Annotated in this window: 52 protein-coding genes, 1 pseudogene and 1 riboswitch; of the genes and pseudogenes, 10 read left to right on the top strand and 43 right to left on the bottom strand. The window is 54.5% G+C overall.

Going from position 1 to position 57,671, the window contains the following annotated elements; genetic code table 11:
- Positions 1-35 precede the first annotated feature (35 nt).
- From LQV63_RS05290 to LQV63_RS05275, 3 genes are read right to left on the bottom strand one after another with little or no spacing between them, the layout of a single operon-like run.
- Positions 36-1,088: a Gfo/Idh/MocA family protein gene (locus tag LQV63_RS05290; RefSeq protein ID WP_233695904.1), complete on the bottom strand. Its 1,053-nt coding sequence runs from the start codon at positions 1,086-1,088 to the stop codon at positions 36-38.
- A complete protein-coding gene (locus LQV63_RS31715; RefSeq protein WP_325175852.1) occupies positions 1,085-2,791 on the bottom strand; it encodes a TIM barrel protein in 1,707 nt (568 codons plus the stop codon). Before LQV63_RS31715 ends, LQV63_RS05290 begins: the two co-directional genes overlap by 4 nt.
- A gap of 6 nt (positions 2,792-2,797) precedes the next feature.
- Entirely contained in the window at positions 2,798-4,033 is a 1,236-nt protein-coding gene (locus tag LQV63_RS05275; protein ID WP_233695903.1) for an N-acetylglucosamine-6-phosphate deacetylase, read from the bottom strand.
- Between the two features lie 202 nt (positions 4,034-4,235).
- On the opposite strand from LQV63_RS05275, the gene LQV63_RS05270 reads away from it, so the two are divergent.
- Both LQV63_RS05270 and LQV63_RS05265 read left to right on the top strand, forming a co-directional pair.
- Positions 4,236-5,246 carry a Gfo/Idh/MocA family protein gene (locus LQV63_RS05270; protein WP_233695902.1) on the top strand — a complete coding sequence of 337 codons (1,011 nt, stop codon included), beginning with the start codon at positions 4,236-4,238 and terminating at the stop codon, positions 5,244-5,246.
- An 80-nt stretch (positions 5,247-5,326) separates the two neighbouring features.
- Positions 5,327-6,166, top strand: a complete 840-nt coding sequence (locus LQV63_RS05265) for an AraC family transcriptional regulator (protein WP_233695901.1) — start codon at positions 5,327-5,329, stop codon at positions 6,164-6,166.
- 209 nt (positions 6,167-6,375) lie between these two features.
- On the opposite strand, the gene LQV63_RS05260 is transcribed toward LQV63_RS05265, so the two are convergent.
- The gene (locus LQV63_RS05260) at positions 6,376-7,074 is read right to left on the bottom strand and encodes an ArsR/SmtB family transcription factor (protein ID WP_233695900.1); all 699 of its coding nucleotides are present in this window, start codon (positions 7,072-7,074) and stop codon (positions 6,376-6,378) included.
- 112 nt (positions 7,075-7,186) lie between these two features.
- On the opposite strand from LQV63_RS05260, the gene LQV63_RS05255 reads away from it, so the two are divergent.
- The gene (locus LQV63_RS05255; protein ID WP_019421041.1) at positions 7,187-7,819 is read left to right on the top strand and encodes a flavin reductase family protein; all 633 of its coding nucleotides are present in this window, start codon (positions 7,187-7,189) and stop codon (positions 7,817-7,819) included.
- Between the two features lie 233 nt (positions 7,820-8,052).
- Here the strand turns inward: LQV63_RS05255 and thiC are convergent, their stop codons facing one another.
- The 29 genes from thiC to LQV63_RS05110 form a co-directional block, all read right to left on the bottom strand.
- Entirely contained in the window at positions 8,053-9,852 is a 1,800-nt protein-coding gene (gene thiC / locus LQV63_RS05250; protein WP_325175847.1) for a phosphomethylpyrimidine synthase ThiC, read from the bottom strand.
- Positions 9,853-10,233: 381 nt separating this feature from the next.
- Positions 10,234-10,347: riboswitch (TPP riboswitch) on the bottom strand.
- Between the two features lie 287 nt (positions 10,348-10,634).
- Complete coding sequence (gene paaX / locus LQV63_RS05245; protein WP_019421038.1) at positions 10,635-11,471, bottom strand: phenylacetic acid degradation operon negative regulatory protein PaaX; 837 nt, start codon at positions 11,469-11,471, stop codon at positions 10,635-10,637.
- Positions 11,472-11,630: 159 nt separating this feature from the next.
- Positions 11,631-12,062: a thioesterase family protein gene (locus LQV63_RS05240; protein ID WP_233695899.1), complete on the bottom strand. Its 432-nt coding sequence runs from the start codon at positions 12,060-12,062 to the stop codon at positions 11,631-11,633.
- Positions 12,063-12,128: 66 nt separating this feature from the next.
- Complete coding sequence (locus LQV63_RS05235; RefSeq protein ID WP_233695898.1) at positions 12,129-13,328, bottom strand: thiolase family protein; 1,200 nt, start codon at positions 13,326-13,328, stop codon at positions 12,129-12,131.
- A complete protein-coding gene (locus LQV63_RS05230; RefSeq protein ID WP_019421035.1) occupies positions 13,306-14,076 on the bottom strand; it encodes a 3-hydroxyacyl-CoA dehydrogenase family protein in 771 nt (256 codons plus the stop codon). Before LQV63_RS05230 ends, LQV63_RS05235 begins: the two co-directional genes overlap by 23 nt.
- A complete protein-coding gene (locus LQV63_RS05225; RefSeq protein WP_019421034.1) occupies positions 14,066-14,926 on the bottom strand; it encodes a 3-hydroxyacyl-CoA dehydrogenase NAD-binding domain-containing protein in 861 nt (286 codons plus the stop codon). Before LQV63_RS05225 ends, LQV63_RS05230 begins: the two co-directional genes overlap by 11 nt.
- A gap of 3 nt (positions 14,927-14,929) precedes the next feature.
- Entirely contained in the window at positions 14,930-15,721 is a 792-nt protein-coding gene (locus tag LQV63_RS05220) for an enoyl-CoA hydratase-related protein (protein ID WP_233695897.1), read from the bottom strand.
- A gap of 12 nt (positions 15,722-15,733) precedes the next feature.
- Positions 15,734-16,507 (bottom strand): enoyl-CoA hydratase-related protein, encoded by a 774-nt coding sequence (locus LQV63_RS05215; RefSeq protein ID WP_233695896.1) that lies wholly within the window; start codon positions 16,505-16,507, stop codon positions 15,734-15,736.
- Complete coding sequence (locus tag LQV63_RS05210) at positions 16,504-17,859, bottom strand: phenylacetate--CoA ligase family protein (RefSeq protein WP_019421031.1); 1,356 nt, start codon at positions 17,857-17,859, stop codon at positions 16,504-16,506. The genes LQV63_RS05215 and LQV63_RS05210 overlap by 4 nt, the downstream gene beginning before the upstream one ends.
- Before the next feature lie 12 nt (positions 17,860-17,871).
- Positions 17,872-18,657, bottom strand: a complete 786-nt coding sequence (locus LQV63_RS05205; RefSeq protein WP_233695925.1) for an enoyl-CoA hydratase-related protein — start codon at positions 18,655-18,657, stop codon at positions 17,872-17,874.
- A gap of 45 nt (positions 18,658-18,702) precedes the next feature.
- Positions 18,703-19,101: a PaaI family thioesterase gene (locus LQV63_RS05200; RefSeq protein ID WP_019421029.1), complete on the bottom strand. Its 399-nt coding sequence runs from the start codon at positions 19,099-19,101 to the stop codon at positions 18,703-18,705.
- Positions 19,098-19,400, bottom strand: a complete 303-nt coding sequence (locus LQV63_RS05195; protein ID WP_019421028.1) for an EthD family reductase — start codon at positions 19,398-19,400, stop codon at positions 19,098-19,100. Before LQV63_RS05195 ends, LQV63_RS05200 begins: the two co-directional genes overlap by 4 nt.
- A 31-nt stretch (positions 19,401-19,431) precedes the next feature.
- A complete protein-coding gene (locus LQV63_RS05190) occupies positions 19,432-20,892 on the bottom strand; it encodes an NAD-dependent succinate-semialdehyde dehydrogenase (protein WP_019421027.1) in 1,461 nt (486 codons plus the stop codon).
- Positions 20,893-20,933: 41 nt separating this feature from the next.
- Positions 20,934-21,425, bottom strand: a complete 492-nt coding sequence (gene paaD, locus LQV63_RS05185; RefSeq protein ID WP_233695895.1) for a 1,2-phenylacetyl-CoA epoxidase subunit PaaD — start codon at positions 21,423-21,425, stop codon at positions 20,934-20,936.
- A 15-nt stretch (positions 21,426-21,440) separates the two neighbouring features.
- Positions 21,441-22,274, bottom strand: a complete 834-nt coding sequence (gene paaC, locus LQV63_RS05180) for a 1,2-phenylacetyl-CoA epoxidase subunit PaaC (RefSeq protein WP_233695894.1) — start codon at positions 22,272-22,274, stop codon at positions 21,441-21,443.
- Position 22,275: 1 nt separating this feature from the next.
- Complete coding sequence (paaB, locus tag LQV63_RS05175; RefSeq protein ID WP_019421024.1) at positions 22,276-22,617, bottom strand: 1,2-phenylacetyl-CoA epoxidase subunit PaaB; 342 nt, start codon at positions 22,615-22,617, stop codon at positions 22,276-22,278.
- Complete coding sequence (gene paaA / locus LQV63_RS05170) at positions 22,614-23,600, bottom strand: 1,2-phenylacetyl-CoA epoxidase subunit PaaA (protein ID WP_019421023.1); 987 nt, start codon at positions 23,598-23,600, stop codon at positions 22,614-22,616. The genes paaB and paaA overlap by 4 nt, the downstream gene beginning before the upstream one ends.
- Positions 23,593-25,035, bottom strand: coding sequence for a dihydrolipoyl dehydrogenase (lpdA, locus tag LQV63_RS05165; RefSeq protein ID WP_233695893.1), 1,443 nt, complete (start codon positions 25,033-25,035; stop codon positions 23,593-23,595). The genes paaA and lpdA overlap by 8 nt, the downstream gene beginning before the upstream one ends.
- Positions 25,036-26,367, bottom strand: coding sequence for a dihydrolipoamide acetyltransferase family protein (locus LQV63_RS05160; RefSeq protein ID WP_233695892.1), 1,332 nt, complete (start codon positions 26,365-26,367; stop codon positions 25,036-25,038).
- 25 nt (positions 26,368-26,392) lie between these two features.
- Positions 26,393-27,376 carry an alpha-ketoacid dehydrogenase subunit beta gene (locus LQV63_RS05155; RefSeq protein WP_019421020.1) on the bottom strand — a complete coding sequence of 328 codons (984 nt, stop codon included), beginning with the start codon at positions 27,374-27,376 and terminating at the stop codon, positions 26,393-26,395.
- Positions 27,373-28,476: a pyruvate dehydrogenase (acetyl-transferring) E1 component subunit alpha gene (pdhA, locus tag LQV63_RS05150; protein ID WP_407672892.1), complete on the bottom strand. Its 1,104-nt coding sequence runs from the start codon at positions 28,474-28,476 to the stop codon at positions 27,373-27,375. Before pdhA ends, LQV63_RS05155 begins: the two co-directional genes overlap by 4 nt.
- Positions 28,477-28,551: 75 nt before the next feature.
- Entirely contained in the window at positions 28,552-29,340 is a 789-nt protein-coding gene (locus LQV63_RS05145) for an ABC transporter ATP-binding protein (RefSeq protein WP_026011019.1), read from the bottom strand.
- Positions 29,327-30,274, bottom strand: coding sequence for an ABC transporter permease (locus LQV63_RS05140; RefSeq protein ID WP_233695891.1), 948 nt, complete (start codon positions 30,272-30,274; stop codon positions 29,327-29,329). Before LQV63_RS05140 ends, LQV63_RS05145 begins: the two co-directional genes overlap by 14 nt.
- 41 nt (positions 30,275-30,315) lie before the next feature.
- Entirely contained in the window at positions 30,316-31,329 is a 1,014-nt protein-coding gene (locus LQV63_RS05135) for an ABC transporter substrate-binding protein (RefSeq protein WP_019421016.1), read from the bottom strand.
- A 1,369-nt stretch (positions 31,330-32,698) separates the two neighbouring features.
- Positions 32,699-33,748 (bottom strand): PTS sugar transporter subunit IIC, encoded by a 1,050-nt coding sequence (locus LQV63_RS05130; RefSeq protein ID WP_233695890.1) that lies wholly within the window; start codon positions 33,746-33,748, stop codon positions 32,699-32,701.
- Between the two features lie 213 nt (positions 33,749-33,961).
- Positions 33,962-35,239: a Gfo/Idh/MocA family protein gene (locus LQV63_RS05125; RefSeq protein WP_233695889.1), complete on the bottom strand. Its 1,278-nt coding sequence runs from the start codon at positions 35,237-35,239 to the stop codon at positions 33,962-33,964.
- Between the two features lie 36 nt (positions 35,240-35,275).
- Entirely contained in the window at positions 35,276-36,775 is a 1,500-nt protein-coding gene (locus LQV63_RS05120; RefSeq protein ID WP_233695888.1) for an extracellular solute-binding protein, read from the bottom strand.
- Positions 36,776-36,874: 99 nt separating this feature from the next.
- Positions 36,875-37,756, bottom strand: a complete 882-nt coding sequence (locus LQV63_RS05115; protein ID WP_019421012.1) for a carbohydrate ABC transporter permease — start codon at positions 37,754-37,756, stop codon at positions 36,875-36,877.
- 24 nt (positions 37,757-37,780) lie between these two features.
- The gene (locus LQV63_RS05110) at positions 37,781-38,725 is read right to left on the bottom strand and encodes an ABC transporter permease (RefSeq protein ID WP_233695923.1); all 945 of its coding nucleotides are present in this window, start codon (positions 38,723-38,725) and stop codon (positions 37,781-37,783) included.
- 498 nt (positions 38,726-39,223) lie between these two features.
- Between LQV63_RS05110 and LQV63_RS05105 the strand changes: the two genes are divergently transcribed.
- Positions 39,224-41,569, top strand: a complete 2,346-nt coding sequence (locus LQV63_RS05105) for a helix-turn-helix domain-containing protein (RefSeq protein WP_233695887.1) — start codon at positions 39,224-39,226, stop codon at positions 41,567-41,569.
- Between the two features lie 195 nt (positions 41,570-41,764).
- On the opposite strand, the gene LQV63_RS05100 is transcribed toward LQV63_RS05105, so the two are convergent.
- Positions 41,765-42,514 (bottom strand): IclR family transcriptional regulator, encoded by a 750-nt coding sequence (locus LQV63_RS05100; protein WP_233695886.1) that lies wholly within the window; start codon positions 42,512-42,514, stop codon positions 41,765-41,767.
- A gap of 345 nt (positions 42,515-42,859) precedes the next feature.
- Here LQV63_RS05100 and LQV63_RS05095 point away from each other — a divergent pair, with 345 nt between their 5' ends.
- From LQV63_RS05095 to LQV63_RS05080, 4 genes are all read left to right on the top strand, one after another.
- Complete coding sequence (locus tag LQV63_RS05095; RefSeq protein WP_019421008.1) at positions 42,860-43,882, top strand: alpha/beta hydrolase; 1,023 nt, start codon at positions 42,860-42,862, stop codon at positions 43,880-43,882.
- Positions 43,883-44,137: 255 nt separating this feature from the next.
- Positions 44,138-45,601 (top strand): Fe-Mn family superoxide dismutase, encoded by a 1,464-nt coding sequence (locus LQV63_RS05090; protein ID WP_233695885.1) that lies wholly within the window; start codon positions 44,138-44,140, stop codon positions 45,599-45,601.
- Between the two features lie 186 nt (positions 45,602-45,787).
- Complete coding sequence (locus LQV63_RS05085) at positions 45,788-46,624, top strand: DNA adenine methylase (protein ID WP_233695884.1); 837 nt, start codon at positions 45,788-45,790, stop codon at positions 46,622-46,624.
- A 16-nt stretch (positions 46,625-46,640) separates the two neighbouring features.
- Entirely contained in the window at positions 46,641-47,951 is a 1,311-nt protein-coding gene (locus tag LQV63_RS05080) for a type II restriction enzyme (RefSeq protein ID WP_233695883.1), read from the top strand.
- Here LQV63_RS05080 and LQV63_RS05075 read toward each other — a convergent pair.
- The 8 genes and pseudogenes from LQV63_RS05075 to LQV63_RS05035 all read right to left on the bottom strand — a co-directional run bounded on the left by LQV63_RS05075 (position 47,948) and on the right by LQV63_RS05035 (position 54,182).
- The gene (locus tag LQV63_RS05075; RefSeq protein WP_233695882.1) at positions 47,948-48,772 is read right to left on the bottom strand and encodes a PhzF family phenazine biosynthesis protein; all 825 of its coding nucleotides are present in this window, start codon (positions 48,770-48,772) and stop codon (positions 47,948-47,950) included. The two genes, LQV63_RS05080 and LQV63_RS05075, sit on opposite strands and share 4 nt — an antisense overlap.
- 130 nt (positions 48,773-48,902) lie before the next feature.
- A complete protein-coding gene (locus tag LQV63_RS05070) occupies positions 48,903-49,967 on the bottom strand; it encodes a DUF7309 domain-containing protein (protein ID WP_233695881.1) in 1,065 nt (354 codons plus the stop codon).
- A 93-nt stretch (positions 49,968-50,060) separates the two neighbouring features.
- The gene (gene folE / locus LQV63_RS05065; protein ID WP_019421002.1) at positions 50,061-50,651 is read right to left on the bottom strand and encodes a GTP cyclohydrolase I FolE; all 591 of its coding nucleotides are present in this window, start codon (positions 50,649-50,651) and stop codon (positions 50,061-50,063) included.
- 51 nt (positions 50,652-50,702) lie between these two features.
- Positions 50,703-50,915: a YneF family protein gene (locus tag LQV63_RS05060; RefSeq protein WP_019421001.1), complete on the bottom strand. Its 213-nt coding sequence runs from the start codon at positions 50,913-50,915 to the stop codon at positions 50,703-50,705.
- 151 nt (positions 50,916-51,066) lie between these two features.
- Positions 51,067-52,791: a tRNA epoxyqueuosine(34) reductase QueG gene (gene queG, locus LQV63_RS31315; RefSeq protein ID WP_267933884.1), complete on the bottom strand. Its 1,725-nt coding sequence runs from the start codon at positions 52,789-52,791 to the stop codon at positions 51,067-51,069.
- Between the two features lie 75 nt (positions 52,792-52,866).
- Positions 52,867-52,957 (bottom strand): annotated as a pseudogene (locus LQV63_RS05045) (ribonuclease HI); the annotation flags it as partial.
- Positions 52,958-53,038: 81 nt separating this feature from the next.
- Positions 53,039-53,608, bottom strand: a complete 570-nt coding sequence (locus tag LQV63_RS05040) for a DUF402 domain-containing protein (RefSeq protein ID WP_233695880.1) — start codon at positions 53,606-53,608, stop codon at positions 53,039-53,041.
- A gap of 136 nt (positions 53,609-53,744) precedes the next feature.
- A complete protein-coding gene (locus tag LQV63_RS05035) occupies positions 53,745-54,182 on the bottom strand; it encodes a GNAT family N-acetyltransferase (protein WP_019420998.1) in 438 nt (145 codons plus the stop codon).
- A gap of 444 nt (positions 54,183-54,626) precedes the next feature.
- Here LQV63_RS05035 and LQV63_RS05030 point away from each other — a divergent pair, with 444 nt between their 5' ends.
- Complete coding sequence (locus LQV63_RS05030) at positions 54,627-55,244, top strand: superoxide dismutase (protein WP_233695921.1); 618 nt, start codon at positions 54,627-54,629, stop codon at positions 55,242-55,244.
- Between the two features lie 159 nt (positions 55,245-55,403).
- Here LQV63_RS05030 and LQV63_RS05025 read toward each other — a convergent pair whose 3' ends face one another.
- Entirely contained in the window at positions 55,404-56,036 is a 633-nt protein-coding gene (locus LQV63_RS05025) for a TVP38/TMEM64 family protein (protein ID WP_233695879.1), read from the bottom strand.
- Positions 56,037-56,611: 575 nt separating this feature from the next.
- Between LQV63_RS05025 and LQV63_RS05020 the strand changes: the two genes are divergently transcribed.
- Positions 56,612-57,511: a transposase gene (locus LQV63_RS05020; protein ID WP_233695878.1), complete on the top strand. Its 900-nt coding sequence runs from the start codon at positions 56,612-56,614 to the stop codon at positions 57,509-57,511.
- The last annotated feature ends 160 nt before the right edge of the window (positions 57,512-57,671 follow it).

Raw genomic sequence — 57,671 nt, 5'->3', positions numbered from 1 at the left:
GAATATGCCACGCCAAGCGAGCCCTCAGCAGGAGGTTATCCCAGGCGGACTTCTTTGCCGGTGCGGGCCGATTCGTAAATGGCCAGAATGAGCGCCACCGCCTTGCGTGCCTCTTCGCCCGGCACCGCCGGTTCGCGGTCTTCGCGAATCGACTCGATGAGGTCACGGACAAGCAGCGTATGCCCGTCGGCGGACAGACTGCGCGGGTCGCTTCCCGGCGATTGCTTCGCTTCCGCGCCGAGCTGCGGCATATCCTCCTCGCTGCCCGGATAGGTCCAGGCCGCAATGCCGCCGTCGCCGAACGCGATGGTCCCCAAGTCTCCGTGCAGCTCGAAGCGCGTGTCCTGCGCCGGATTGACGCTCGTCGCCCCTTGGATGATGCCGAAGGCGCCGCTCTTGTATTTAACCGCGACGACCGCTGTGTCCTCCACCGGAATGTCGCGCACGAGCGGAGCGGCGTAGGCGAAGACAGACTCGATGTCGCCCATCATCCATTGGACAAGGTCGATGCCGTGAATGCCCTGATTCATCAGCGCCCCGCCGCCATCGAGCTCCCATGTCGCGCGCCAGCCCGCGCTCTTGTAATACTCGGGGGAGCGGAAATATTTCATATAGGCGTCGCCCAGCACCATCCGCCCAAGCTTGCCTGCGGCAATCGCCTCACGTGCCGCGATGGCGGCCGGCATCATGCGGCGCTGATAAACCGTCCCGAGCTTCACTCCATACTGTCTGCTGGCCGCAATCATGCGGTCGATTTTCTCCAACGTGACATCAATCGGCTTTTCGCAGAGAACATGCTTGCCTGCTTGGGCAGCGGCGATTGCCGCCTCTGCATGCAGGCCGCTCGGCAGACAGATGCTGACGACATCGATATCACCCCGCTTGAGCAGCTCATCCATGTCAGCCGCCGCCAGCGGGATGTCGTATTTCTCAGCCGCGTTCCGAGCTTTGTCGATATCAACGTCACAGACGGCCGCTACCTCGGCCTCATCTCCGTTGTTGCGAATGCCCTCGACATGCGAAGACATAATGACGCCCGCGCCGATAATGCCGAAGCGAAGCTTCCGTTCGTTGGAATAAGTCATCATAACACCTCTTCTTCCATTTGAGTGGTATGGACATTGCCTGCCGAATCTAACTCATCTATAGGGCTGGAGGATGAGAAGGCCTCCGCATCAGCGAACAGGATGCAGCATTCATGCGTGCGCAGCGCCGAGGCTGGGCACGCCGACGCAATCGGGCCGTACAGCGTTTGTTCCAGCGCCGCACGCTTGCGCAGCCCGGGAACGGCCCCGTACATATAGCGCGCTGACAGCAGCGCCGGAATGGTGAGCGTCAGCGCATGCGTCGGCACGTCGGCGAATGTGGCGAAGCAGCCGTCATTCACCTGCTGCCGGCGGCACGCCTCATCGAGCGCGACCGGCTTCACGAGCATCGGATCATGGAAGTCGGCAACCGGCGGATCGTTGAAGGCGAGATGCCCGTTCTCCCCGATGCCGAAGCAGACGATGTCGAGCGGCGCCTCACACAGCAGCTCGGCATAGCGCAGACATTCCGCTTCTATCAATGCGGCGTTCTCTGCTCCGATAAAGTGGACTCGGCCCGGCTGCACAATATCGAACAGCCTGTCACGCAGATATCGGCTGAAGCGCTGCGGCGCATCGGGGGCAAGCCCGATATATTCGTCCATATGGAACGCTGTCACCCGGCTCCAATCGATGCCGTCCGCCTCGGTCAAGGTGTGCAGCAGTTCATTCTGTGACGGGGCCGCTGCGAACACGATCCGCACCTCGCGCTGCTCACTCAAGAGGCGGCGCATCTGGTCTGCGACCATGTCGCCCGCAGCTCTGCCCATCTGCCCCCGCTCTTCGTAGACCTGCACTTGCAGAATATCCTGCCGCTGCGCATCCAACGGTGACTCATGGGTGCGCATGGCAATAGAGATCTGCTCCAGCCCTTGCAGGGACAGCTCCACTCCGTCTGCCGCTGTTCCGCCCTCTGGCACAACGTGCGGCTCCATCGTGAAATCCCCCTCATATCCGTCGCGCCGCAGCGCCTGCAGCTGCTGCACATAGTCGACGTTGCCTTGCCCGATCGGAACGCACACGCCTTGCCCGTTAATATGTACGGCATCCTTCAGATGCACGTGGGCAAGCACGTCCCGCACATGCCCGTATCCGGCAGGGAACGCCTCTCTTCCGCCATAAGCTTCATTGCCCGGGTCCCACAGCACCTTCAGTCCCGCTGAATCGACCGCTCTGGCGTATGCAGCCACCTCGGCGGCGAACCCTCCGTTGCAGGCCGGCTCATTCTCGAGCAGCAGCAGCATTCCTGCCTGTGCGGCACGTTCGGCAGCCCGCTTCAAATGCCGGACGATTTCATCAAAGTAATCTTCTGGATTGTCTTCCCGCCAGAATGAGAAGATGCGAATTCGGTTCGTGCCGAGCACCTTCGCTAGCCGGAACGCCTGATCTAATTTGGAAAAATGCGCTTCCACCCCCTCCTCCGCCTGCCCGAATGTATCACCCGCCGCAACCTGGCGGGATGGGCTCAGGGCACACTTAAATACAGGTGAAGCAAGGCAAGAAACCGTCAGCCCTAAGCGGCTAATCTGCGCCGCAAGCTCCTCCAATTGGTCCAGCGGCACTTCCATCACGTTCTTCCCGTCCACCGTGCGCAGCTCGACGCGGGCAAATCCCTTGCTTGCGATCCAGGCCAGCGCTTCATCCATATGCGTCGACACTTCGTCCGTCAATATTCCGAGCCTTGGACGGAGATCAGCCAATTTCATCAATTCTCACTCCTCCTTCACAAGTCGTCCTGCCTTCCATACCCGATGAATCCGAATCGCTGCATCCTCATTCCAGCTCCATTCCACCGCATCCGCGGGCGCGCCCCGCTCAAGCCCATGCCGATGCGGGAGCCCCATCGCTATGGCAGGGTTCAGGGAGGCGGCTCTCCACGCAGCTGCAGGCGATAATCCGCATGCCCGGATCATATGGGCAATGCCGTGCGGGAGCAGTTGTGCCGACCCCGCCAGCATGCGCGGATCGGCCGCCAGCTGGAGCCGCCCTTCCTGCGTCAGCACGACATCGCCGCCGATGTGCGTCCGGTATGGACCCGGGGCCAAGCCGCACAGATAGACCGCATCGCTGACCAGAACGAACCGCTCTGGCTTCGCGCGCTGGAACACCTTCAGGACGGAAGAGGGCAGATGGAACCCGTCCGCGATGACGCACGTCCATATACGTTCGTCCGCCAGCTGCTCCCATATATAGTTCGGATGGCGCGGCAGCATAAGGTGCGCCCCGTTGCCGAGGTGCGTTGACATGCGGGCACCAGCTTGCGCAGCCTGTCGTATCTGCTCCGGCGATGCCGCCGTATGTCCGATCGACACCGTAACGCCGCTTGCCGCAACAGCCGCGATGAATGCGGGCGCTTCCGCCCACTCCGGCGACAGGGTGACGAGACGGATGCGGCCGCCAGCCGCCTGCTGCCAACGTGCGAACTGCGTCATATCCGGCGGGCAAATATATTTTTTATCATGTGCCCCGCGCGCTCCATCTTCTGGCGATAAATACGGGCCTTCCAAGTGAAGGCCGGCAATACTAAGCGCCGTAAGCTCATCCTCCTCGCACGCTGCCGCAATCGTGGAGATTATCTGCGAGATGCTGTCGTCCGCATTCGTAATGACCGTCGGATAATACGTCGTGACGCCATGCTGCCACAGCTTGCGCGTAGCTTCATGAACCTGCTCGACCGTTAAGGAGGCCTGATTGAAGTCAATGCCGAAGCAGCCGTTGATTTGCAGATCGACGAGCCCCGGAGCAATGAAGCTATGCTGTTGCCGTGATCCAGAACCGCAAGCGCCGTGCCATTCGATCGATGCGTCATCGGCAGTCGGCCCCATCGATTCGGCTGCCGCCGAAGAGGGGGAACGAATCTCTCGGGCCTCTGCAACGCACCCATTATCGCCTGCATCCCAACGTCTGAAGCTGCCGCCAAGCAGACAATATCCTTCGATTACAGTCACACAACCTCCCGCCTCTCTATGCAGATGAAGACTTGCCTCTATTCGAAAATATGCTTTTTCTTCCATGCTTAGTCTGATTATAGAAAGGCTTCCACACTTCTACAACGAATCGAACGCAATACGCCAATATTGTGCGAAAGTGGACCGTACAATGCCAATATGAGGCAAGCAAAGGGGCACTGAACAAGGTAGGATGGTATTGATGATATTTAGATGGATTGCGAGTTGGACGCCAGAAGGAGGAGAGATAAAAGAAATGAAAGATATGCTGAGCATCGGTATGGTCGGACTCGATACGTCACACGCTATCGCTTTTACGGAGCTGCTGAATGATAGCGGCCACCCCTATCACATATTGGGCGGGAAAGTAACAGCCGCTTATCCCGGCGGTTCCCCGAATTTGCCTATAAGCGCTTCCCGGGTAGATGGATATGCCACTCAACTGCAGGAGCGCTTCGAAATTCAGCTTGTGGAATCATTGGAGGAGCTGGCCGGACAATGCGATGCCATGTTGTTGGAATCGGTAGATGGCAGCGTGCATGAGGCGCAGTTCGCCGCCGTTGCTGCCTACGGCAAGCCTGTCTTTATCGACAAGCCGCTGGCGTTCACGACAGAGGAAGCGATCCTAATCGTCAAGCTGGCACAGCAATATAATGTTCCGTTGATGAGCTCCTCTGCCCTTCGATACGCCGAAGCGTTGACAGCTGCGCTGCAAGCGGCAGGCGCCGCGCAGTCGGCTTCCGTGCCGACAGGTCCGGCGCTTGCCGTCGTACAAGGCATCGATGCATACGGGCCGACCCCGCGCGAAGCGGGCTTTCCGGGCTGGTTCTGGTATGGCATACATACGGTGGAGATGGTATACGCCGCCATGGGAGCAGGTTGCGAACAGGTGGAGGCCATGCCTTCAGCAGAAGGAGAGCTGATTATCGGTCGCTGGAAAGATGGCCGGATCGCCACTATTAGGGGCAACCAACATGGCGGTGCATTTGGAGCGGTCCTTCACAGCGCGGCAGGCTCTGTGCATGCAGAAATCGCCTCTCATCCGAAGCCGTTCTATGCCAGCTTGCTAGAACAGATCGTGAATTTTTTCCATACGAAGCAATCACCGCTGCCTATCGCGGAGACGGTGGAGATCATCGCCTTCCTGGAAGCGGTGAATGAAAGCCTGGCAAGCCGCAAGCCCGTTGCCCTGGGACATGCCGGTCTGTCATAACAGCCGCTCTTTCATTTCCTCCGAGCCGTCATTTCGGTTATGATGAAAGTATTAGGATTGCGCCAGAAGGAGGGCTCGCATTGCCGCTTCCCCCTACTCCGATACTTTCGTTGGACTACCGCACGACGAAGCCGATTCATTCGCTATTTCATACGCATTTTGGATATGAAGTATATATGTTTCACAGCGGACACTGCGCTTATTTGTTGGGGCAAGAACAGCTGCAGCTCGTTCCCGGCGATATTATTATTATGAACGGAATGGCCAGACATGGCCCTATACCTGATAAGCGCGAGGCATACGTCCGCACGACGATGCTGTTCGATCCTTGTGAAGCAGAAGCATGGTGCAAGCCGCTGTGCGACTTTGATGTGCTGCAGCCCTTTCGCACTCTGCGGAACAAGCATCTGCGGCTGCAGGATGGGCAACGAGCGGAAGCCGAGGAACTGCTCTTTCGTCTGCACCGCTTCTACGATGAAGAGGGCAGAGTCGCGGAGATTCGGCTCCGTGCTGCATTATTGGATTTATTTTTGTTCCTGTACGAACAGTGCGAGTCCACATTCGGCACCGAGCCGCAGGACTCCTCCAAGCCCATCGTATGGGCCGAGCGGATCGTGGAGTATGTGGAGACCCATCTGCATGCGGACGATCTGTCGCTCGATGACATGGAGTCCCGGCTGCACGCGAGCAAATACCACCTCATTAAGTCATTCAAGCAAGTAACGGGCTTGACCATCTTCGAATACGTGACAAGGCGGCGCATCAGTCAGGCGAAGATGCTCCTGCTGACCTTTCCCGACGAGACCGTGACCCATGTCGGACTTCAAGCCGGATTTAAAGATGCATCCCACTTCTCACGCACATTCAAGTCCCTTGTCGGCATGACTCCGAACGAATATCGCCGCAAGGAGCGAAAATAGAACAAGTACCTCACGTCCGTGTTTCAGCTCATAGCGGAGTGGTGCATCCGCATCCTGAATTTCGAATGCCCGTCACAATGATGTACAGCGGTTTGCGAATCCTTGCTCGTCTTTTCAATCACCTGACGACTATGTTGAATGAGCGTTGCCGCACATTGAAAGAGCTCCGGACGAAAACGAGCATTCGCTACTCAAGGCATACGGCCTGATCAGAGCGGAATATCGAACAGAGCGGATATACGCTCCCTGCCTTCCTCCGTAATCCGCACCGCACGGCTTGACGAATCACGCTCCAGCCAATTCAACTGCATCATACGTTCAGCCAATGCCTGCCCCAGCGCCCCTGCCATATGATGCTTCCGTTCAGTCCAATCCAGGCAACAGCGGCAAAAGGAACGTCTTTTTTTCCTCAATTCGCCCAATTCAAGTCCGAAATCGTTAAAAAATGACTCCCCCGCCTCTGTGACGGCAAACTCCATTCCGTTTTTGTACAGCAGTCCTCTTTCAGTTAGCGAATCCGCAATCGATACCCCTAATTCGCCTGCTACATGATCGTAGCACATGCGCGCATGACGAAGCTTCTCCATTTGCACAGATTGCCTTAGCGATGTAATCTGAACCGGTCCTGACAGGGAGAGCAGCTGTTCAATAATTTCCGCATCCGCAGATTTCTGAATTCGGTAATAGCGGTGGCGCCCGTGCTTCTCGGCGACGACAACGCCAGACTCCATCATCTTGGCAAGATGAAAGCTGGCGGTCTGAGGCGTGATGCCCGCAGCCAGCGCCATCTCTCCTGCAGGATGGAAGCGGCCGTCCAGCAAATGCGTTAGCATGGCGGAACGGGAAGCATCACTGAGCAGCGATGCGATGACAGATACATTAACAGGCACATTGACAGGCACATTCATTCGTCTTACGACCTCCCCCTGAAATGTATTTCATATTTCGATGATAGTTGAAATGTTGGCGGATTACAATGAACTTGAACGAGTGAGTACAACGATGTCGGGAGGATATAACATGAACTACGCAGCACCAGAAAACAACGCGCTTTCCCCATCCATTCAGATTGAGCCGAAGATTTTGTATTTTGGCATGCCTGTCATTTTGGTGACGACACTAAATGAAGATGGGACAACGAATATTAGCCCGCTTTCTTCTTCATGGGCGCTTGGGCACAACCTCGTTCTAGGAATGGGATTCGGAGGAAAATGTATAGAAAATGTGCAGCGCACGCCGCAGCTTGTCATTAATGTGCCCGACGCTTCCTTATGGAGGCAGGTGGAGAAGCTCGCCCCGCTGACAGGCAAACACCCTGTGCCAGATTATAAGGCTCAGTCCGGCTTCCGGTACGAACCGGACAAGTTCGCCGCCGCCGGGTTAACGCCTGTTCCTTCCGCTACTATATCGCCAGCGAGAATCGCAGAGTGCCCTCTCCAAATCGAGTGCGAAGTGCGAAACGTGACGATCCCGGAATATGCTCCATTCTTCGCGATTGTCGAGACGCAGGCGATATCCATACACGCGCACCCCGGCATTATGGCCGGCGGCAACCACGTGGATCCGTCCAAATGGAATCCTCTCATTTACAACTTCCGCCATTACTTCGGGCTAAGCTCTGCACTCGGCCATACGTATCGGGCTGAAGTATAAGGAATAAGACGGCCTCAACAGCCGTCTTTTACTTACCTTTTTTTATTTTATGTCTATCGCCTGTTCAGCATCTCCGTGGCGCACGATAGTCCCGTCCAGCCGCTGGATTGGCTGGGAATGCGCCCATCGCGGCGCTTCGCCGGCTAACTCTAAGCTTCCGCCAACCGAGATCTCCTGCCCAACATTCGATTCGCTAATTCTAGGCTGCTTCCTCAGCGCCCCCTGCTCCTCCGCTAGCTTGGAACTTCTGCCGAACGCGTCCGATACTCTTCCGCTTTTTCCTTCAAGCCCGCTTCAATGGCCGCCTCATTCTCGAGTCCATGCTCGCGCGCATACTCGCGAATATCCTGCGTAATGCGCATGCTGCAAAATTTCGGTCCGCACATGGAGCAAAAATGAGCCGATTTCGCCCCTTCCGCCGGAAGCGTCTCGTCGTGATATTCCATAGCCCGCTCCGGATCGAGCGACAGATTGAACTGGTCGCGCCAGCGGAACTCGAATCTCGCTTTGGACAGTGCATCATCACGCTTCTGCGCGCGCGGATGCCCCTTGGCCAGATCTGCGGCATGCGCCGCTATCTTATATGTGACGACACCTTCGCGCACATCGTTCTTATTCGGCAGCCCAAGGTGCTCCTTCGGCGTGACATAACAGAGCATCGACGTGCCGAACCAACCGATCATGGCCGCGCCGATAGCCGACGTAATATGATCATATCCCGGTGCAATATCCGTCGTTAGCGGTCCAAGCGTATAGAACGGCGCCTCTTTGCAAATTTCCATTTGAATGTCGACGTTCTCCTTAATCTTGTGCATCGGCACGTGGCCTGGCCCTTCAATCATCACCTGCACATCGTGCTTCCAGGCGATATTCGTCAGCTCGCCCAGCGTGCGCAGCTCGGCGAATTGCGCTTCATCGTTCGCATCGTATATACTGCCCGGCCGCAGGCCATCGCCCAAAGAGAACGACACATCGTACGCCTTCATAATTTCGCATATTTCCTCAAAGTGCGTGTACAAGAAATTCTCCTGATGGTGTGCCAAGCACCAGGCCGCCATAATCGAGCCGCCACGGGAAACGATGCCGGTCATACGCTTGGCCGTCAGCGGAATATAACGCAGCAGCACGCCCGCATGAATCGTGAAGTAATCGACGCCCTGCTCTGCCTGCTCAATGAGCGTATCGCGATATATGTCCCATGACAGCTCCTCCGCTTGACCGCCCACCTTCTCCAACGCCTGATAAATCGGCACTGTTCCTACTGGCACCGGACTGTTGCGAATAATCCATTCCCGCGTCGTATGAATGTTTTTGCCGGTAGACAAATCCATTATCGTGTCGGCTCCCCAACGAATGGCCCACGTCATCTTCTCCACTTCCTCGTCAATGGAAGAAGCGACGGCGGAGTTGCCGATATTGGCGTTAATCTTCACGTGGAACTTACTGCCGATGAGCATCGGCTCGCATTCTGGATGATTGATGTTTGCGGGCAAAATCGCCCGCCCGCGCGCAATCTCATCCCGCACAAGTTCCGGCGACACACCTTCGCGGATAGCGGCGAACTCCATCTCAGGGGTGATGATGCCGCGCCTTGCGTAATGCATCTGCGTCACGTTGCCGCCGGAGTGCGCCTGCAGCGGCTGACGTCCTGCCTGCGGAAAGATTTCGGCTCCTGCCACGTGAACCGCTTCAGGTGTCCGAAAGCCGTTATCTTCCGGTTGCACATGACGTCCGCTGTACGCATCGACATCGCCTCGTTCAAGCACCCAGGCATTGCGCAGCGGCGGCAAACCGCGGCGAATGTCTACCGAATACGCGGCGTCCGTGTACGGACCGCTCGTATCGTAGACGCGCAGCGGATCATGATGCTCTATACCGGTCGGCGTTTCTGTCGAAGCCAGCGTAATCTCCCGTTCCGGAACGAGCATATCGGGACGCGATCCTTGTGTGTACACTTTCCGGCTATTCGGAAACGGCGCGCATAACATGCGCGGCTCAGCTTGCGCTGAATGGGGATGTAACGTATGAGACATGACATGATTCCTCCTTGGAATGAACTGCTTACACCGTTCAAGCGCTGCCGGGAGTCCTTGCTAGTCATTTTCCAGCGGGCGTTAGTAGGCTGAGAAGCGGCTGGACAACAGCTTTGTCGTGAAGCCACGTCCCCTTGTCTGCAAATTGCAGCAGAATTGCATCCTGTCAGGTCATAGTCGAAAGCGTAAAAAGGAACCACGCATGAAGAGATTGCTTATGATGAAGGGATCAGCTCCTATACAAAGGGGCAGGTTGTACGTCATTGATAACATGAATTCCGTCATGCAGACGCAAAACAAGCCGGTCCCGAAAGGAACCGGCTTTCCTGTAGAATGAGTGTTGCGCAGGCAAGCTTTATATTAAAGCAAGCCCAAGCATCTCTGCTGTGCCGATTACTTCCCTACGCTGGTATAATCCAGATCAGGTGCAAAGGGTTTAAAGTCTTAATCGCGACCTTGTCTCAGCCCACGCTCAGGGCTCCCCTAGTAACGCTTATGTAAGTCATAATTGGCAATATTTCACTGCCACACCCTTACAATACAGGATTGCGTAAATTTTGGCAACGTATAATTCACTCCCCTGAGTAAAAGGGACTTTCGTAACAGCCTCTAAAACAGGCTTAATCCGATCGCCTGCCTCACAACGCAAGCTCACTTTAAAGCACGGAAGTAAGACGTTACAAAAGCCCACGAAAAAGTGCACAGCACACCGCGCGCTTAAGCTTACTTCGATACCTGTCTCCTGTAACGGGGAGTTCCTCCACCGAAGCCTACTTGCTGGATCAACCTGGCAGCGCATCGGGAGAGCATTCGTACACTTGTTCAAAGAAACGACTAGAACCCGGATGCAGCAAATCGTAGTAGTCCTGGAACAGTTGATCCGCTTCCTTGCCGAGCCAGACATCCGGCAGCAGCTCCTCAGGAAAATCGGGATCGATAAACAGGAACTTCCGGTACCTGTGGACCAGCTTGGTCTTCTCCACGAAGCAATAACCGTCCTGAACATCCTGCCCCTTCTCCGCCATGCTCAGCAATCTTTCATACCCCGGCATGTACTCGTTGATAAACTCCGCATAAGCGGCATTGATATCCTCGATGTTCCAGCATTTCTGCACCAACTGTCTGGGCGTGCTCCACGCGACATGGTCCGCTAGGAAAATTTCCACATGGTCGGTAATGTGGTGCGATTCCGAGATCTCCCTGACTTTGTCGGCAAGGTCGTTCGGGCTAATCCACGTGCTCGTCGTCAACATGCCGAATCCGAGCCACGCCAGCTCTTTACGCAGCTGATCCCGCACGCCCCGCTGCTTTTCGGGAATGTTGTAGCTGGCAATGCACCACTTGCCGTTCCACTTGTCGGTCTCCTGCTTGTAAATGCGCGCAGCAGCCTCGTCCAGACGTCTCTTTCCGCGAGGAGACATCGAGTAATAGCTGCGGTTCCCTACTTTGCGCGATTCCAGCCACCCCTGGCGAAGCATGCGCGAGATGGCAGCCCGAACCGCCTGTTCGGTCAAGCCGAATTCCCCCATTAAACAGGTCAGGCTCCCGACCCAAATTTCACTGCCGTAATGCCGGACGTACTCCCCGTAAATGGTAAACAGCATGGATTGCGGCCTCACGTTCACCCACTCCTAGTTCGATTCATTCTATAATTGGCAAATGTTGCATCTTGTCAAATTGTATCACATAAGCCTGTGGAGTAAAACGCTTTGTGCCAGCGGTTTTGATAACCGAACGCCTCAAGGCCGCACCTCTGTCGACCGTGACGCACTTGCTCACTAGCTGGTTTGATGTTTCCCCTGCTTCTCCTCCACTTTGCCCCGCAATTCCATGAAGCGCCTCGCCATTACCTTTTTATCAAAAATTGCTTGGGTAAACGACCCTTTCCCCACCAGATTGAATTCCGTCTCCGCTGTCACGTCGCAAATAACGCGCTTCGGCGCAACCTCGGTACAGACGGCGCGGAACGTCACGACTTGCCCCACCAAGGCTGGACCGACGTGCTTGATGTCGAGGGCATACCCTGAGCCTTCTTCCCCCTCTTCCAGAAAAGGCACAATCATCTCGCGCCCCGCCTTCTCCATATAGTAGATCATCATGACCGTGGACATCACGTCATGCACTACTTTTCCATCAAAAGCAGGACGCATGTCCGAAGTCACAGTCATGGCAAACGATACGGCGGCACCCGGGTGCAAACCTGGCTTCATGTCGACTCCTCCTTATAGAGGTTGTTAAAAAGGCTCCTTTTTAACATACACTTATAGACGTCCCCGCTATACCCGCTCAATGATCGTGGCGATGCCTTGCCCTACGCCAATGCACATCGCGGCCAGCCCGTAGCGGGCATCTCTGCGTTCCATCTCGTACAGCAGGGTCGTCAGTATCCGGGCACCGCTGCAGCCGAGCGGATGGCCGAGCGCGATCGCCCCTCCGTTAACGTTCACCCGCTCGGGATCGATATTCAATTCGCGGACACTGGCAACGGCCTGTGCGGCAAACGCTTCATTGATTTCGAACAAGTCGATCTCCCCGATCGACAGTCCGGCCATCTTCAGCACCTTGCGTGCAGCCGGAACGGGACCGATTCCCATTACGGCTGGATCAACACCCGCAGCCGCCGAAGCGACCACCCGCGCGCGCGGCCTCAGCCCGAGCAATCGGGCGGCCTCCTGCTCCATAATGAGCAGCGCCGCGGCGCCGTCGTTAAGGCCGGATGAATTACCCGCCGTGACGGTCCCCCCTTGTTTGAAGGCCGGTTTCAGCTTCTGCAGCTGCTCCAGCGACGTCTCTGGGCGCGGGTGCTCATCCTGCTCGAACAACGAGACCTCGCCCTTGCGCCCGACGATTTCCACCGGAACGATTTCATCGGCAAATTTGCCTGCCGCATGGGCTCTGGCGTACTTCCGCTGACTGGCCAGTGCAAATTCGTCCTGCGCCTCCCTGTTGACACCGTACTGCTCCGCGACGTTTTCCGCCGTTTCGCCCAAGCTGATCGGCGGGTAGACGGCTGCCAGCTTGTCGTTGGTCAGCCTCCACCCCAAGGTGGTGTCGTATATATGCTGATTGCCCCGTTGGAAAGCCACTTCTGGCTTCATCATCACCAACGGGGCGCGCGTCATGCTCTCCGTTCCGCCGGCCACATAAGCGTGGCCGGCTCCCGCCATAATCGCATAGGCGCTCTGATTGACCGCCTCCATGCCGGAACCGCAGAGGCGGTTCACCGTTACACCGGGCACCTCCACCGGCAGCCCGGCCAACAGCACCGACATCCGGGCGACGTTGCGGCAATCCTCCCCCGCTTGGTTGGCGCAGCCGAAGATAACGCCGCTAATCTGCTCGGGATCTATCGGATTCCGCTCCATCAATCGGCGAATGACCACGGCGCCCAAGTCGTCGGCACGCACGTCTTTCAGCGCTCCCCCGTACCGGCCGATCGGCGTCCGCACAGCATCAATAATTACGGGCGTTCCCATATCGTTCCCCTCCATTATCGTAAGAATAGAAGCCTTGGCCGCTGCGGCGGCCGACCCGGCCCGCCAGCACCAGCTTGCGGAGCAGCGGAGCAGGCCGATAGCGTTCCTCCCCCAGATCGCGGTGCAGCCCGCGAATTACCGCCAGCACGTCATCCAGTCCGATGCGGTCGGCCCATTCGAGCGGACCATACGGATAGCTGGTTCCCAGCTTCATGGCGGTGTCGATATCCCCAGCGGTCGCAGTCCCTTCCATCAAGGCAAAGGCCGCTTCGTTCACGATTAAGGAGAGGATGCGAGGAAATACCAGCCCCACCTCGTCCTGAACGATTTCGACGTTTTTGCCGAGAGAACGGAACAAGACCTCGCTCTGGCGCAGCACATGATCTGCCGTCTGGAGAGCGGGCGCCACCTCGATGAGGTCCCGTTCGGCCAGCGGAGCAAGCGTGCCGAAGCCGCATACTCGCTCTGGCCGCTGGGTCCATGCGGCAATCTCGGTAGCCGTTATGGCAAGCGAGGTGGCAAAAATCGGAACCTCTGGGGCCAGCAGCCGTTCGAATTGCCGGATGTTGGCTTGTTTCTCCTCCAAATCATAATTGGTCGCTTCCACAGCACACCAAAACTGCTTTGGGGAGCCGCTGTCCTCCGCTTCCGCCAAGGAGACGGCCAAATAGCCGCTTTGCTCCAGCAGCGCGCGCAGTTCCGCGTTCAAGGGGCTCGCGCCAGCCAACAACACCGCTTTAGTTGTCATATGGATAGAATCCCTCCCCTGTCTTTCTGCCCAAGCTCCCCGCCTGGACCATCCGCTGCTGGATGCGGCTCGGCTTGAAGCGGTTTTCGTGGAAAAAATGGGTGTAGACGGATTCCGTCGTGGCATAGTTGATATCGATTCCGATTAGATCCTGCAGTTCGAACGGACCCATCTTAAAGCCGCCAGCCTGCTTCATAATGCGGTCGATTTGCTCCACGTCGGCCGTCCGGTCGCCCAAGATGCGCAACGCCTCGTTATAGTAGGGGCGAGCCACGCGGTTCACGATGAAGCCGGGCGAATCTGCAGCCAGCACGGGCACCTTGCCGAGCTCCTTGGCGAACCGATAAGCGGCCGCCGTTGCCTCTCCCCCCGACCGGTGCCCACGGATCACTTCAACTAGAGGCATGACGGGCGCAGGGTTAAAAAAGTGAAAGCCAATGATGCGCTCGGGATGGGGCAAGCCCCCAGCAATCTCGGTAATCGAGAGGGATGACGTGTTGCTTAGCAGCAGGACGTCGCTTCGGCACAAGTCCGTCAAACGGGCAAAAATCGTCCGCTTTAGCTCCAACTTCTCAGGAACCGCCTCGATGACGATACTGCACGCGCCGAGCATAGTGATATCCTGAACAGGCTCAACGAGTTCGTACGTCTCCTGCTTCTGCTGTTCCGATATGTTCCCCTTCGCAACATCTTTGGTTAGTATGGAAGCGATATACGATTGCGCTTTATCCAGAACATCCTGCTTGATATCGTGCAAATAAACGCGGTGGCCCTGACGCGCACAGACGAGAGCAATGCCCGCTCCCATCGTGCCTGCGCCAACTACGCCAACTGGACAAGTAACAGCCATGGACTATACCCCCTTGAACTCGGGAGGCCGCTTCTCCAAAAAGGCTTGCATTCCTTCCCTGTGATCTTCCGTATTTCCTGCGATTTCCTGAGCGTACGCTTCATGCTCCAATGTCTGCGCCAGATTCATATCCAGCCCTTTGTACATCGTCCGCTTGATGAGCCCGATGGCGCGCGTCGGCAGAGCTGCCAGCTTAACCGCCAACCGCTCGGCTTCATCAGCGAACTGTTCCGCGGCGCATACGCGATTGGCCAGACCGATGCGATACGCTTCTTCCGCTGATACGCGGTCTCCGGTCATGGCCAGCTCCAACGCCTTGCCCAAGCCGACGAGACGAGGCAGAAAATAACAGCCGCCAGAGTCGGGAACGAGTCCGATGTTGACGAACGCATTCACAAAATATGCCTTCTCCGACACGATGCGAAGGTCGCAAGCCAGCGCGACGCTCACTCCCGCGCCTGCTGCCACGCCGTTGACAGCGGCGATAATCGGCTTTTCCGTGTTGCGGAGCTGCATAATCAGCGGATTGTAACGTTCACGCAGCACATCCCCATGGTTCGGCTCTGCGCCTTGCGCATCCGCGCCCTGCACGTCGCCCAAGTCCTGTCCTGCGTTGAACGCCTTGCCGGCCCCCGTAAGGACGATGCAGCGGATCTCCTCATCTTTTCCTGCTTTCTTCAGCGCAGCAGTCATCTCCGCAATCATCTGCCCGGTGAACGCATTGTACTTATCTGGCCGGTTCATCGTCATGCGGGCCACGCCGCCGGATACTTCGTACAGAATCGTCTTGTACATCGTTCTAACCTCCTACTTGCCTCTGAATTGGGGAGTTCGTTTTTCCAGAAAAGCATTCATGCCTTCCTTCTGATCGTCGCTGGCGAACAGCAGATGGAAACAATGGCGCTCATAATCCAGCCCTTCGGCCAGCGGGTGGTCCTGCGCCTTGCGCACCGCCTGCTTAATCAAGCGGACGGAGAGCGGCGGCTGGTCGGCAATGCGCTGAGCCAGCTTCAACGCTTCCCGGAAGTACATTTCGACCGGCGCCACCTTGTTGATCAAGCCGCAGCGAAGCGCTTCTTCCGCTGTCATCGTGTCCCCGGTCAAGAGCAGCTCCATCGCCTTGCGCAAGCCTATCGCCTTGGTCAACCGCTGCGTCCCGCCAGCGCCGGGCATCACGCCCAGCTTAATCTCCGGCTGGCCGATTCGCGCCGTATCCGAAGCGACGACCAGATCGCAGCTCATCATCAGCTCGCAGCCGCCGCCGAGCACGTACCCGCTCACTGCAGCGATGATCGGCTTCGTAATGCCGTCGATGCGATCCCAGACGGCAAATTGCCGCTTCAGCAGCATCGAAATGGCCGACTCGTCGGCCATTTCCTTAATGTCGGCCCCGGCGGCAAAAGCTTGCTCGCTGCCGGTAAGCACAATCGCCTTGATGGCATCGTCTTGCTCCATCCGCTCCAGCTCGGTGACGAGTTCAAGCATGAGCTCACGATTCAACGCATTGAGCACATGCGGACGGTTTAGAGTGAGAATCCCTACCTCACCTTCGGACGACAGATTGATATAACGGCTTGTCATCCCGCTTCCACTCCTTTACCTTCTTGGACGGCCGCCGTCTGGTTGCGATTGTCTACGATACGGACCGCTTTTCCCTCGCTGCGGGCGATAGTGTTCGGCTCGTTCACATGCAGCACGACCGAGACGCCGAGCGAGCATTTAATCGCCTTCCCCATCTCTTTTACCAGTTCGGCCACATCGCTGCTTTCCTGAATTCCGCCGATCCGGTTCTGAAATTCGGGCGTAATTTCACAATGAACTTCAAAGCGGTCAAGGGCATTGTCGCGTTCAATGACCACTTGATAATGGGGAGCAAGCTGATTGAAGGTCAGCAGCACCGCCTCCAGCTCGGTCGGAAAGACGTTGACCCCGCGAATGATCAGCATGTCGTCCACTCTGCCTTTAATTCGCGACATCCGCATTGTCGTGCGGCCGCACTTGCAATTGCCGGGGTTGAGCGACGCAATGTCGCCCGTGCGGTAACGGATGACCGGAAACGCCTCTTTCGTCAGCGAAGTGAACACCAGTTCTCCTTCTTGCCCGAACGGCAGCGCTTCGCCCGTCTCCCGGTCGATGACCTCCGCCAAAAAGTGATCTTCGGCGATATGCAAGCCGTCCTGCGCCTCACAGCATTCGATTGCGACGCCTGGGCCGAGCACTTCGCTCAAGCCATAGATGTCGAGCGCCTTGATGCCGAGCGCTTCCTCTAAATGGCCGCGCATCTCCTCCGACCATGGCTCCGCTCCGAAAATCCCATACTCTACGCTCGTAGCGCGCGTATTGATGCCTTGCTTCTTCATTTCTTCGACGAGGTTCAAGACATAAGACGGCGTGCCCGACAGTCCGCGCGGTTTGAAATCCTGGATGAGCGTAATTTGCCGGGGCGTATTCCCTCCGGACACGGGCACTGCCACCGCGCCCAGATGCTCAATGCCATAGTGCAGGCCAAGTCCCCCCGTAAACAAACCATAGCCATAAGCGTTATGAAAGATGTCCCCGGGTCTGCCGCCCGCGCAGCAAATCGCGCGCGCGACAATTTCGGCCCAGGCTTCAATGTCCCGTTTCGTATAACCCACGACAACCGGCTTGCCTTTCGTACCGGATGATCCGTGTATCCGCACCAAGTCCTTCATCTCTGCCGCGAACAAACCGAACGGATAATGTTCGTGCAGATCGGGCTTCCGCATGAACGGCAGACGCCGGAGGTCCTCCAGAGACTGAATGTCCTCCGGTGCAAGGCCAGCATGATCCAACGCCGCACGATGAAAGGGCACATTGTCATACGCCCGCTTGATTGTACGCCGGAGTCTTTCCAATTGAAGCGCTTGCATCCGCTCACGCGGCATCGTTTCCATTTCGACATTGAATATCAAACGCTTTCCCTCCTACTCCCCACGGAAGACAGGCTTTCGCTTCTCCGCAAAAGCAGACAGGGCCTCCGCCCGATCCTTCGTTGGGATCATCAATTCATATGCCTGTGCCTCAAGCTCCAAGCCGGTATGCAGATCAACGCTGCCACCCCGATCAATCGCATATTTCGCCTGATAGACGGCAAGCGGCGCGTTAGCGATAATTTCGTCCGCCAATGCCAGCGCCATCTTACGCAGCCGTTCCGTATCCTCCGCCACCCCGCCCAGAAGCCCAAGCTGAAGCGCTTCCGGGGCGGTAATTTTGCGGGCGGTCAGAATCAGCTCTTTCGCTCTCGCCGGGCCGATGAGCCGCGGCAGCCGCTGCGTTCCGCCCGCACCGGGAATGATGCCCAGGCTCACCTCGGTGAGGCCCATGCGTGCATCCTGGACGGCATAGCGAAAGTCGCACGCAAGCGCCAGCTCAAAGCCGCCGCCGAAGGCATACCCGTTCACTGCCGCGATCGTCGGCTGGGGAAGCTGCTCCACGGCGGTGAACACGTTGCGGATCGCGCGCACGTTGCGACGCACCTGCTGGTCATTCAGCGTGCGCCGCTCCTTCAGATCGGCCCCCGCGCTGAACGCGCGGCCTGCTCCCGTGACGATGACGGCGCGAATGTGTTGCGGGTTCTGCCGGATTTCCTCAACGACCTCGCTCAGACGTACCAACGCCGCATAATTGAACGCGTTCAGCTCATCAGGCCGGTTCAGCGTAATGATCGCCACCTGGCCGTGCTGTTCCAACTTGATTATTGATTGCTCCATATGCTCCATGCCCAATTGTCCTTCCGCTATCCGTATTGTCGCCGCTTACTCCCGCCCGTTCGGCCGAACGCGCGCATAAGTCCCAGAGGCAAACGCGACGAGCTTGCCGTCACAGGTAATTCGGGCGTCCGTCACAATCAGCTTGCCTCCGCGCTTCAACACCTTGGACTCCGCGACGAGCAGTTCCCCTGTTGCCGGGGACAAATAATTGATTTTGCTTTCCACGGTCACACACTGCTGCACCCCGTCTACCGGGGGTGCAGCAGCATGACCCATGGCGGCGTCAGCCAATGCGTTGGTGACGCCGCCATGAACGACGCCTTCGATACTGTTATGGAACTCGGGCCGAATTTTCAGCTGTAAAATGCAACCATCGTCATGCAGCTGCATGACTACTATCCCGAGTAGATCATTAAATCGGTTGCGATTAGGCGAACGGCTCACTCATGAACCTCCGCCATATGCATCGACACAACCTTGCCGGCAAATCCCATCAGATCCTTCCCCGATGCCCGGCCTTCTGCGGACGACAGCGCCGCCTTCAAGGCTTCCTTCGATTCAAAATACATCTCCGCAACCAGGTGCAGATCGCTTTCGCCTCCGGGCGAACCGTAGATTTTACCCACTTCCATTTTCACCAGGCCGGGCATCTTGGCCGCGAGCGGCGCATGTGTGTTGAAATAATGTTGATCAAAAGCCTCCATATCTTCCGGCTTGCGATAAATAGCTATCAATTTGACCATTGTCATTTCCTCCCTCATAACTCGAAATATTTTAAATGCCGAACGAAACGAACTTCGTCTCCAAGAACGCTTCCAGCCCATGGCGGCCGCCCTCGCGTCCAATTCCGCTTTCTTTCCATCCGCCGAACGGCGCTTGGGTCTGGGTCGGGGAACCATCGTTAATCCCGACGATGCCGTATTCCAGCTCTTCGGCCATCCGGAAGCAGCGGCTGTTATTCTGCGTATACACATATGCTGCCAATCCATATGTCGTATCGTTGGCCATGCCAATGACGGCGGCTTCGTCTGTAAACGGCATGATTGGCACGACCGGACCGAACGTTTCTTCGTTGGCAATATCCATCTCCTTGGTTACATCTGCGATAACGGTCGGTTCGCAGTAGAAGCCTTTGCCGTATTCGCCCTCGGTCAGCCGCTGGCCGCCGAACACGACCCGCCCGCCTTTGTCTTCGGCGTCCCGGATGTGGCGCAGCACCTTATCGAGCGCACGTTGGTTGATAAGCGGCCCGATTTCCGTATCCTTGCTGCGTCCGTCGCCTACCTTCGCCTTTTTCAGCCGCTCGATCAGCTTCCCGCTGAAGGCCTCCGCTACCGACTCGTGCACGTACAGGCGGTTCGTGCAGATGCACATCTGTCCGGAGTTGCGGAATTTGCTCTCGAATAATCCCGCGACAGCCGCGTCCAGATCCGCATCATCGAACACGATGAACGGCGCGTGCCCGCCCAATTCAAGGCTGACCCGTTGGACGTGCTTGGCCGCTCCCTCCATCAACAGCTTGCCGACGCGCGTTGAGCCGGTAAAGGCGATTTTGCGCACTTTGGGGTTGTCGGTCATTTCCTGCCCGACAGACTCCGGATTGCCGATAACCAGATTGGCGACTCCCTTCGGGAAGCCGGCTTGCTCAATCAATTCGAACAGCCGAATCGCGCTGAGCGGCGTGCTTTCCGCAGGCTTCAGGACGACGGTGCAGCCCGCTGCCAACGCTGGCGCAATCTTCCGGGCCACCATGTTGACCGGGAAATTCCACGGGGTGATGGCACCCACGACGCCGACAGGCTGACGGTTGACCATGATACGCTTGTTGGGCACCGATGACGGGATCGTTTCGCCATATACGCGCTTCGCTTCTTCCGCATACCACATGAAGTTGTCGGCTGCCCCAAGCACCTCGCCCTTGGCTTCCCGCAGCGGCTTGCCCATTTCGGCCGAAATGATGCCCGCCAGTTCATCGCGGTGGCTGCGAACCAACTCGTACAGATTGTACAGATATTTCGAGCGCTCGCGTGCGGTCAAGCGCGACCAGTCTTTGAATGCTTGATGCGCCGCTTCAATGGCGTTCTTGGCATCTCTCGCGTCGCCGTAGCTGACGGTCCCTGCTTCCTCGCCCGTTGCCGGGTTGATGACGCGCAGCGTGTCGCCGCCCTCCGCCTGCACCCACTCTCCGTTGACGAACATCGACTTCACTTGCACTGTTTGCATGCTTTTTTCCATGATACCCTTCCCTCCCGATTATCCCTGGCGTACATAGACGCTTAGATTGATTTCAACGCTTCAAACGGATTTTTGCATTGCTTGCAATATAAGATGCTGCGGCAAGCCGCAGGCCCGAATAAATTGTCCAGCCGCGTGTAAGGGGAATCGCAGTAAGGACAGCGCACTTCCCAAGGATCGCCCGGCTGGCATCCGCGCGGCGGCGGAACGATGCCGAATGAACGCAGCTTCTCCCTGCCTTCGTCGCTAATCCGGTCGGATGTCCATGCAGGCTGCAGCACGAAGCTGACCTGCACCTCGCGCACACCCGCGACCGGACGCAGCTTCTCGTTAATGCTGTTCTTCATGATGTCCAAGGCCGGACAGCCGACGAACGTAGGCAGCACTTCGACGGCAACGACGCCGTTCTCGGCGGTCGCCTTGTGGATCATCCCCATCTCGATCATGCTGATGACGGGAATCTCCGGATCTTTGACCTCCTGCAGCAGCTGCCAGATCAGCTCCTCCTGCAGCACCGGCGTATCATGCACCAATGGAACTCCCCCCCTTTACCAGCTGGCAGCCGGGTCCAGCCGGTATACCTCCGACAAGGTGCTGACGGCCTGTGCCAGATCGTCCGTATGCTGCCCTTCGCGCCCCTTCTGCACGGGAACGCCCCAATCCCCCGGCCAATCGATCCCATTCGACGCGAACATGTTCCGCGTCGCATTCATCCACCGCTGTGATATATCGTCCTCGCCCGCGATCAGACCGAAGCCAACGATTGACGCCGACGCTCTGCCGAGCAAGAACAACTCGCCGATGTCGCTCCATACCTGCTCCAATGCCGCATTCAGTCTGGCACGCGCATCGTCCGTGCTGCTCGCCAGCCGCTTGAACCACATGTGCCAATACCGCACATGATAGTGATGCTCGCGCTGCATTTTCCCCGCAGCCTGCGCCAACGGAACATAAGTAGAATACGCCAATGCCTCCAGCCGGATCTGCTTGAAAACACCATACAGACTGTAGCGGGCAATCGCATACGCCCAGTCATAATGCGGCTGGTCCGCATAATCGCCCGTTCCGTTGGGACGCTCGATGATAATCGCGTTGCGGAACGCATCCGGGCTCCTCATGTGCGCCAGATCATCCGCCTTGCCGGCTCCAAGTTCCTCCAGCATCTCGTACAGCATCGCCGCATGCCCCATCATGTCCTGTGACATCGAAGAGAATGCGACATCCTCTTCGATGTGGGGGGCCAGCCCTAACCACTCCGCCCCCCGGTAGGCCAAAATATAATCGTCATCTGCCGCCTGAAACAACAATTCCTGCAAAGCCCGCACATATTCCGGGTTCCGCCTGGCCTCTTCAGCCGTCTCCACATATGAATGTTCGGACATGTCAGCCCCCTTTCTGCGTGAAAGCCGCTTTGCTCTCATACGCTTCTTTGTGGCGGCGCCACTTGGCCTGCACATCGCCGTAGCCCTTGGTCTCGCGATAGCTCTTGTTGTCCAGACGCTCCAGGCTTGTGCGCTCTTCCGGGGTCAGTCCATGAATATCTTCACGGTTCACGACCCAAATATTGATGCAGGGCTCGCGGCGCATAAAGTTCTCCCGCGCCATCAGCAGCGCCGCCTCATGGTTGGGCGCCAGCAAGCTGAACTGGTGCACGAAGCCGGAAGCCGGATTTTTCTGGCTGAACACCTCGTAGACGGTAAACTGGTCCTCGTGTGCGCTGTTCATAACCTTCCTCCTGCCATATGTTCTGCGCGCGGTGCCGCCAACATCGCGTCACGCACCCATTTTGCCTCTTCGTATGACGTCTTCCGCAGCCGCAGCCGCTGCGCCGAGCACGGTCCGTTGCCCCGTACAATCTGCACGAACCGATCCCAATCGGGCTGCTGGTAATGCCAGACGCCCTCTGCTTCGTCATAACGGATCGTGTCATCCGGAAGAGTCAAGCCAAGGTGGTAAATACGATGCACATATTTATGGAAAAATACCTGCCGCAGCTCTTCATTCGTCTGCGATCGAATCTTGTAGCGCATGTTCAGAAGCTGATTGCTTGATACGGTGCCGCCTTCCGGCGGGCCGAAAAACATCAGCAAGGACGGCCACCAGCGGGTCACGGCGTCCTGCAGCATTTGCCGCTGTGCCGGAGTCCCTTCGGCCAGTTCCAGCACAATGCTCTCTCCGTGCTGGGCATGGAACTTCTCCTCCGCGCAGATGCGCTGGAGCGCGCGGGCATACGGCGCGTAGGACGTTTCCAGCGACATCGTCTGGGTGATGATCGCCGCTCCGTCCACGAGCCAGGCAATGACGCCGGCATCCGCCCACGTAGGAGCCTCCATATGGAAAACGTTGTGGAATTTCAACCTTCCCGAGAACAGATCCTGCAGCAGATCGTCGCGGTTTTTGCCAAGCGGCGCGAGCAGGTCCTCCACGACACGCAGCAGCAGCTGACCGTGCCCCATTTCATCCTGCACCTTGGCCATAATCGCCAGCTTGCGGCGCAGGGTCGGCGCCTTCGGCACCCATTCCTTCTCGGGGAGCGCCCCCATAATTTCGCTCACGCCGTGCATCGATATGAGCTTGATCAACTGGTTGCGGTAATCGTCAGGCATCCAATCGTCAGCCTCAATTTTGTCACCCCGATCAATCCGCTCCAGAAATTTCGCCAATCGCTCGTTGTCCAGCGCTCTATCCGGGTCCGTTCGATTACTCATGCTCCAGCCTCCTTTCATTAACGATGTGTATGGCATGCCCCAAGGCGGCAGCCGCCGCTTCCAGCCAGCCTTCGCTAAGCGTCGGGTGCGGATGCACTGTAAGGGCCACGTCTTCCGCCTTGGCTGCCAATTCGAGCGCCAACGCGCCTTGGCTGATTAGGTTGGCGGCATCCGCCCCTACCGCATGCATTCCCAGCAGCAGGTGGGAGTCCGCATCGACGACCACTTCGGCGAAGCCGTCCGTCTTCCCGGCAGCAAGCGCATATCCGTTGGCTCGGAACGGGAATCGCCCTGTCTTCACCTTCATCCCCTGCCGTTCGGCCTCCTCGCGTGTGAGCCCGACCCCGGCAATCTGGGGATCAGAGAAGATGACGTACGGAACATACGGCGAATCCACAGCGCTCGGCAGCCCGCCGATAACCTCTGCGACGACCGTGCCCTGCTTCGCGGCGCGATGGGCCAGAGCGGGACCAGGCGTAATGTCGCCAATCGCAAAAATATGGCTCACATTGGTACGGCACTCCGCATCTACCTCCACATAGCCGCGTTCATCCACGGTGACTCCCGCCTGGCTTAGGCCGATCGCCTCCGTATTCGGAACGCGCCCGATCGTCACCAACACCTTGTCGCTGACGATGACTTCCTCCCCATGCCGCTGCGAGTCCACGTGCAGCTCGACGCGGTCGTCATGCGCGACGGCAGTCCGCACCGTCGCCGACGTCTTGATGGTCATGCCCAGCTTACGGGCGCGCCTCTTCACCTCCTCGACGAGGCTGACGTCTACGAGCGGTAGAATTCGTTCCTCTCGCTCGATGAGCGTAACCTTGCAGCCCAGCTTGGCGAAGGCCATGCCCAATTCAATGCCGATGTATCCGCTGCCGACAATCGCCAGACTGCCGGGCAGTTGGGCCTCATCCAACGCATCCGTCGAGGTCAGGATGCGCGGCTCACCCGCTTTCGCGAACGAAGGGATGTGCGGCCGCGAACCAGTTGCGACGATTGCCTGCCGGAACTTGTAAGTTTCAAAGCCAGATTCCGATTCCACCCCGATGCGATCGGCAGACAGGAAGACGGCGCTGCCCTTCACGACCGTTACGCCGTTGGCGGCGCACAATTGCTCGACCCCGCCGCGCAGCCGGCGGACTATGCCGGATTTCCAATCCTGCCAGACTGTTAAATCGAAGGTGAGCGCATCCGCTTCCGTCCGAATTCCCATCTTGGCCGCTGATTTCGCGTCATAGAGCAGACCGGCTGCATGAATCAACGCTTTGGACGGAATGCATCCCGAGTTGAGGCAGACACCGCCTAGCTCCTCTTTTTCCACCAACACGACGGATTTCCCCAGCTGTCCCAGCCTAATGGCCGCTGAATAGCCGCCCGGTCCTCCGCCAATGACGACGACATCCGTTTCTACTGCAATTTCGCCGACTACCATCTATACCATCTCCGCCCATAGCAAGTCTGGATGCTCAAGCAGCCGCTTCATGCGATTGGTAAAACGGATCGCGTCCGCGCCGTCGATCAGTCGGTGGTCGAACGACAGCGCCATATTCATCATCAGCCGAATGACGCCTTCCCCGTTGCGCACGACCATGCGCGGCTCCATCTTGTGCAGCGCCAGAATGGCCGCTTCCGGATGGTTGATAATCGGGGTGGCCAGCAAGCTCCCGATCGGCCCGACGTTGCTAATCGTAAAGGTGCCGCCCGTAATCTGCTCAAGCGTCAGCTTTCCTTCCCGTGCCTGCAACGTCAAGCGGGCGATTTCTTCCGCCAATTGAAAGATCGTCTTCCGGTCGGCATGCCGAATAACGGGGACGAACAGACCGTCTGGCGTATCGGTCGCAATTCCGATATGGTAGTAGCGCTTCAATACGATTTCCTTGCTCCCGTCGTCAAGCGAAGCGTTGAAGGCCGGGAATTCCTTGAGGGCGATGACCAGCGCCTTGATAAAAAACGGCAAGTACGTCAATTTCACCTGCCGCTCGGCCGCAATTCCTTGCAGTCGTTCCCGCAGCGCTTGCAGCGCATCGGCTTCCAGCTCATCCACCTGTGTGACGTGGGGGATGATTGTCACTGCTTTGACCAGCCGTTCTGCGATTTTCAGGCGCACGCCCCGCAGCGGAATTCGCTCTTCGGCACAGAGCGGCGGCGCTTCGCTCTCGATCCTGGAGGCGGATACCGATTTCACTTGTGGCCGGGATAACTGGAGCGCTTGTAGAGCGACGTCTCCGACAGAGCCGTCTTGGCCCGCAACAGTTGCTTCAGATGCCACGAACGTCAATTCGTCCTCTTCCCGGGTGTCTATATAACGCTTCAGATCCTCTTCGGTTATGCGGCCGTCCGCTCCAGCAGCCGCCACCTGTTCAATGTCGATCTTGAGTTGCCGCGCGAGCTGGCGGACATAAGGCGCAGCCCGGGCCCGCCTTGGCGGGTCGACGGGAGCAATGCGTGGTTCAGCTGCCGGTGGCGCAGCAGGCGGCGACGTAGCGGCAGCTTGCTCCGCTTTCCCTATCCCGCCGAGGGTCACCCTCCCTTCTTCGTCAAGGAGAAATAAGATATCGCCCACTTCGACCTTATCCCCTTCGGCAAACATCAGCTTACGTACCACTCCCCCTGCCGGAGCGGTCAATTCGGCGTTCACTTTATCCGTCAGCACCTCGACAATCGGCTGGTCGCAGTTGACCCGCTCTCCTTCCTTAATCAACCATTTGCCGATTTCCCCTTCGTGAATGCCTTCTCCCACATCAGGGAGCTTAAACTCCATCATTCGCGTTCTTCCTCCTCTACAACGGTCAGAACTGGATCGTATCTGCGATTCCATGCCTCACCCGCTCTACCGTCGGAACGTAGAAGTCTTCGAGCGAAAACTGCGGAACCGGCACGTCGAATCCGGTAATTCGCTTTACCGGAGCCCGTAGATACATGAGTGCCTCGTCATTGATTAGCGAAATAATTTCTGCGCCGACACCGGCCGTCTTGTGCGCTTCGTGGACAATGAGGGCGCGGCCCGTCTTCTTGACGGATTCGGCAATCGTGTCCCGATCCAGCGGATAAAGCGAGCGGAGGTCGAGCACTTCGCATGACCAGCCCTTCTCCTGCTCCATCTGCTGGGCGGCCGCGAGCGCCACACGCATCATGGCTCCCCACGAAATAATCGTCACATCGCTGCCTTCCTGAACGATGCTGGCTTTGCCCAATGGAACGCGGTACATCTCCTCCGGCACCTCTGCTTTGAATGCGCGGTAGATCTGGGCCGGCTCGAGGAAAATGACCGGGTCGGGATCCTCAATCGCGCTGATTAACAAGCCTTTGGCATCATAGGGATTGCTCGGCACGACCACCTTGAGCCCGGGCGTATGGACAAAAAACGCTTCAACGCTCTCCGAATGCAGCTCTGGACCGCGGATCCCCGCTCCGTAAGGCGTGCGTATGACCATGGGGACGTTGAACTGCCCCCGGGTTCGATAGCGCATCCGCGCCGCATGGGAAATAATTTGTTCAAAGCCGGGATAAATAAAGGCCAAAAATTGAATTTCGACTACAGGGACCAAGCCGTTCAGCGCAAACCCGATAGCCGAACCGATAATTCCGGCTTCAGCCAGCGGCGTATCGACAACCCGATCTTCGCCGTACTTGCCGAACAGTCCGTCGGTCGCCCGGAATACGCCGCCGTTGACGCCGATGTCTTCCCCCATCAGGATGACGCGCCCATCATCGGCCAGCTTCTGGTCCAGCGCTTCGGTTACCGCTTGCAATATCGTCAAACTGCGACTCATGATTCACCTTGCCTTTCCGCACGGAGCCCGCTCTGTTCTTGCTGCTCGGCAACGGGCCAAGGCGTCTCGGCGCACACGTGCTTGAACATATCTGCAGGCTTGGATTTGGGATAGCTCTCCGCTTCGGCGACCGCATCCTCGATCAGGCCGGTGACCCGCTCCAGCAGTTGTTCCTCGTCCTTCTCGCTCCATAACCCCCGCTTCTGAAGATACAGCTGCAGCCGCTGCACAGGATCTCGCAGTTCCCGCCATTCCGCGGCAAGCCGCGCCTGATCGCGATATTTCCTCGGATCATCGCTCGTCGTATGCGCCCCGTAGCGGAACGTAACCGCCTCGATCAGTGTCGGACCTCCCCCGCTCAAGCCTCGCTCAATCGCTTCCCGGACCGTCAGCCATACGGCAAATATATCGTTGCCATCTACCCGAACCCCTGCCATATCGTAAGCGGCCGCGCGTTGGGCAATCGTCCGCGAAGCGGACTGGGCGTGGAACGGCACGCTGATCGCATATCCGTTGTTCTGGCAGAAGAAGACAGTTGCCGCTTGGTATACTCCGGCAAAATTCAATGCCTCATGGAAGTCTCCTTCCGAGGTCGCTCCTTCGCCAAAATAAGCGATGCTTGCCTGCTTCTCCCCTTTCAGCTTGGCGGCCCAAGACGTTCCTACAGCATGCGTCAGCTGAGTGGCAATCGGGACGCACGGCGGCATTATTTTTCGGCCTTCCGGACTGACGGATCCTTCCATATGCCCCATCCAATACAGGAGGACACGGCTGAGCGACTGCCCATGCGTAATCGCGGCGGCGTGATCGCGGTAGCTGGGGAACAGCCAATCTTCAGGAGACAGCGCCATCGCGCTGCCCACTTGCGAAGCCTCCTGCCCTTCATATGGAGCATAGGTGCCCATCCTGCCTTGTCTTTGCAGGTTGACTGCCTTCCGATCGAACATCCGCACCAGCACCATGTTTTCGTACATTTTCACCATCAGAGCCTCGTCAATTTCCCCCTCGATTCCATGGCGAAGCTCCCCATCCGGCGTCAGCACCTGATACGGCTCAAGCAGCCCGCGCGGCTTGTCGTGCTTCATCGCCATTTCTTCCATTTCCTCGATAAGCGGGGTCAGCGAATGCCCCTGACTATGAATCATTCCCATCGCTCCTTTCAGCTTTCCGTTCATCTAACCCAAGAGTAAGCGGTCATCCGCTACACCTTTCAACAGTGCAAACTTCTTCAGCAAATCTTCAATAGTCAAATGCTTCTTCTCCTCTTCCGGCACATCCAGAATAATCTGGCCGGCGTCCATCATAATTAAGCGGTTGCCCAGTTCGATGGCCTGCTGCATGTTGTGGGTGACCATTAGCGTGGTAAACTTGGAGCGCTCCACCACTTCCCTGGTCAGCGCTGTAATCAGCTGCGCCCGCGCCGGATCAAGCGCTGCCGTATGTTCATCCAGCAGCAGCACCTTCGGCTGCGTGAACGTCGCCATCAGCAGGCTGAGCGCCTGCCTCTCGCCGCCGGACAGCAGGCCCGCCTTCGCCGTCAGCCGGTGTTCCAGCCCAAGATGAAGCGATGCCAAATATTCACGGAACAGCTCCTTGCGCTTCTTGTCCACGCCCCTGTGCAAGGTGCGTCTCCTATCGCGGGAGAACGCCACCGCCAAATTCTCTTCGATCGTCATCGTCGGCGCCGTTCCTGCCATCGGGTCTTGGAACACGCGCCCGATCTTCCGCGCACGCTCGTATTCGGACAGGCCGGTCACCATTTCGCCGTCGATTTCGATCGTTCCGCAGTCTGGCGCCATTCCCCCGGAGATGATGTTCATCAGCGTGGACTTGCCAGCTCCGTTGGAGCCGATGATCGTGACGAAGTCGCCGGGATGAAGTGTCAGATTGATCTCTTGCAGAGCTATTTTTTCGCTCGCCGTCCTGCGGTTGAACACTTTGCGGATCCCGTTAAGTTTCAGCATGGCTCTCCCCCCTTGCTCCTTGGCCGGCCGCCGCAAGCGGCTCCTCCTTCGGCGTCCGCACCCGTCTGTCTTTCCACGTATCAATCATCCGTGACGACACGAGCGCAATCACCACAATAATGGCGGTCAGCAGCTTTAAATCATTCGGATCGAGCCCGATGCGGAGCGCGAACATAATAATCAAGCGATAGACGATTGCGCCGCCGATAACGGCGAAGGTCGCCCGTCGAATCGAGGAATGACCAAAGATTGCTTCGCCCATAATGACTGAAGCCAATCCGATAATGATGATACCGATTCCCATCGAGATGTCCGCAAATTCTTGATACTGCGCAATCAAGGCGCCTGACAACGCTACCAAACCGTTGGAGAGGCTCAGCCCGATAATCTTCATGTTGTCGGTGTTCGCGGAGAAGCTGCGGATCATCTTCGTATTGTCGCCGGTCGCACGGATGGCCAAGCCTATTTCCGTATCGAGAAACCAGTCGATTGCCCATTTGATTAATAGAACGGACACCCCTACGGCCGCCAGAATCGAGAGCGGTTGCAGACTGGAGAGGAAGGATGAAATTTCCGTAAACAACGTGTCCGCGCCCAATAGCGGCGTGTTGGCCTTTCCCATAATCCGCAAGTTGATCGAATACAAAGCAATCATCGAAATAATCCCGGACAGCAGCGTATTGATTTTGCCCTTCGTATGAAGCAGCCCGGTTACGCTGCCTGCCACGCATCCCGCCAGCATCGCGCCTAACGTCGCGAGCAGAGGGGAATATCCATTGGTAATCATGACCGCCGCTACAGCCCCGCCGGTGGCAAAGCTGCCGTCGACGGTCAGGTCGGGAAAATCGAGAATTCGAAACGTCAAGTAAACGCCCAGAGCCATCAACGCGTAAATGACCCCTGCTTCAACAGAACCCGTCAGCGCATACAGCACGATAGCATCCTCCTAAAAATGGAACGATTTATTGCTCCGATTTATTTCTCTATCAGGATTGCGCCTTGCTTCATGTCCTCCGTCAACGTAATTCCTTGTTCTTCCGCTGCTTTGGGATTAATCATGAGATCGAGCTGTTCCGAGAAACGGACAGGGATTTGGGCTGGTGATGCGCCCTTCAGCACCTCTACCGCCATCTTGCCCGTCGTATATCCCAAATCGTAGTACTGGAATCCCACCGATGCGAAAGCGCCCTGTCCGACGGATTCGCTGCTCTCGCAGAACAACGGGATATCCTTGTCGTTCGCCACCGACACGACCGAGCTCAGAGCCGAAATCACGGTATTGTCCGAAGGCAGATAGATGATATCCGCGCGACCCACCAACGAATCGGCAGCCTGCTTCACCTCCGAGCTGTTCGTAACCGTTGCTTCAACGGTTTCCAGCCCTCCGCCTTGCAGCACCTGCTTGACATTGGCGATGTTGACGACGGAATTCTGTTCCCCGGAGTTGTATATCACCCCTACTTTTTTAGCATCGGGGAAAAATCTCTTCATCGTTTCCATCGTCTTCTTAATCGCTTCCGGGTTCGTGTCCCGCGTGCCCGTCACATTCCCTCCTGGCTCTTCCAGACTCTTGACCAATTTTGATGCGACCGGATCGGTAACGGCCGTGAATAGGACCGGAATATCTTTCGTCGCTTTTGCAGCCGCCAGCGCAGTTGGCGTGGCAATCGCCAGGATGAGATCGTTCTTATCTCCGACGAGCTTCTGTGCAATGGTCATGTTGTTGTTCATGTCTCCCTGAGCATTGTGCATATCCACTTGCAAATTGTCGTTTTCTTTGTACCCGGCATCTTTCAGCGCCTGCAGAAAGCCCGTTCTCGCCGCATCCAGCGAAGGATGCTCCGCAAACTGCGCGATACCGATTTTGACTACTTTCTTCCCGTCGTTTTCGTCGTTTTGCTTGCCTGTTGCCGCAGGCTCGTTAGAGGCCCCGCATGCAGCCAACAGCAGCAAAGAACAGACGGCGAGAATAGAAAAAAGTTGTTTCATCCAAGCTCGCTCCTTTACCATTTAAATTGTAATTGTTTGCGCTTTCAAAGTAATTAATTAACAAAATCGTATCGGCGAGTTGTCTGAGTGGAAAGAAAATCTTGCAGTCATCTGGGCAGGAAGTTCCGCTTGCTCGAGCTCAAATAATTGTCGGAATGAAGACAGGATCGCTCTGGCTGATTCGTTCATTTGAACAATGGTTCATAATTGTATACGCTTTCTTTGTTGTGAAAGCTGTACCCTTTGCAGGTTGTAGACATGATGTGGGTAGGTTGCATAAAAGATTTGGAAATCGTGCAGATTTCGTGATGGAGTGCGTAACACGGATTCGGTGTTTGTCATGAGGATGGTCAGTGAAATTATAATACGTTTTTTTGATAGTGCGTTATTTTAACGTTATAATATCACGGAGTCATAAACAGTGTCAATATTTAGACACATTTTAAATTCAAAATGTGATGAAAGTTATAGACATTAACTTCCACCCGATCGTTTCACGGCATTTCGAGCTTTCACGCAAATGATTCTCTGCCCTTACGCCCTCCTAAAAAAGGCTCTTTGTTACCACTTCTCATTATCAGAAAAGATAGTTATAAAATGTTCAAGTTCTTGTTCACTAGGCCTTCTCCATCTACCATCTTGAATTCTCATATTAGTATTTCTACTTGGGCTTTTATGCGATGTTACAGCTTGACTTCCATCAGGTTCAACAATATGAAATCTGCCGTTATCTACTCTAATAACCCATCTTCCGTCTTCTTGTGTTAGAACATGGGCCTGTCAGACTGGAAGAGATGCATTGCATCCGAGCCTTTTCTTCATTCTCCCCTTCCTTCAGAAGGCGACACACCAATGTTCGACTCTGGGTTCACTTCCATCAGGAGGCGTCACACCAATGTTCGACTCTGTGTTCACTTCCATCAGGAGGCGTCACGCCCATGAACCGACTCTATATTCACTGCAATCAGGATCGAGCCATCAGGAAATAATATCTTTCACGGATCGGCATGTACCCTTATCCCCGCCCCCCTCCTGACAGTATGGGAGAGTGTTGCTAAAGGCCATTGTACGAAAGACTGTCAACCTGTTCTCGTTTGAAAGGAAGAGGTTGCTGCTGCTATTCTGAATAAAGGGGAGAGTGAAGCAAGGGATGGAACTGTCATACTTATCCTTTCCGAGAGCATCACCTATCCCGATTTTTTATAAATTCCACATGACCGTACTACCAGACTCTTAAGTAGAGTAGTGATGACCGATTACAATAAAACGCCCCCGCGCAGCTTCTCTGCCGCACGGGGGCGTTCGCGTGACTGCGGCCGACACAGTCGTCGCCGGGCCACAAGCAATCTATCCTTTTTCCCTACTCTTGCTACACTGTGCCATTGCTGCTTCCTTGAGTCGACGGCACGCCCCTGACATCCAAAACGGTACGAATCGGGTAATTGCGGAACACGATGGATCCAAGCCATCCCGCAGTTGCTCCAGCAAGGGCGCACAAGGCAGCCGCGATCGTCACCGGGAGCGGATCGTTGAAGCCGTACATGACCATCAAGCCGGCAATCGGCGTCGCTGTGCCTGTCGCGTTGTTGATCAGTCCGAATAGAGACACGACGACTCCTGCCGCGGCCCCGCCTATAAAGTTGGTGATATATACGGGGATCGGGTTGGCGGAAATGATATCCGCCTGCGTAAGCGGCTCAATCGCTACCGCTATCGTCGTTCGGCGGTCACCGAACTTCATCCGGTGAAAGAAGACAAGGTTCATGAAGGACGAGCCCATCACTGCCAGTGCCCCAATCGCCATCGGCAGCCCCGTCAAGCCGAGCATTGCCGTCAGCGCCATCGAGCTGAGCGGAGCCGTAGCGACAACCGTAATGACCCCTCCCAATATAACGCCCATCACTATCGGGTTGTCCGTTGCCGTGGCCGCAATAATGCTGCCGATATTCAATAGGGTCATATCAACGAGCGGACTTATCAGCACCGCAACGCCTCTTGCGAGCGGAGCCGCAATGACAATGCAGGCAATCAAATCGAGGCCGGCTGGCACCTTTTTCTCGAACCGCGTCACAAGGAATGAGACAAGATAGCCTGCGATGAAGCCCGGCAGCAAGCCAAGTCCGGCGCACGCCACTCCCAGCATCATGGCATATACCGGAGATACGCCCATCGCAAGCGCGACAAGAGCCGCGGCAGCAACGCCGCCCATGCCGCCTGCAGCGACGCCCACATCTTTCAAAAATCCGATCTGCAGCATATCGCCGCCAACATAACTGTGAAACGCTTCGACGAGAAAGCTCGCCACGGCAGCATTGGCCAATGCCCCCATCGCTTTCATACCGTTCGGAGCCTTGAAGCTGAACAAACTGAACAAGGATAATACAAGCAACAACAGTGCCGTTCCCTGAATAATTTGCATGAATTCTCTCCCCCGTTCGTTCTCAATGCGGCCAATGTTTATTTTATACATAAGTTGAAAACGTTACAATCATTGTATCAAGGCCCTTTCTTGTATTTCATCTGCTAATTTCTTGTATTTTATCTGCTATATAATGGTATACGCAAAAAAAGAAGCAGACACGCATCCCATTGCTAGGGCATGTTTGCTTCTTATACTTATACATATAAACGATTATGCGGTCGGCTGCCCCGCAAGATCGTCATACATCGCTTGCAAATCGATCGCCTGCCCGCCGTTCAGGCGGGACTTCTCCGCTGCGAATGCCATCAGGTGGCTGCGCACAGAAACGGTTGCCGACGACAAGCTCTCATCCGCACTGTGTCCGAAGCTGCGCACTTCCTGGAGGAACGCACGCACGATGCCGGAGTCGCCGCCGCCATGTCCCGTCTCCGGCGTGTGCACCTTAATCGTCCGCTCTTCCTTCGTTACGAAGTCATGAATGACGAAGCCGTCATCCTCCATATTGCCGCGGATGTCTCCCTTGGTGCCCATCACCTGTACGATGCGCGTGTTGTCGTGCGTGAAGCCGCACATGCTGAACATCGCCGTCGCCCCGCTCGCGAACTCCATATTGACGACCTGATGGTCGACGACGTTGTTATCGGTCTGATAGACGCATTTGCCGTAAGGACCTTCCCATAGCGCCTTCACAATACCTTCCTTCGTATAGTTATCCGTAATTTTGCGTGCCCAGCCGATCCCTTCGCCCAAATAATAGCGCGGCGCGTGATATTGGCAGCTTGCCTCCGCCGGACACCCTTCGATGCAGCGCGCAGGCGCTCCTTCCGGCTTGTTGCCTTCATGGAAATGCATCAAGGAACCGAAGGAGTTGAGGCGCACGCACGGTTCATTCATCAAGTAAGCCAGGATGTCCATATCATGGCACGATTTCTGCAAAATCATCGGGCTCGACTGATCGCTGTTGCGCCAGTTGCCGCGGACGAAGCTGTGCGACATGTGCATGTTCCCGACGTTCTCATTGAGTTGGATGGAGATGATATCCCCAATCGCGCCACGATCGATCTCACGCTTCATTGCCGTCCAGAACGGTGTATACCGCAGCACATGGCATATCGTGAGCAGCCGGTTATGACGCTTGGCGGCTAGCTCCATCTCAACGCATTCCTTCGGCTCCGGCGACATTGGCTTCTCGAGCAGCACGTGGTAGCCAAGCTCGAGTGCGCGCAACGTCGGCTCATAGTGCATCCGGTCCTGTGTGCAGACGATAGCTGCATCAGCCAGCTTGTTCTCCCCAAGAATCAATTCCCACGAATCGTACTGCTGCGACTCCGGCAGCTCGAACGCTTCCGCAAAGCTGCGCCGCCGCTCTAAGTTCGGATCGGCCACGCCCACAATCTTGAACTCATGCATATTATCCAATGCATAAGGGGCATATGCTCGGGCTCCCCGATCCCCTGCTCCAATCACGATCGCTGTAACTTGTTGCACGTGTCCTCATCTCCCTATTGTAGGTGCTTCGATCGTCTACAGCTCTGCTTGGCGCTTCGCATAGTATTCGTTCATCTCATCTGTAATTTCCTTTAATTGCGCATCGTTGCGAAGCTGCTCAATCAGCTTATCATACGCTTCGATCGTTTCCTTCCCGATAATGACCTTCGTGCGCATGTCGTCGACCTTCTTCTGAATATCAGGGAAATACCGATTGAATTTCTCAGAGAACAGGCCGCGGTCCGGCTGCGGTACATCGACTTTCTTCCGCTCCGTTACAATGTCAACGTTGCGCTTGTAGAAATCATCCGGCATTCCGATAGCGCTAATCGCCATATCGTCGCTGACCAAGTGGAAGATGGAGGCCATGTTGCCATCCCCGACCATATCCTTCTTCGCTTGATCCGTCGGAATTTTATTTCCATTATCTTCCTTATAGTGTACGTCCTTCACACCGTAGAAGGCAAGCGTGTTTCCTTCCGGCCCGTATCCGTAATCCAGGAAGGAGAGAATCTTCTTCACCTTGTCTTCCGGCACTTTTTTCGGTATCAGAAATACACCGTAATATGGGACACCAGAAGGCGTATATTTCACTCCCGCTTTGTTCTCAATCGAAGCGAGCGGAATCAAGTCTGCATTCGGATCGGTCTTGCGGATGAATTCCGTATGAATCCACGCCTGATTCATCGAATACCCGACGCCCCCTGCCTTGCCGCTGCGAATTAAGTCGGTCACTTGTGAAAATTTCATAATGGCGAAATCCGGAGGAAGCAATCCATCATCAAACAACTGTTTAATGTAAAGCAATGCGTCACGAGAAGCGTCTTCTGTAATTATAGGCACGAGCTTGCCGTCCTTCAGCTTCCAGCTGCCTTGCGTCTCATTGAATACGTTGTACAGAAAGCCCAATGAAGCAGGCGTCGTTGCATATGGCACCTCATCCGCCTGTCCGTTGCCGTTCGGATCCATCGTCTTGAACGCCTTCAGCACTTCCCGGAATTCATCTACGTTCGCAGGCACTTGCAGCTGTAATTTATCAAGCCAGTCCTTGCGGAACATCGGGAATATTCCTCCGCCGTATGCCGGGTAATAACGTGGAACGCCGTAATTTTTGCCGTTGATTTTGGAATCCCGCCACATCACCTCGAATTCCTCGCGGTTTAAGTTCGGATATTCCTTCAGCAGCTCTGTCAAATCCCAGAACACGCCTTGATCAATCATTTTGCGCAGCTGTGAATTGTCGAGCGTCTCGACGTAGGTCAAATCAGGCAAGTCCCCCGATGCGAGCATTACGTTAATTTTGTCCTCTGCCGTTGTCGGACTGAGCCATGTAATGTTCAGCTTCGTGTTCGTCCGCTTCTCGAATTCCTGCCAGAGCGGGTTGTCCGGACCGATAAACTCCGGCGCATAGTTAATTACCTGAGTTTTAATGTTGGTCACACCGCCGTTGTCGCTGGCGTTGTTGTTTCCGCATGCGGTCATCAGCAATGAGCCTGCCAGCGTGAGCAGAAACGTCGTTTTTAGCCATTTTTTCATAATAGCGACCTCCCTTTTATACTTAATTCCACTTGCACCTTCATGTATAGGTTAGACTGACGTCGAACCATCTTCCGGTAAGGGCACTGCTTTCAGGAGCTACTCCTTCAAGGAGCCGACCATGGCGCCTTTCGCAAAATGCTTCTGTAAAAACGGATATACAAGCATAATCGGAATCGTCGCAATGACAACGGCAGCCATTTTGAGCGTCTCGGTCGGCATTTGCCGATTGGCACGGAAGCTCTCGACCCCCGCTCCTCCGCCCATCGTCGACGGATCTACCAGCATATTTTGCAGCAGAACCTGCAGCGGCCATCTGTTCTGATCGTTGATGTACATCAAGGCATTGAAGTAGGTGTTCCAATAACCTACCGCAAAAAACAAACCGAAAGCGACAAGCGCAGGCAGCGACAACGGCAGCATGATGCGCCAGAAGACGCCGATTTCGTTACAGCCGTCAATTCGTCCCGCCTCCTCCAGACTGTCCGGTATGCTGTCGAAGAAGCCTTTCATTAGCAAGGCATACCAGCCGCTCGTCAAGCTGGGCAGGATTAACGACCAGATGCTGTCGATTAGACCTAAGTTGCGGACGATGAGATAAGCTGGCACCAAGCCTGGCTGGAACAGAAACGTCAGCAAGATAAGGAACATCATTGCACGCCGGAACCGAAGCCGCTTGCGCGACAACGCATAGGCAAGCCCTGCCGTCACGATTAGACTGAGCGCTGTTCCAACCGTAGCCAGAAATGTGCTGACCCCGAGCGCGCTGACGAACAACCCGTTGGAGAGCAGGTATCGGTATGCATCCAAGGTCCATTTTTCCGGAAACAGAATAAGCGGCTTGCTGTAATATTCCGTCGGGTCTGTAAAGGACAGAACAATCGTATAATAAATCGGAAATACGGTCGCCAAAGCAATCAGAATGAGCACCGTAATATTCGTAATGTTGAAGACGCGGTCGCGCCAGCCTTTGTCCGCCATTATCGTTCGTCTCCTCCCAGCTTGTTAATATAGTCCATCTTGACCGAATCTCTTGGCGATCTTATTGGCAGATACGACGAGTATGACACCCACAATCGACTTGAATAGACCGATGGCGGTACTATAACTGAACTCGCCTTGCTTAATTCCGATGCGGTACACATACGTGTCAAACACTTCTGCCACATTGGAAACCGCCGCGTTCATCATCAGATAGATTTGCTCGAAGCCCGTGTCCATAATGGCGCCGAGCCGCAGGATGAACAGGATGATAATGACGTTGCGCATGCCTGGCAGCGTAATGTGCCAGATGCGGCGCATGCGGCCCGCCCCGTCCATGACAGCCGCTTCATGCAGCTGCGGATCAATACCCGCGATGGCGGCGAGAAAAATAATCGTCCCCCACCCGATTTCCTTCCAAATCGATTGCGCAGTCAGCAGGCCCCAGAAATAATCCGGGTTGGTCAGCAGGTCGAACGTGTCTTTTCCCATACTGACGAGCGCTTTGTTCACCAGACCTTCCGATTGCGAGAACATAAGGAAGGTCAGACCTGAAATGAGCACCCACGACAGGAAATGCGGGATATAAATAAGCGACTGCACGGTCCGCTTCACGATGGCATTGCGCACTTCATTTAACATGAGCGATAAAATAATCGGCGCCGGAAAAAAGAACACCAAATTCATCAAACTGATGCCAAGCGTATTGCGCAATAAGATGTAAAAGTCATCATGCGCGAAAAACCTTGCAAAATGCTCGAACCCTACCCAAGGACTGTCTAATACCCCGAAGTAAGGCGAATAATCCTGGAATGCGATGACCAGATTCGTAATCGGAATATATTTGAATATAATAAAAAACAAAATACCCGGCAGAGCCAGAAAGTATAAGTATTTATCGCGCCGGACGTCCTTCCATAATAGCGAATACTTGCCTTCTGGTTTGCTTTGCGGTTTGTCCGGTTCCATTGCTGCGCCCGGTCGTTCCATAGCTCTATCCTGTGGCAAGTTGCTTGCGGTCATATGCCATCCCTCTCTTCTGCTGCTTGTTTGTCCTCTGCGTCATTTCATTGCATGTTAATTTCATTGCATCCATGTCAGTAAATAAAATGTAAACGCTATCATCATTGCCTGCAATTTGAATTTTTTGCCGTATCGTTTAAGACTGCGCTGCAACAGAGTAAAATCATCCAGCTTTACGCGCTGTTATGCGGTTTCCAGATAGATCTTGATCGCTGCGCACGCTACTTCCGGAACAACGATTTCCTCCGATTGCACTTTTTTGACCAAGCGAGATCCAAGCTTCCTTAGGCTTATAAACCTGCCTCTACACGCGATTGCCCCTCTTCGAAAGGCTTCAACACAGGTGTTCTCACAACGGTTTTATTTCATGATGAAAGCCTTTTCAATGCTAAAGGATTGTTTTACAATAGTAAAAAGCTCATAACGTCCAAGGATGTGTGATATGTGAAAGCAAGCTTGATCGACCGTCTACAATCCAAAGGAATGCTATATTGGCGAAGCCTCATGCTCGCCATTGTGCTGACTTGCGTCCCCATTGCCGTCATCTGTTCGGCTTTTTTGTATGCCGGCAATGCGCATCTCGTGAAGCAGTTTCACAACAAGCATCAGTTGGAGCTCAATGATGTGGCCAATCAAGTGGACGAGCAATTCTCCCAATTGGTTACGTTCGTATCACATATGGCGGTGAAGCCCCAATTCCGCTCAACCATTGCCGACATGAACTTCGTCGATCGATTTGAGGAGACAGAGCAGATCTTGTCGACCTTGTCCGTGCTTGAAAATGCGGTGCCGCTCATCGATCAAGTGTATTTGTATGTAAAAAAACAAAATAAATTGCTGCATCCGAGTCTCGGTGTCCGGCAGCTGGAGCAGCCGGAAGTCACCAGACAATGGTCCGGGCTGCTTGATCCGTCTCCCGATATGTATTGGACTCACGGCCTTGCCCGCCCTTTCGGTCAAGCAGGAACCAAGCATGCCATCGTCATGAAATTGCCTTACAACAGCAGCGCCGACGCCTACGGCGCGATCGTCATTTTTATTAACCCGGCAAAGCTGCACGTCTTCTCCCTTGCCGATCGGCAATCTTTTATTTTGGACGGAAACGGCAATATCGCTGCCCGCTCCACTACTAACATAATGGATGAGAAACTGATGCAAGTGATTCGAAAGGAGCGGCCTCATGCCAACACTCCGCAGCAGGACGGGGATGTTGAGGTGAAGCTGGACGGAGAAACATATCTGGTCAAGACCGCTTCGTTCAACACGCTCGGGGAAACGTGGGCTTACGTATCCGCGACCCCTCTATCGGTCGTTACCTCTCCGACGCAGCCGTACACGCAATTAATGATACTGCTCTCTTGCATTGCACTGGCCGCGGCATTGTTCGTCAGTTGGTTCGCTTCGCGCCGCATTTACAATCCGATTCGCCGCGTCATGGAGATGGTCAGCTCTTGGCGCACGCCGGAGAGCGGCATTCGCAACGAATTGGATTATATTGAACAGGAGTGGAAGGAGTACCATTTCGCCAATGAATCACTGCAGGAGCAGTGGAATTTAGCGATACCATCCATGCGTGAAGCTTACATTAATCAATTCGTGCAAGGACAAGCCATTACGTTGGAAGAAGCAGAAATTAAGGAGAAGCTTCGTTCTCTTGAACTGGACATCGAAGGCCGGCGCTTCGCAGCTGTCGTCGTCCAATTGCACAATGCGGAGGAAGCGCGTACGCCGATGTCTGATAAAGACGTGCATCTCCTGACCTACGCCTCGATCAATGTAGTGCAGGAGCTGTCCATGGAGGAGGCAGAGTGCGAGCATGTGCACGTCATGAACTTTTTGGACGGTTCCTTCGGGCTCATCTTGTTTATGGCGAAGGAGGGTGGGCTTGAGGAGTCGCATCGTCGGATATTGTCCTTGGGCGACCGCCTGATGCGGGCGCTCCACCATACGCTGCGCGTCTATGTTACGATTGTGGCGAGTCGGGTCACGGATAGATGGATCGATCTCCCGCACGGTATGGAGCAAGCGCGGCGCGCCATCAGCTACCGAAACTTCGGGCTGAACAACCAACTGCTCGAAGCGGAGCACGTATTGGCGCACTCTCCTAATCCGATCGAGTCTCCTGTAGATTTAGAGCTTGGAATCATTCATGCACTGAATATGGGGCTTGAAGAGGAAGCAATGGAGAGTCTGGAGCGATTCGTTACCGCGTTGCAAGCAAGTGGCGGCGCAGAATGGATGGTTCACGAAGGCTTGATGAGGCTCATCGGCAGCATTCACCGTTCCCTGCTTCAGCTCGGGCACAACCCTTATGCCGTATTTGGCTTAAGCTGGCAGGAAGAATTGGGTGGACTGCGCGATACGAAAGCGTCGCTCAGCTGGTTCCGCACCAAAATCATTCAGCCCTATAGCGCCTCGATCAAACGCAGCTACAACGCGCCGATGAAGCAGGTAGTGGAAGAACTGCTTGAACGCATTGAACAGGACTATATGTGTGACCTTTCGCTGGAAACGTGCGCAGCAGAGGCAGGAATTAGCACCTCGCAATTAAGCAGAGCCTTCAAACAGATGACAGGACAAAATTTCATCGATTATTTGACTGCGATCAAGATGAACAAATGCAAGGGACTGCTGCTGACCACCGATATGAAAATTAACGAAATTGCCGAATCGGCCGGATACCAGCCCCCATACTTCAACCGCTTGTTCAAGAAGCAGGAAGGGATGACACCGGGACAGTATCGGCAGCAGCACTCACAGTCGCAACAGCAAACAAGGACACATGCCTGAATATGGCTGTGTCCTTGAGCTTGTCGAGAAACTCGAAAACAGGTGAAAAGGTAACAAGAATGGCGGGCGTATCCACTTCCGTCGCTGTTGAATCCAAGTCATTGGGATGAGAATAAGCGGTGATGACTCGGATTCAAAGGCAATCGTCAGGTCTCTCCAGTGGATATCCTTGACCCCAATTTGTTTCTATCCTAGCTACATCACCGTGCGCAGCATCGTCTCCATTCGCCGTGCCGCCTCCATCAGCTGCGGCGCACAGGCACGCAGCGTCTCCATCGACATACGGCTCACTGGTCCAGATACGGACAGAGCGGCGGCAAGCTGATGACTGCGGTCGAATATCGGCACGGACACCGCCGCTGCACCCGGCTCCCGTTCTTCTACGCTAATCGCGTACCCTAAGCTGCGAACTTCCTCCAGCTGGCTCAAGTACGTCTCCCGATCCATGCTCGGTGGCCAGCCCGAATCCTGCAGCGCAGCATCACGCTCATACGGCTCGGCGAACGCAAGCAGCACCTTGCTTGACGCTCCGACAAAGAGGGGCAGCTTGGCGCCTACCGGCGCGACCCGCCGAATCGCCTGATTGCTCTGTACGGCTTGAATGCGGATACGGTCTTTGCCGTCCCTTACATACAAACTCACCGTTTCGCCAATCTGATCACGCAGGTGCTCCATGTCCGGCAGCAGCAGCTGTGCTGGGTCGTCTACCTGCGTCAAATTCGCGGCAAGCTCCCATATCCGGTAGCCCAGGCGATACTTGTCGCCATTGCGGATTACAAATCCCCGCTCCTCCAGCGTCGCCATCAGCCGATGGACCGTGCTCTTATTCAAGCCCACCTGCGATGCAATTTCCGTTAAGCTCAAATCGCGTTCATTTGCGAAGCACATCAATATATCAAGTGCGCGTTCCACCGCGCGAACAGTCAACTTCCCGCGTTCCTCCACGTGAATCTCCCTCTTTCGTTCCACAGAATGAAACTTTGTTACATCTAGTATAACGTCCTTTTCCTGCGTCGTAAAGAGACTACAATCAATTTTCCATCTCCGACTAACGTCCCTGATTTCGACATTTTTTACAATGATGTTTCAATGTTACGGCAACGTTACATTCACCTTACAAATCGAGCAGATTCGTTGACCCTAAGCGGTTTACCGCATACGATGGTAGTACAGCTTAAAACGTTTGCAAGGTCGAGCCCCTTTGCGGGACTTTAGTTCTATATTCATCAGATTTTGTCGAAAATCAACACAATCATCGTTGCCCAACACATCCTGGAGGAGGTCATGCATATGAACACACCTGTCGTAACATCTCCATCGCTTCACCCCGAATGGCTTGCTCCTTCCGGATCTGCTCCTGCTGTCGCCCGGCGCATTCGATTGAAGCATGTGGCGATCGCGCTCTCTTTGTCGACGGTGGTTGCCGCACTTCTTATTTTTCTGGCATTGCATGGCTTTATTGCATGGATGTTCGCCAATCCGCAGGTTCCTCCGCTCTTCTCGAACCCGATGGAGGCGAAGGGCATGCGTTATGAAACGGTTGCGTTCCCTGCCAGAGATGGTCATACCTTAGTAGACGGTTGGTACATCCCTTCCGATAAAACGTCCAAACGGACGATAATATTCAGCCATGGCTATGGAGCCAACCGGGAAGAATATTGGGTGCCGATGTATGACTTAGCGCAATTTGCGCATCGGCTTGATTATAATGTGGTCATGTTCGATTACGGATTTGCTTCCGAACAGCATAAGACGAAGGCGACCGGCGGCCGTCTCGAGAAGGAGCAATTGCTCGGTGCCGTACAGCTTGCCAAGGAACGCGGAGCGGAGCATATCGTCGTCTGGGGCTTCTCCATGGGGGCGGGTACCGCCCTGCAAGCATCGCTTCTCTCTCAAGATATCGATGCCATGATACTGGACAGCACGTTCTTGCTCGAACCGGATACGCTGTATCATAACTTAACGCAGTACATTTCATTGCCGAAGCATCCGTCACTCGATTTACTGCGGGCCTTCTTCCCCGCTCTGAACGGCACGAGCCTGCAGCAAATTCCGTACAATGAAGTGAAGGCGACTAACTACGCTATTCCGACCTTCTTCATTCACGGTACTGCGGACACAAAAGCGCCCTACGAAATATCGGAGCAGCTTTCCGCCCGCCAGTCGAATAAACTTTCGGAGTCATGGATTGTGCCGGATGTGCAGCATGAACTTATTTATCGCACACACCGCAAGGAATATTTGGGCAAAGCGGCCGCTTTTCTTAACGCAGCCTATCATACCGATGAAGGATATATGATCGCAAAGCCGTAAGCCTCCGAGCTTACGGTTTTTTGTGCTCTTTCTCATAGTCCAACCTCTGCCGCTAATACACTAGTAGAGGTTTTTCAAAAAGCCCTCTTTTGATCACGAAGTATCTCAAGATAGAATTCGGTATCAAATCTTTTTTGCGGAGATAAACTCGCTTCGGAATCATACGCTTCGGGTTCTTGCAACCTTCTTGGCGCTGAAAAGTGGTCTTTTTGAACACGCAATAGTAAGGAGCTTAGGGCGGAAGGAGGGAGTGCATTGCTGCATGTTTACGGGCCGCTGATGCCGGTTCGCTTGCTAGAAGAAATCGTATTCTGGAAGAGACAGGAGAAGGAACATACCGAGGTGATTCGGGCCATCGTGCCCCAGCTAGAGGAAGTATATGTTCAACTGCTGCTGGAATGGGAGCAGGTCTTTGCCAAGACCGAATCAACCGCCGCCGCATGGCTGGACAGCGTCGTGAATCATCCGCATGCAATGGATGCCTCGCTTCAGCACCAGCTTGAGCTGCTGCTGAAGGCATCTGTGTATCAATCGGAGCAGTTCCTACAGCAGCTTGAGCAAGTGAAGCGGCATAGCCAGGCGGTGCAGAGCATCCCGCTTGCTCCGATTGTAATCGATCATATTGCAAGCGAGTCCCAATATTTCCTGAACGTCGTGCAGGAGCTTACGCAAGCACCGTTCACTTTGGTAAGTCATGGCGCATCTAATGCGGCAGAGGGCGTCGCCCAGCCAATGGCGCACATTCACGCGGCAATCGACAGGGGCAATGCTTCCCCATACCAAGTGAGCCCATCAAATAGCGGAATGCCGAACTGGACTACATCGGCATTCGACGCCAAGGAGGAATTGTACGAATCCGTGAATACGTCACATCAGCAACCGGGCGTACGCGCCTATATCGGTAACTCGCAGGCTTGGCATCCCGGCGGAGGACGGCAAAATTCAACACCCGCAGGAGCGTTCAATGCTTCGTCTGTACGCAGCAATAGCGTCGAACCTATATACAGCTCCGCGTCCCGATCCGCGAACCAGCCACTCCCAGATTCCACATCGGCATCTAGCTACGAATCCTCGGAGCGAGCGGATGAAGCCTTTGTCCCTATCGGCGGACATCGTCTGCCTCCGCTGCCTTACGCCTACAATGCGCTCGAGCCTTATATCGATGAGACGACGATGCGCATCCACCATGACAAGCATCATCAGAGTTACGTGGATGGCTTGAACAAAGCCGAACTCGCGCTTGCCGAATCACGTCGTACCGGCAACTTCGATCTGATTAAATACTGGGAGAATGAACTCGCCTTTAACGGTGCCGGCCATTATTTGCACACGATCTTCTGGGACATTATGAATCCTCGCGGCGGCGGGCAACCTGCAGGCGCTTTGCGTAAGCAGATTGAACATGATTTCGGAAGCGTCGACGCCTTTAAGCAGCAATTTTCCAAAGCGGCTGAGAAAGTGGAAGGCAGCGGATGGACCATCCTTGTCTGGAGTCCACGCAGCCGCAGGCTTGAAATCCTTCAGGCAGAGAAGCATCAAAATCTGTCCCAATGGGATGTTATTCCGCTGCTGCCGCTTGACGTGTGGGAGCATGCTTACTATTTGAAGCATCAAAATGAGCGCGCCAAATATATCGATGACTGGTGGCATATCGTCTATTGGCCAGCCGTAGCCGAACGCTTCAGCCAAGCCCGCAAGGTGAAGTGGACGCCTTATTGAAGATCCCCGTTTTCGTTGTTGCGCCTCTCCCCCTTCGTTCTGTACAATAGAAGACAAACGCGAACTCATGTGCGGCTTCCATTGCCTCACACGACTATCCGCAGTCTAAGCGGCTCCACCGCCGCTTTTTTCTTTTGTTTCGGTGCATACTAAAGAGTACATTACAATAGAAAGGGGTGAGGTGATTTGCTGAAACCGGTCGTAAAATGGGCAGGCGGCAAGCGCCAACTGCTCTCCGAAATCCACAGCCGCCTACCGCAAATGAATTGGAACCAAGCTTCGTATTTCGAGCCGTTCATCGGCGGTGCGGCGCTCTTGTTCAACATCGCGCCTGAGCGGGCTGTTATTAACGACGTCAATCCGGAGCTCATCAACCTCTACCGTACGATAAAGCAGCAGCCGGATCAGCTTATTGAAGCGCTCCGCATCCATCGGAATGAAGAGAGCTATTACTATGAAGTGCGGGCATGGGATCGCGATGCGGAAGCTTATGTGCAACTATCTCCCGTTGAGCGGGCCGCGCGCCTGATTTTTTTAAATCGGACATGCTATAACGGTTTATATCGTGTCAATGCGTCGGGGCAGTTCAACGTCCCGTTCGGCAAATACAAGCAGCCGGATATCGTACAGGAAGAGACAATCCGGGATATATCCGCTTATTTTAACCGTACGGACATCCGCATTACAGAAGGGGACTTCAACGCAGCCGTCAACGGAGCTCAAGCCGGGGACTTCGTCTATTTCGATCCGCCCTATGACGTGCTGACGAAGACCGCCGCCTTTACTTCGTATGCCAAGGAAGGATTCGGCCGTGAGGAGCAGCGGCGCTTAGCCGAAGTGTTCCGGGATTTGAGTGATCGCGGAGTATATGTCATGCTGTCCAATCATGCGACAGACTTTATTTTGGAGCTGTATGCCGATTTTCATATCCATATCGTGCAAGCCCGGCGCAACATCAATTCCAAGGCAAGCGCGCGTGGCAACGTGGACGAGGTGCTGGTATTGAATTACGAACTTCACTGAAGGCGGGGAAACGGAAGTGACGACAAGCAGGCTAAGACAGAAGGACCTGATCTGGAACGAGCTGTTCGAGCAATATCGGATTTTGGAGCACATTGAAGCGCAGGGCTTCTTCACGATCACGAGCGAACAAATCAATGGACTGCGTCCCGGTGTGCAGGCACGCCTGCAGTGCAAATTCGACTCCTCCGGCGAGCTGTCACCCTGCTTTGCCGATCATCAACTTGGCATCCTGCCGGTATCGAACGGCGTGTACATTATCGCTCCGTTTCCGATTTTTCATCCGCTTGATCCCATTGAGAACATTGCGGTAGAGAAAGCGTATCTTCGCTTTCCTGCCTTTCAGACGATTCAAGCCGACGGGACAAGCTCCACCAGTGAAGCGAACGCGCTTCATACCGCCCATATGACCGACATGCTGCATCGATTTCGCGGCATCGAAAGCTCCGAACCGCTGGAATTAACGTTCAGCGGGCGGATGCGATCACCGGAATTCTCTTTCTATGTAGGCTCATATTTGGAACCGCTTCAGGTGGAACGCAGTCAACAGATGGAGATCGACGCCGGATTTGAAACGATGCGGGAAATTCTCATTTTGGAAGCGAAAAATAAAATTCCGCAGGACTTCTGCGTCCGTCAGCTCTACTACCCTTACCGGGCGCTTAACCAGCGCCCGCAGCTGACGAAGCCGGTCATTCCAATCTATTTTCTCTATTCGGACGGAATCTATTATTTGTTTGAATATCAGTTTACTGAACCACTCCGCTACGATTCCATCTCGCTTGTTCGCAGCTGCGCATACCGGATTGAGGGCGGGATGACGAAAGAGCGTATTTTGGCCATTGCCGCAGAAACGCCAGTGGAAGTTGAGCCAGATGCAGCCCCCTTCCCGCAAGCGAACTCGTTCGAACGCTTTATGAACGTCATGGAGCTGTTGACGGAGGAGGACTTGTTGAAGGCGGATATTCACCGGATATACCGGTTCGCTCCACGGCAGACCGACTACTACGTTAATGTCGGCGTCTATTACGGGCTGATCGAGACCTACCGCTCTACTGACGGCATGGCCGTCCGGCTGACCGCTGAAGGAAGAGACTTGATGCAACTGCCGATGCAGGGTCGGCATGAAGCTATCGTTCGTAAGCTTTTCTCCAAGCCGGCCATCCGCGACATCCTGTTGCAATGCATGTATCGTGACGGTCAAATATCCGATGAGGAAGCGGTGCAACTAATGCGCCAGCATGGCATTGAGCTGCAGCCTTCGACCGAGCGGCGGCGGGCGCAGTCCATTATTGCATGGTATTCATGGATGAAGCATTTGATGGTCTAGTCTATCGTTAATTTCCCTTCCATCACAGTGACGGCCTGACCTGTCAGCAATGCCCGCTCCCCCTGCAACTCTACCTGCACCATGCCTCCGCGGGCAGAGCACTGTTCTCCGATGAACGAGGTCCGTCCCCATTTCTGCGCCCAATAAGGAGCCATCGTACAGTGCGCGGATCCTGTTACCGGATCTTCATTTACACCGAGACTTGGAAAGAAGCAGCGGGAGACAAAGTCCGCCCTATCCGTTCGTCCCGGAGCGGAAGGAGCGGTCACGAGTACGCCAATCACTTCCTCATCGCAGCGCAGGAGCTTCTCCCAATCCGGCTTTAATTCACGCACCGTCTGCTCTGAGTCTGCCTCGACCAGCAATTCGATGCGGCTGCGCGCCATCCCCTGTATGGAGCAGCCCAGCGCTTCTTCCAACCGTCCCTGCAGACCTTCATCACTGACCATCACGATAGATGACGCCGGAAAGTCGAGCGTGATTTGTCCATTCTCCCCATAGAGAGCGTAGAGCGTGCCGCTCATCGTCTCAAAAGCGATTCGTTCTCCCTCCGCTAGCCCCTGCTCACGCAACACATGCGCGCTCGCCAGCGTAGCGTGCCCGCATAGGTCTACTTCCACCTGCGGCGTGAACCAGCGCAGGCGATAGCGGGAGCGGTCTCCTTCTTCCAATGGGATGATGAACGCCGTTTCCGACAAATTCATCTCCATCGCGATCTGCTGCATCTGTTCGCTGTCCATCTCATGTTCCAGCAGACAAACCGCTGCGGGATTACCGCGGAACGGCTTATCCGTAAATGCATCCACAGTGAACAATTTCATATGTATCCCTCCTTAATTCCCTATCATACATGATCTCATAAAAAATAGGCACCTCCTGCCAATTACGACAAAGAGATGCCTAATATCTGCTTCATATCGTTAATGATAGCGGTCGCCTACCTATTCCGCATTACCCTTCCTGCTTGGTGAAATATTCGAACAAATCGCCACGCGCTTCTTCCAAGTAGACGAGACGCGGTTCGCGCTCAATGCGAATCTTCAAGCGCTGCGCCGTCTTCTCGAACAAGTCCACCCCATCGTTCGTGCGGATGATGAGCTTCTGCGGACGAGCTCCCTTCTCCTCGATGAGCTGTAAGAAATGCTCCAAGAACTCCTGCTCGAAATTGCTGTCATAGGCAACATGGAAACCGACCGCTGCTCGCGTCAGCCGATCCACCCACAGACAAAGACGCGGATAATATGGACGTTCGCCTTCTCCCTTAACTGCTACCGGCGCATAGAAAAATTCCGTCTCCCAGTGACCTTTCTTGTTCGGGAAGCGCCGCATGATATCGTTCAGACGGTCCTGATTCTCGAACTCGACTTTCACCGGACGATTCAACACAAAGTCTGGATCGAGCCAACGGTCAATCCACTCGCCATTCTCCTGCGCGCGAACGAGCACCTGCCCTGAAGTCGGCGGCGTCAGAAGCTCTTCATCCTTCTTTACCCGAGCCGCAAGATCTATAGCCTGCTCCAACGCAGTCGTCAAGAACCGAACCTGGTTCTCATCAAGCGTCCATGGAACAAGCCCCGGATCATACGCTCGGAACATTGGCCACGCGTTGCGGCCGCGGAAGCGGAATCCAAGTTCCTTAATTTGCGCCAGATCATGCTTCTCCAAATCCGTACGGTCCTCATACGTAGCCATCATGCATTTTTGACGGTGAAGCCAAGCATAACGCTCGTCGCGCTCCAACAGCATATCATTCAAGCTTTCCAAGCCTTCTCCGCCGCGGAACACGGCAAGGCCGAACAAAGTTTCACTTGCTCCCATAATACTGCAATAGCCAACCTTGCCGTCCTCTGGGTTCAATACGCCGAAGATGCAGTTATCGGACATCCAATTCCAGCTTCCTTGTTTCTTGAATGCCGTGGCTGCTTCATACAGCCTCGCCCAAGCGGCCTCCTGTTCCGTCATTTCCGTCCCCTGACCTGCATTTGCTTCCAATTGCTCTATGTTTGCCTGTGTCATGAGCTCTTGTCATTCCTCCTGTCTGAATTCAAAAAAACCCGTTCCATTGCCCGGAACGGGTTCCATTTGTTCTGTTAACCCACTTGCACCTAATTACTTAATTAGAGACAAAAATTCCGCGCGCTGTGCCGCGTCACTTCGGAAGCTGCCCCGCACCGCCGATGTGACGGTTTTGCTGCCAGGCTTCTTCACTCCGCGTGCGCACATGCACAAATGCTCGCCTTCGACGACGACCATCACACCGTGAGGCTGCAACACCTCATCCATTATATCAGCAATTTGCGAGGTAATGCGTTCTTGTACCTGCAAACGCCGCGACACCGCTTCAACCAGACGGGCCAACTTGCTTAAGCCGGCAATCTTACCGCTTGGAATGTAACCGATATGCACCTTGCCGAAGAAAGGCGCCATGTGATGCTCGCATTGGCTATAATACGTAATATCTTTTACGATGACAAGTTCTTCGTGCCGTTCGTCAAAAGTTACCCCTAGCACATCCCGAGGATCGACTTCGTAGCCCGCGAAGATCTCTTCATACATACGGGTCACACGCGCCGGAGTTTCTAGCAATCCTTCCCGCTCGACATCCTCTCCGACAAGCTTCAGAATTTCCTTCACGTGGTACTCGATCTGTTCACGATTCGTACCAACCTTCATGTTAACATAATCTTTCAAGCCAGCCACGACCGTTCCTCCTTTCACCGTGCCGTGCGAGTCAAGTGCCGCACCGTACGATTACTTCTTTTTATTGTTGTTCTTCATCATTTGCTGTGCTTTCTGCATCTGTTTCGAATTCAAATTATACCCCATCTGCTTCGCCATCTTCTGCAGCATCTGAGGGTCGGACTGCATCTTCTCCATCTGTTTACGCAAATAAAATACACCGACGGCAAAGCCGATAATAACGCCCACGATAAGCATTACGATTCCTGTTATCCAATACCACATCTGCCCCTGGTCACCCCAACATCATCTAGTTTGAAAGCTGTACATTCATACGTAAAAAAGCACGATTTTGTGCAACTCTACCGCAATTATGATAGCATGTCCCTCTCCGTATGACAAATATCCCCTATTAAAATCGGTAAGACACGCAATTTCAATATGAAATGCCTTCCAATTGCAACAATATTTCTTTTTTGTTCATGCCTCCGCCGTAACCTACCAGTTGCCCATTCGCTCCGATAACACGGTGGCACGGCACAACGATAGAAATCGGATTGCGGTTGTTGGCTCCGCCTACGGCGCGAACAGCTTTCGGGTTGCCTATAGCTTCCGCAATTTGCTTATAGGATCGCGTCTCCCCATAAGGGATATCCATCAATACCCGCCATACCTCTTTTTGAAAAGTTGTTCCTTGCAAATCAAGTGTCAGTTCGAACGTCTGCCGTTCTCCTGCGAAATATTCCTCCAACTGTCGGCACGTCTCCTGTAGACGCTCAGGGTGGCGCTGCAGTGCTACCTTGCCGTAATCGCGCGCCGCGCGCGCTTGCAGCGCCTCTGCCATCTCAAGTACGCCTCCGAACTCGATGGCGAACAATCCGGTCGCTGTCGCGGCAAGTGTCAATGGACCGACGGGTGAGTCCATTTCCTGCACGTATAGCGGTTCTACATGCGTGGCGAATTGTTGCTCCGCCTCTTGAATTGCCTGCTGCACGGTTTCATCCTCCTCGCGTTTCTGAGCTTGCTGTAAAGTCTGCCACGCCTCCGGGCCTCCAATCTGACCGAGCGCCCAAGCCGCGGTTGCCCGAATTTCCGGGCGTGTGTCGCTCACCAGCAGTGTCCGCAGGGCAGGCACTGCGCTCCGATCGCGGAAGTTGCCGAGCGCCACGATGGCATTGCGTTGAATCGGCTTTTTCCCCCGCCAAGAAGCTGCACTTGTACCGAACTGCTCCTTAAATTGCCGATTCGACAGCTCCAGCATCGGCACAAGCAAGGGCTTGGCCTGTTCAGAGTCTGGCTGCATTTCCTCATGGTGCGTCCAATTCATCCCCTTATTTTTCGGGCAGACGATCTGGCAGGTATCGCATCCATAAAGCCGATTGCCCATCTTCACCATCATTTCGTGGCTCAGCGTATCCTTCGATTGAGTCTGGAATGAAATGCAGAGCTGCGCATTCAGCTGTCCCGGCCCAACCAAGGCACTTGTCGGACACGCATCGAGACAGCGCGTGCAATCGCCGCAATCCTCCGTCACTGGGTGATCGGGGGGAAATGGAATGTTCGTAATCATCTCCCCCAAATAAATCCACGATCCCCACTGTGGCGAAATGATCGAGCAATTCTTGCCGCTGAAGCCGATGCCAGCGCGCTCTGCCACCGCCCGGTCGCTTAGTTCGCCCGTATCCACCATGCTCTTCATTCGCAGCTCCGTATCAGCCACACGCTCACGGATGAAAGCCTCGAGCCGTTGCAGACGGTCCCGCAGCACATGATGGTAATCCATTCCCCATGCGGTGCGCGCGAACAAGCCTCGGTAAGCGCCGTGCTTCGACTTCGGGGCACCCTCCAGCTTCGACGGATAGGCGACTGCTATGGCTATAATGGAGCGCGCCTCTTCAAGCAACAATTCAGGCCGTGTCCGCTTCTCCAAGTCAGGCTCCTCAAAGCCCGAGGCATAGCCTTGATCCACTGAATGCTGAAGCCGCGCCTTCAGTTCGATGAACGGGTCTGCCGTCGTAAAGCCTACTTGATCAATGCCGAGTGAAGGCGCCGCTTCGATAATTTCCTGCTTCAACTGGTGCCATCTGAATGATTGTGCCGCATACGGCTGCCTGTCGGCCGACTTCGCTTGCGCATCTTGTGACTTCATCGATTCGAGCATCCCGTTCACCTCCTTATTGCTAGCATTCCCACAACATTCTTCATTCGTTACTCGTCATATACACATCGCTACCCAGTGACCGCCGTAAAACAGAACGGCCCTAACTCCCGGGACCCGGATTCCCTGAGCAGGCGCCGTTCGTGTAAATCTCCAGTTCTTTCGCCATTGTGCTTCCACTCTGACAGCACGGTTCAGCCATACCGAGAAAGTCAAACACACGCATCTTCATGCCATCTGCATCATTGTCTTACTGGTTATCTTCACCGCTTGTGGCTGCAACAGCCCGCTTCCAATCTTCATAATACAAGCATACCGATTCCTCATGAAAGGGAGCCGTGCCGTGCCGTATACGGTTCAGAAGACATTCCAATCCCGCACTTACTTTACGTTCCACCAGCTCGGGGTAATGGTAAATGTAGCGATTCTGTTCGTATTCATCTTGGTCGACGATCTGCACCTGTCCGTCCGTCATGCGAATGACATCCAAGTCGTAATCAATATAGGTAAACGTCTGCCCACATCGGTACGGCGGAGAAGCAATATTGCAATAATACCGTACTCCTGTATCCTCAATTAACGCGACGACATTGAACCACTGCTTCGGGATAAAAAATGTAACAGCTGGAATTCTGCTTACCCACTGCTTGCCGTCAGACTCTTGAATCGGAGTTTGGCAGTTAATCAGCACATGCATATCTTCCTTCGCATGATCCGGGTGCCGCTTAGAAGAGGGCACAAGCCAGTTCTCCAGCCACATACGGTGCAGGTGACCATCGTGTTTGAAACTTTTCACAAGCGCTTTCTCATAATGATCCATGCTTATTCCTCGGCTTTTGCGTTCTTTTTAACTTTATTAATAGAAAAGCATATCTTCTCCCCGATTGCAACGGTTGAAAAGATATGCCTTAAGATACAATCATTGGTTGTCTATTTCTGTGGATGCAACAGCCATTTTAACCGGCTACAATCCGAAGCTGCTGCAAAGAGCGCAAGACATCTTTAGCTCCATACCCTAATGCCTCGAACCAAGGCAACACGACTTCCGTATGCTCATCAGCGGCAATCATAATGTTCTTGACGCGGCGTTGCTGGAACTTCTGCTCCAATCCCGCTACCAGCGCTTTGCCTACCCCTTGATTTCGGTAATCCGGTTGGACGGCAAGGCGGTAATAGTACCCGTTATTGCGATCAATGGTACCGATAGCCAGTCCGACAATGGCCTGCTCTCCGTTACTCTGTTCCTGCTCGGCGACGAGCACAAGCTCACCATCCAAGGATAACTGACGCGCGAATGCTTCCAACGTCTTTTCACAACATTCCTCTGACAACGATGCCATCAATAACTGGGTAGCCGGAAGATAATCCGACAAACGAAAGGATCGAACGTTCATGTCTTACTCTCCCTCATCCTGAGCTTGGTTTATGTTCGGTTATCTCTCTGTCTCACACCTGTCTACGCCTGGTCACATCAATCTCTATGTCATTATTATTGTATAGTACATTTACAAATACGACAAAAAACGCGAAATTCCTCCTTTATCACTCAATTTCCACATAAAACACAGAAAAATCTCCTTTTTTCTCTTGTAAACGCTTTATATAAAGCGTTTACATACCTTAATCGATCCAAAGGTTTAATTTTATGGTAAATGTGGAATTTTAGTTAAAGCTGTTTCGTTCTTGTCATCAGGTTTGAATGGATGAAATTGGGGGTAATGATATAAAGTCGGAAGAAAAATGAATAACAGACTTTTGCAACATTTATGTTGATTTATTCCGCAGCTTCATGTTTAATTAGAAGGAGAACACTTACATATTATTGGGAGGTATGAATGATGGCACATCAATTACCACCGCTTCCATATGCAAACAATGCATTGGAACCACACATTGACGAAACGACGATGATGATTCACCACGATCGTCACCACAATACGTACGTAACGAACTTGAATGCAGCATTGGAGTCCGCTCCTGAACTGCAAGGTAAGGACGTACACGAACTGGTTGCCAACTTGGACAGTGTTCCTGAAAGCATCCGCACAGCTGTTCGCAACAACGGCGGCGGACATGCGAATCACTCCTTGTTCTGGGAAACAATCGGCCCGAACGCAGGTGGACAGCCTTCCGGCAAGCTGGCAGAAGCGATCGAGCAAGAACTCGGCGGCCTCGACAAGTTCAAAGAAGACTTCGCAAAAGCAGCTACAACTCGCTTTGGCAGCGGCTGGGCGTTCTTAGCAGTTGACAACAATGGCAAATTGTCCGTATTCAGCATGGCGAACCAAGACAATCCATTGATGGAAGGCAAGACTGCTGTCCTCGGTTTGGACGTATGGGAGCATGCTTACTACTTGAAATATCAGAACAAGCGCCCTGACTACATTGCTGCGTTCTGGAACGTAGTAAATTGGTCTGCAGTTGAGAAGCGTTACGAAGAAGCATTGAACAAGTAATTGTTGAATCGGTTTCTTCACAATAAGAAACTTTTACTAAAGAAAGAGTGCCACATTGGCACTCTTTCTTTTATTGCATATGGAGGTTTCACCGGTTTGTACGTCAATCCTCCGGGCTCCCCTAGCTCATTGGTACAACCGCTTTGATTGACACGGAGCTTACACCTTCCGAGCGCGCATTGCGAGGCGGTGCACCGCATACACGCCTGCCAAGTATACAGCATAGATAAGCAGCACCACTGGCACCCGAGTCCAATCCCCAAGCAACTGCTCTCCTACAAAGGCGAACACCAGCATGACAGGCAACTTGCCTAGCGCCGTAGCTACAAGGAAGGAAATGAACGGCACGGACATCAGAGCTGCATAAATGTTGATAGCCGCGGCAGGCAGTATCGGAATGGTGCGGGCAATCAGAACAGTCATCACCGGGTTCTTCTCCATCATTCCGTTCAACTTCTGAAGCGGAGCAATGCGCTCCATATATCGTCTACCTCGTTCCGCACAGCCATACCGCGCAGCGAGGAACATGACAGCCGCCCCTAACGTCGAAGCGGCCATATTCAACAATCCTCCCGTCCATAGGCCATACGTCGCTCCAATCATTCCTCCGACAATACCGAATGGTATGACAGGGAATAACGAAATGAGCGCAGCCGCCAGAAACATTTCCAGCATCATAGCTACATCCCTGGCTGACTGCACCCCCGCTACCCATGCCAGAACCTCTTCCCGGTAATTGAAAACTCCGGCTGCTACCAATAAATACATCGCCACGGTCATCCATTTCCCCATGTTCTCACCTCTTTTCAGCATCCCGAAATTAGCCTTCTTTGGCATCTTCAATATCTGTATCTCTCCGGCATAGCGGTATCTGCGACACTTTTCTTACACCGACCTACTACAGTTCAGCTAGTGCCATCTTAATACAACCCTGCTTTTTCCGGCAAACGCATTCCATTGTACGCTCAGACATCCTCCTCTTACACCCTGCCTTAATGCTGCATTCCCATACGTTAAATTAGTGTAGCTCCCATCCGTTTTTTCCTCCGATAATAATGTTCAAATCCTTAACCGCTCCGACCCGACTATATTTTGAATAAACATCTTAGCAATACTCTCCCACTCATTCAGGATGTTACATCTAACTACTTACTGATTTTAGTAGACCACTACCTGATTTCAACAAATCACTCACTGATTTCAACAGATTGACTTACAAAAAAATCGCCAGCAAATATTAGTCAAACCATGGCCCAATAAATGCCGACAAACCTTGAATTACGAACATTTGTTTGGTATAATAAAAACATAGAACATACGCTCCGTTTTTGAACCTGTTACGAGAACGGATTGAGGAGGATATTTCGATGAAAAGATGGCAAGCTGTTGACACTTTAGAGAACCTACAGCGTTATTTTCGTACAGAGTCCTCCTGTGTGACCTTTTTGTTTCAATTGAAATGGCCGCAAGGCTTTGTGTGTCCACGTTGTCATCATGCCCATGCCTATGTCATCCGGACACGCCGACTCCCTCTGTATGAGTGCCGGGCTTGCCGCCATCAGGCCTCCCTTATTGTTGGGACGGTCATGGAAGGTAGCCGCACGTCCCTACGGAAATGGATCACCGCGTTCTGGCTCGTTTCCCGTTCTGATATCGGAATAAATGCAGTCAAGCTCAGCTCAATTATTAAGGTTACATACAAGACCGCCTGGTCGATGCTGCACAAGATCCGTGCTGCGATCAGCCTTGCCGATGCAGGCCAGCCACTCGAAGGCAAGGTTCGAGGCATTGTGGCTTTCCATGGCTGCTCATATCCCTCGACGGCAGACCTTCATCCCCGGGAAACTCCTCTCATCATCGCTGAATCCGTCACGCCAGACGAGGAGTTGATGGATGTAAAGATGAAGCTTGTGAAGCAAGACTGTGTTTCCCACAAGCTACTGCTCCGCTCCGCATGTGACCACTTCATCGCTCACCATGTCTCGCAGACCGCTTCCGAGATGTCTATCATCCGCCAGCGTTTGCGGGTCGATCGCCGTGGCCGCCTATATACAGCATTCAATCAAGCACGGGATTGGATGGGCAAGACATTTCATGGGATAGGAGCAAAGTATCTTCAGAGGTACTTGGATGAATTCTGTTTCCGTTATAATTTGGACACCGCTCTTACCTCCACGTGGGATAAGTTAATTTCCTTGTGCGTATCTTCTTCCATTTCAGTGCAACGTTACACCTCGGACTGCACAGCACGTCACGCTGCCGCATGAGGCGCCATAACACACAGTTAAGCATTGGGTACACTTATGCATCCTTCGTATCACGCGGTTGAGCATTGGGGTACACTCATGTCTCCTTCATACCACGCGGTTAAGCATTGGGGTACACTCATGTCTCCTTCATACCACGCGGTTAAGCATTGGGGTACAC

It is taken from the genome of Paenibacillus profundus, assembly GCF_021369635.1.
GTDB classification, from domain to species: Bacteria; Bacillota; Bacilli; order Paenibacillales; family Paenibacillaceae; genus Paenibacillus_B; species Paenibacillus_B profundus.
This window is presented reverse-complemented; position numbering and strand designations above follow the sequence as displayed.

Coding starts and splice junctions, on each gene's coding strand:
- pdhA (WP_407672892.1), bottom strand. CDS start 28,476: ATGGAAGAAATGGCGATGAAGCACGACAAGCCGCGCGGGCTGCTTGAG.
- LQV63_RS05155 (WP_019421020.1), bottom strand. CDS start 27,376: ATGAGTCGCAGTTTGACGATATTGCAAGCGGTAACCGAAGCGCTGGAC.
- LQV63_RS05195 (WP_019421028.1), bottom strand. CDS start 19,400: ATGGTCAAATTGATAGCTATTTATCGCAAGCCGGAAGATATGGAGGCT.
- LQV63_RS05095 (WP_019421008.1), top strand. CDS start 42,860: ATGAACACACCTGTCGTAACATCTCCATCGCTTCACCCCGAATGGCTT.
- lpdA (WP_233695893.1), bottom strand. CDS start 25,035: ATGGTAGTCGGCGAAATTGCAGTAGAAACGGATGTCGTCGTCATTGGC.
- LQV63_RS05075 (WP_233695882.1), bottom strand. CDS start 48,772: ATGAAATTGTTCACTGTGGATGCATTTACGGATAAGCCGTTCCGCGGT.
- LQV63_RS05110 (WP_233695923.1), bottom strand. CDS start 38,725: ATGGAACCGGACAAACCGCAAAGCAAACCAGAAGGCAAGTATTCGCTA.
- LQV63_RS05020 (WP_233695878.1), top strand. CDS start 56,612: ATGAAAAGATGGCAAGCTGTTGACACTTTAGAGAACCTACAGCGTTAT.
- paaC (WP_233695894.1), bottom strand. CDS start 22,274: ATGTCCGAACATTCATATGTGGAGACGGCTGAAGAGGCCAGGCGGAAC.
- LQV63_RS05215 (WP_233695896.1), bottom strand. CDS start 16,507: ATGACAAGCCGTTATATCAATCTGTCGTCCGAAGGTGAGGTAGGGATT.
- LQV63_RS05115 (WP_019421012.1), bottom strand. CDS start 37,756: ATGGCGGACAAAGGCTGGCGCGACCGCGTCTTCAACATTACGAATATT.
- LQV63_RS05040 (WP_233695880.1), bottom strand. CDS start 53,608: ATGGATCATTATGAGAAAGCGCTTGTGAAAAGTTTCAAACACGATGGT.
- thiC (WP_325175847.1), bottom strand. CDS start 9,852: ATGTCTCATACGTTACATCCCCATTCAGCGCAAGCTGAGCCGCGCATG.
- paaA (WP_019421023.1), bottom strand. CDS start 23,600: ATGAGTAATCGAACGGACCCGGATAGAGCGCTGGACAACGAGCGATTG.
- LQV63_RS05240 (WP_233695899.1), bottom strand. CDS start 12,062: ATGAAGCCAGGTTTGCACCCGGGTGCCGCCGTATCGTTTGCCATGACT.
- LQV63_RS05270 (WP_233695902.1), top strand. CDS start 4,236: ATGATATTTAGATGGATTGCGAGTTGGACGCCAGAAGGAGGAGAGATA.
- LQV63_RS05145 (WP_026011019.1), bottom strand. CDS start 29,340: ATGCTGAAACTTAACGGGATCCGCAAAGTGTTCAACCGCAGGACGGCG.
- LQV63_RS05225 (WP_019421034.1), bottom strand. CDS start 14,926: ATGGCTGTTACTTGTCCAGTTGGCGTAGTTGGCGCAGGCACGATGGGA.
- LQV63_RS05160 (WP_233695892.1), bottom strand. CDS start 26,367: ATGATGGAGTTTAAGCTCCCTGATGTGGGAGAAGGCATTCACGAAGGG.
- paaB (WP_019421024.1), bottom strand. CDS start 22,617: ATGAACAGCGCACACGAGGACCAGTTTACCGTCTACGAGGTGTTCAGC.
- LQV63_RS05260 (WP_233695900.1), bottom strand. CDS start 7,074: ATGAATGTGCCTGTCAATGTGCCTGTTAATGTATCTGTCATCGCATCG.
- LQV63_RS05255 (WP_019421041.1), top strand. CDS start 7,187: ATGAACTACGCAGCACCAGAAAACAACGCGCTTTCCCCATCCATTCAG.
- LQV63_RS31715 (WP_325175852.1), bottom strand. CDS start 2,791: ATGAAATTGGCTGATCTCCGTCCAAGGCTCGGAATATTGACGGACGAA.
- LQV63_RS05035 (WP_019420998.1), bottom strand. CDS start 54,182: ATGAACGTTCGATCCTTTCGTTTGTCGGATTATCTTCCGGCTACCCAG.
- LQV63_RS05070 (WP_233695881.1), bottom strand. CDS start 49,967: ATGACACAGGCAAACATAGAGCAATTGGAAGCAAATGCAGGTCAGGGG.
- LQV63_RS05190 (WP_019421027.1), bottom strand. CDS start 20,892: ATGGAAAAAAGCATGCAAACAGTGCAAGTGAAGTCGATGTTCGTCAAC.
- LQV63_RS05030 (WP_233695921.1), top strand. CDS start 54,627: ATGGCACATCAATTACCACCGCTTCCATATGCAAACAATGCATTGGAA.
- LQV63_RS05220 (WP_233695897.1), bottom strand. CDS start 15,721: ATGTACAAGACGATTCTGTACGAAGTATCCGGCGGCGTGGCCCGCATG.
- LQV63_RS05120 (WP_233695888.1), bottom strand. CDS start 36,775: ATGAAAAAATGGCTAAAAACGACGTTTCTGCTCACGCTGGCAGGCTCA.
- LQV63_RS05205 (WP_233695925.1), bottom strand. CDS start 18,657: ATGGAGCAATCAATAATCAAGTTGGAACAGCACGGCCAGGTGGCGATC.
- LQV63_RS05135 (WP_019421016.1), bottom strand. CDS start 31,329: ATGAAACAACTTTTTTCTATTCTCGCCGTCTGTTCTTTGCTGCTGTTG.
- LQV63_RS05230 (WP_019421035.1), bottom strand. CDS start 14,076: ATGACAACTAAAGCGGTGTTGTTGGCTGGCGCGAGCCCCTTGAACGCG.
- LQV63_RS05025 (WP_233695879.1), bottom strand. CDS start 56,036: ATGGGGAAATGGATGACCGTGGCGATGTATTTATTGGTAGCAGCCGGA.
- LQV63_RS05235 (WP_233695898.1), bottom strand. CDS start 13,328: ATGGGAACGCCCGTAATTATTGATGCTGTGCGGACGCCGATCGGCCGG.
- queG (WP_267933884.1), bottom strand. CDS start 52,791: ATGCTCGAATCGATGAAGTCACAAGATGCGCAAGCGAAGTCGGCCGAC.
- LQV63_RS05130 (WP_233695890.1), bottom strand. CDS start 33,748: ATGCAAATTATTCAGGGAACGGCACTGTTGTTGCTTGTATTATCCTTG.
- LQV63_RS05060 (WP_019421001.1), bottom strand. CDS start 50,915: ATGTGGTATTGGATAACAGGAATCGTAATGCTTATCGTGGGCGTTATT.
- LQV63_RS05290 (WP_233695904.1), bottom strand. CDS start 1,088: ATGATGACTTATTCCAACGAACGGAAGCTTCGCTTCGGCATTATCGGC.